Source organism: Enterobacter cloacae complex sp. R_G8, from assembly GCF_024599795.1.
GTDB classification, from domain to species: Bacteria; Pseudomonadota; Gammaproteobacteria; order Enterobacterales; family Enterobacteriaceae; genus Enterobacter; species Enterobacter dissolvens.
In genome coordinates this window covers 1605191-1661832 of sequence record NZ_CP102246.1, presented here as the reverse complement: position 1 = coordinate 1661832, position 56642 = coordinate 1605191, and the positions used below count along the sequence as shown (strand labels likewise).

General features: G+C 55.0%; 56 protein-coding genes and 1 tRNA gene. 16 read left to right on the top strand and 41 right to left on the bottom strand.

Annotated elements, in window-relative coordinates:
* Nucleotides 1-566 precede the first annotated feature (566 nt).
* A complete protein-coding gene (alaA, locus tag NQ842_RS07960) occupies nt 567-1781 on the top strand; it encodes an alanine transaminase AlaA (RefSeq protein ID WP_014832762.1) in 1215 nt (404 codons plus the stop codon).
* A gap of 117 nt (nt 1782-1898) precedes the next feature.
* Complete coding sequence (yfbR, locus tag NQ842_RS07955) at nt 1899-2498, top strand: 5'-deoxynucleotidase (protein ID WP_014832763.1); 600 nt, start codon at nt 1899-1901, stop codon at nt 2496-2498.
* Nucleotides 2499-2551: 53 nt separating this feature from the next.
* Here the strand turns inward: yfbR and NQ842_RS07950 are convergent, their stop codons facing one another.
* The 4 genes from NQ842_RS07950 to yfbV all read right to left on the bottom strand — a co-directional run bounded on the left by NQ842_RS07950 (nt 2552) and on the right by yfbV (nt 6172).
* Nucleotides 2552-4384, bottom strand: a complete 1833-nt coding sequence (locus tag NQ842_RS07950) for an SLC13 family permease (protein WP_046888279.1) — start codon at nt 4382-4384, stop codon at nt 2552-2554.
* A 75-nt stretch (nt 4385-4459) separates the two neighbouring features.
* Nucleotides 4460-5119 carry a sugar phosphatase gene (locus NQ842_RS07945; RefSeq protein ID WP_046888278.1) on the bottom strand — a complete coding sequence of 220 codons (660 nt, stop codon included), beginning with the start codon at nt 5117-5119 and terminating at the stop codon, nt 4460-4462.
* Nucleotides 5120-5130: 11 nt separating this feature from the next.
* On the bottom strand, nt 5131-5625 hold the full coding sequence (locus tag NQ842_RS07940) for a YfbU family protein (RefSeq protein WP_014832766.1): 495 nt from the start codon (nt 5623-5625) through the stop codon (nt 5131-5133).
* Nucleotides 5626-5716: 91 nt separating this feature from the next.
* Complete coding sequence (gene yfbV / locus NQ842_RS07935; RefSeq protein ID WP_014832767.1) at nt 5717-6172, bottom strand: terminus macrodomain insulation protein YfbV; 456 nt, start codon at nt 6170-6172, stop codon at nt 5717-5719.
* 336 nt (nt 6173-6508) lie between these two features.
* On the opposite strand from yfbV, the gene ackA reads away from it, so the two are divergent.
* Nucleotides 6509-7711 (top strand): acetate kinase, encoded by a 1203-nt coding sequence (ackA, locus tag NQ842_RS07930; RefSeq protein WP_013098115.1) that lies wholly within the window; start codon nt 6509-6511, stop codon nt 7709-7711.
* Between the two features lie 76 nt (nt 7712-7787).
* Complete coding sequence (pta, locus tag NQ842_RS07925) at nt 7788-9929, top strand: phosphate acetyltransferase (RefSeq protein ID WP_014832768.1); 2142 nt, start codon at nt 7788-7790, stop codon at nt 9927-9929.
* A 114-nt stretch (nt 9930-10043) separates the two neighbouring features.
* Here the strand turns inward: pta and NQ842_RS07920 are convergent, their stop codons facing one another.
* The 5 genes from NQ842_RS07920 to NQ842_RS07900 all read right to left on the bottom strand — a co-directional run bounded on the left by NQ842_RS07920 (nt 10044) and on the right by NQ842_RS07900 (nt 14026).
* Complete coding sequence (locus NQ842_RS07920) at nt 10044-10997, bottom strand: transketolase family protein (protein ID WP_014832769.1); 954 nt, start codon at nt 10995-10997, stop codon at nt 10044-10046.
* Entirely contained in the window at nt 10990-11820 is an 831-nt protein-coding gene (locus NQ842_RS07915; protein ID WP_046888277.1) for a transketolase, read from the bottom strand. Before NQ842_RS07915 ends, NQ842_RS07920 begins: the two co-directional genes overlap by 8 nt.
* The gene (locus NQ842_RS07910) at nt 11817-13208 is read right to left on the bottom strand and encodes a PTS ascorbate transporter subunit IIC (protein WP_014832771.1); all 1392 of its coding nucleotides are present in this window, start codon (nt 13206-13208) and stop codon (nt 11817-11819) included. The genes NQ842_RS07915 and NQ842_RS07910 overlap by 4 nt, the downstream gene beginning before the upstream one ends.
* A gap of 21 nt (nt 13209-13229) precedes the next feature.
* A complete protein-coding gene (locus NQ842_RS07905; protein ID WP_014832772.1) occupies nt 13230-13502 on the bottom strand; it encodes a PTS sugar transporter subunit IIB in 273 nt (90 codons plus the stop codon).
* A gap of 80 nt (nt 13503-13582) precedes the next feature.
* Nucleotides 13583-14026 (bottom strand): PTS sugar transporter subunit IIA, encoded by a 444-nt coding sequence (locus NQ842_RS07900; RefSeq protein ID WP_014832773.1) that lies wholly within the window; start codon nt 14024-14026, stop codon nt 13583-13585.
* Between the two features lie 235 nt (nt 14027-14261).
* On the opposite strand from NQ842_RS07900, the gene NQ842_RS07895 reads away from it, so the two are divergent.
* Nucleotides 14262-15281, top strand: coding sequence for a LacI family DNA-binding transcriptional regulator (locus tag NQ842_RS07895; RefSeq protein ID WP_013098122.1), 1020 nt, complete (start codon nt 14262-14264; stop codon nt 15279-15281).
* 3 nt (nt 15282-15284) lie between these two features.
* Here NQ842_RS07895 and yfcD read toward each other — a convergent pair whose 3' ends face one another.
* From yfcD to yfcF, 3 genes are read right to left on the bottom strand one after another with little or no spacing between them, the layout of a single operon-like run.
* Entirely contained in the window at nt 15285-15839 is a 555-nt protein-coding gene (gene yfcD / locus NQ842_RS07890) for an NUDIX hydrolase YfcD (protein ID WP_014832774.1), read from the bottom strand.
* A 55-nt stretch (nt 15840-15894) separates the two neighbouring features.
* Nucleotides 15895-16446, bottom strand: coding sequence for a phosphodiesterase (gene yfcE / locus NQ842_RS07885; protein WP_014832775.1), 552 nt, complete (start codon nt 16444-16446; stop codon nt 15895-15897).
* Between the two features lie 56 nt (nt 16447-16502).
* Entirely contained in the window at nt 16503-17147 is a 645-nt protein-coding gene (gene yfcF, locus NQ842_RS07880) for a glutathione transferase (protein WP_014832776.1), read from the bottom strand.
* A 140-nt stretch (nt 17148-17287) separates the two neighbouring features.
* Here yfcF and yfcG point away from each other — a divergent pair, with 140 nt between their 5' ends.
* The 4 genes from yfcG (at nt 17288) to NQ842_RS07860 (ending at nt 19822) form a co-directional block, all read left to right on the top strand.
* Entirely contained in the window at nt 17288-17917 is a 630-nt protein-coding gene (gene yfcG / locus NQ842_RS07875) for a GSH-dependent disulfide bond oxidoreductase (protein ID WP_046888275.1), read from the top strand.
* A 75-nt stretch (nt 17918-17992) separates the two neighbouring features.
* Nucleotides 17993-18361, top strand: coding sequence for a dihydroneopterin triphosphate 2'-epimerase (gene folX / locus NQ842_RS07870; protein ID WP_046888274.1), 369 nt, complete (start codon nt 17993-17995; stop codon nt 18359-18361).
* A 13-nt stretch (nt 18362-18374) separates the two neighbouring features.
* Nucleotides 18375-19268 carry a TIGR01777 family oxidoreductase gene (locus NQ842_RS07865; protein ID WP_020690629.1) on the top strand — a complete coding sequence of 298 codons (894 nt, stop codon included), beginning with the start codon at nt 18375-18377 and terminating at the stop codon, nt 19266-19268.
* A 44-nt stretch (nt 19269-19312) separates the two neighbouring features.
* A complete protein-coding gene (locus NQ842_RS07860; protein ID WP_014832780.1) occupies nt 19313-19822 on the top strand; it encodes a GNAT family N-acetyltransferase in 510 nt (169 codons plus the stop codon).
* Between the two features lie 49 nt (nt 19823-19871).
* On the opposite strand, the gene hisP is transcribed toward NQ842_RS07860, so the two are convergent.
* From hisP to pdxB, 15 genes are all read right to left on the bottom strand, one after another.
* Entirely contained in the window at nt 19872-20645 is a 774-nt protein-coding gene (hisP, locus tag NQ842_RS07855; protein WP_014832781.1) for a histidine ABC transporter ATP-binding protein HisP, read from the bottom strand.
* 8 nt (nt 20646-20653) lie between these two features.
* Nucleotides 20654-21370 (bottom strand): ABC transporter permease, encoded by a 717-nt coding sequence (locus tag NQ842_RS07850; RefSeq protein ID WP_008502590.1) that lies wholly within the window; start codon nt 21368-21370, stop codon nt 20654-20656.
* Nucleotides 21367-22053 (bottom strand): histidine ABC transporter permease HisQ, encoded by a 687-nt coding sequence (locus tag NQ842_RS07845; protein ID WP_014832782.1) that lies wholly within the window; start codon nt 22051-22053, stop codon nt 21367-21369. Before NQ842_RS07845 ends, NQ842_RS07850 begins: the two co-directional genes overlap by 4 nt.
* 87 nt (nt 22054-22140) lie before the next feature.
* On the bottom strand, nt 22141-22923 hold the full coding sequence (gene hisJ / locus NQ842_RS07840; protein ID WP_014832783.1) for a histidine ABC transporter substrate-binding protein HisJ: 783 nt from the start codon (nt 22921-22923) through the stop codon (nt 22141-22143).
* Between the two features lie 226 nt (nt 22924-23149).
* Nucleotides 23150-23932: a lysine/arginine/ornithine ABC transporter substrate-binding protein ArgT gene (argT, locus tag NQ842_RS07835; RefSeq protein ID WP_014832784.1), complete on the bottom strand. Its 783-nt coding sequence runs from the start codon at nt 23930-23932 to the stop codon at nt 23150-23152.
* Between the two features lie 290 nt (nt 23933-24222).
* Nucleotides 24223-24792 (bottom strand): UbiX family flavin prenyltransferase, encoded by a 570-nt coding sequence (locus NQ842_RS07830; protein WP_014832785.1) that lies wholly within the window; start codon nt 24790-24792, stop codon nt 24223-24225.
* Nucleotides 24793-24882: 90 nt separating this feature from the next.
* A complete protein-coding gene (purF, locus tag NQ842_RS07825; RefSeq protein ID WP_014832786.1) occupies nt 24883-26400 on the bottom strand; it encodes an amidophosphoribosyltransferase in 1518 nt (505 codons plus the stop codon).
* A 36-nt stretch (nt 26401-26436) separates the two neighbouring features.
* Nucleotides 26437-26925, bottom strand: a complete 489-nt coding sequence (cvpA, locus tag NQ842_RS07820) for a colicin V production protein (RefSeq protein ID WP_000262116.1) — start codon at nt 26923-26925, stop codon at nt 26437-26439.
* Between the two features lie 253 nt (nt 26926-27178).
* A complete protein-coding gene (dedD, locus tag NQ842_RS07815) occupies nt 27179-27874 on the bottom strand; it encodes a cell division protein DedD (protein WP_046888271.1) in 696 nt (231 codons plus the stop codon).
* Nucleotides 27864-29132: a bifunctional tetrahydrofolate synthase/dihydrofolate synthase gene (gene folC / locus NQ842_RS07810; RefSeq protein WP_014832788.1), complete on the bottom strand. Its 1269-nt coding sequence runs from the start codon at nt 29130-29132 to the stop codon at nt 27864-27866. Before folC ends, dedD begins: the two co-directional genes overlap by 11 nt.
* A gap of 70 nt (nt 29133-29202) precedes the next feature.
* Nucleotides 29203-30108 carry an acetyl-CoA carboxylase, carboxyltransferase subunit beta gene (gene accD, locus NQ842_RS07805; RefSeq protein WP_257256703.1) on the bottom strand — a complete coding sequence of 302 codons (906 nt, stop codon included), beginning with the start codon at nt 30106-30108 and terminating at the stop codon, nt 29203-29205.
* Nucleotides 30109-30262: 154 nt separating this feature from the next.
* Nucleotides 30263-30922 (bottom strand): DedA family protein, encoded by a 660-nt coding sequence (locus NQ842_RS07800; RefSeq protein ID WP_014832789.1) that lies wholly within the window; start codon nt 30920-30922, stop codon nt 30263-30265.
* 28 nt (nt 30923-30950) lie between these two features.
* Nucleotides 30951-31763, bottom strand: a complete 813-nt coding sequence (gene truA / locus NQ842_RS07795; RefSeq protein WP_182381235.1) for a tRNA pseudouridine(38-40) synthase TruA — start codon at nt 31761-31763, stop codon at nt 30951-30953.
* On the bottom strand, nt 31763-32776 hold the full coding sequence (locus NQ842_RS07790; protein WP_014832791.1) for an aspartate-semialdehyde dehydrogenase: 1014 nt from the start codon (nt 32774-32776) through the stop codon (nt 31763-31765). The genes truA and NQ842_RS07790 overlap by 1 nt, the downstream gene beginning before the upstream one ends.
* Nucleotides 32777-32843: 67 nt before the next feature.
* Nucleotides 32844-33980, bottom strand: a complete 1137-nt coding sequence (gene pdxB / locus NQ842_RS07785) for a 4-phosphoerythronate dehydrogenase PdxB (protein ID WP_046888267.1) — start codon at nt 33978-33980, stop codon at nt 32844-32846.
* Between the two features lie 113 nt (nt 33981-34093).
* On the opposite strand from pdxB, the gene flk reads away from it, so the two are divergent.
* Nucleotides 34094-35098, top strand: coding sequence for a flagella biosynthesis regulator Flk (gene flk / locus NQ842_RS07780; protein WP_050861142.1), 1005 nt, complete (start codon nt 34094-34096; stop codon nt 35096-35098).
* Between the two features lie 90 nt (nt 35099-35188).
* Here the strand turns inward: flk and NQ842_RS07775 are convergent, their stop codons facing one another.
* Nucleotides 35189-36367: an MFS transporter gene (locus NQ842_RS07775; protein WP_257256702.1), complete on the bottom strand. Its 1179-nt coding sequence runs from the start codon at nt 36365-36367 to the stop codon at nt 35189-35191.
* Nucleotides 36368-36576: 209 nt separating this feature from the next.
* Entirely contained in the window at nt 36577-37794 is a 1218-nt protein-coding gene (fabB, locus tag NQ842_RS07770) for a beta-ketoacyl-ACP synthase I (protein ID WP_014832795.1), read from the bottom strand.
* 158 nt (nt 37795-37952) lie between these two features.
* On the opposite strand from fabB, the gene mnmC reads away from it, so the two are divergent.
* Entirely contained in the window at nt 37953-39950 is a 1998-nt protein-coding gene (gene mnmC / locus NQ842_RS07765; protein ID WP_257256701.1) for a bifunctional tRNA (5-methylaminomethyl-2-thiouridine)(34)-methyltransferase MnmD/FAD-dependent 5-carboxymethylaminomethyl-2-thiouridine(34) oxidoreductase MnmC, read from the top strand.
* 41 nt (nt 39951-39991) lie between these two features.
* Here the strand turns inward: mnmC and NQ842_RS07760 are convergent, their stop codons facing one another.
* The 6 genes from NQ842_RS07760 to prmB are packed head-to-tail and all read right to left on the bottom strand — an operon-like array spanning nt 39992 to nt 44543.
* Entirely contained in the window at nt 39992-40270 is a 279-nt protein-coding gene (locus NQ842_RS07760) for a YfcL family protein (protein ID WP_014832797.1), read from the bottom strand.
* A 13-nt stretch (nt 40271-40283) separates the two neighbouring features.
* The gene (locus NQ842_RS07755; protein ID WP_014832798.1) at nt 40284-40829 is read right to left on the bottom strand and encodes an elongation factor P hydroxylase; all 546 of its coding nucleotides are present in this window, start codon (nt 40827-40829) and stop codon (nt 40284-40286) included.
* Complete coding sequence (locus NQ842_RS07750; protein WP_013098149.1) at nt 40826-41638, bottom strand: sulfite exporter TauE/SafE family protein; 813 nt, start codon at nt 41636-41638, stop codon at nt 40826-40828. The genes NQ842_RS07755 and NQ842_RS07750 overlap by 4 nt, the downstream gene beginning before the upstream one ends.
* Nucleotides 41638-42462 carry a penicillin-insensitive murein endopeptidase gene (gene mepA / locus NQ842_RS07745; protein WP_046888263.1) on the bottom strand — a complete coding sequence of 275 codons (825 nt, stop codon included), beginning with the start codon at nt 42460-42462 and terminating at the stop codon, nt 41638-41640. Before mepA ends, NQ842_RS07750 begins: the two co-directional genes overlap by 1 nt.
* A gap of 2 nt (nt 42463-42464) precedes the next feature.
* Nucleotides 42465-43550, bottom strand: coding sequence for a chorismate synthase (gene aroC, locus NQ842_RS07740; protein ID WP_014832800.1), 1086 nt, complete (start codon nt 43548-43550; stop codon nt 42465-42467).
* A 60-nt stretch (nt 43551-43610) separates the two neighbouring features.
* Nucleotides 43611-44543, bottom strand: coding sequence for a 50S ribosomal protein L3 N(5)-glutamine methyltransferase (prmB, locus tag NQ842_RS07735; RefSeq protein ID WP_013098152.1), 933 nt, complete (start codon nt 44541-44543; stop codon nt 43611-43613).
* Nucleotides 44544-44688: 145 nt separating this feature from the next.
* On the opposite strand from prmB, the gene smrB reads away from it, so the two are divergent.
* Nucleotides 44689-45240: an endonuclease SmrB gene (gene smrB, locus NQ842_RS07730; RefSeq protein WP_014832801.1), complete on the top strand. Its 552-nt coding sequence runs from the start codon at nt 44689-44691 to the stop codon at nt 45238-45240.
* A 46-nt stretch (nt 45241-45286) separates the two neighbouring features.
* Here smrB and sixA read toward each other — a convergent pair whose 3' ends face one another.
* The 4 genes from sixA to NQ842_RS07710 form a co-directional block, all read right to left on the bottom strand.
* Entirely contained in the window at nt 45287-45772 is a 486-nt protein-coding gene (gene sixA / locus NQ842_RS07725) for a phosphohistidine phosphatase SixA (RefSeq protein ID WP_014832802.1), read from the bottom strand.
* A gap of 208 nt (nt 45773-45980) precedes the next feature.
* A complete protein-coding gene (fadJ, locus tag NQ842_RS07720) occupies nt 45981-48128 on the bottom strand; it encodes a fatty acid oxidation complex subunit alpha FadJ (RefSeq protein ID WP_257256700.1) in 2148 nt (715 codons plus the stop codon).
* Nucleotides 48128-49438 carry an acetyl-CoA C-acyltransferase FadI gene (fadI, locus tag NQ842_RS07715; protein WP_257256699.1) on the bottom strand — a complete coding sequence of 437 codons (1311 nt, stop codon included), beginning with the start codon at nt 49436-49438 and terminating at the stop codon, nt 48128-48130. Before fadI ends, fadJ begins: the two co-directional genes overlap by 1 nt.
* A gap of 235 nt (nt 49439-49673) precedes the next feature.
* Entirely contained in the window at nt 49674-49958 is a 285-nt protein-coding gene (locus tag NQ842_RS07710) for a YfcZ/YiiS family protein (protein WP_046888260.1), read from the bottom strand.
* 372 nt (nt 49959-50330) lie between these two features.
* Between NQ842_RS07710 and fadL the strand changes: the two genes are divergently transcribed.
* Nucleotides 50331-51653, top strand: a complete 1323-nt coding sequence (gene fadL / locus NQ842_RS07705; protein ID WP_014832806.1) for a long-chain fatty acid transporter FadL — start codon at nt 50331-50333, stop codon at nt 51651-51653.
* Between the two features lie 45 nt (nt 51654-51698).
* Here fadL and mlaA read toward each other — a convergent pair whose 3' ends face one another.
* Entirely contained in the window at nt 51699-52451 is a 753-nt protein-coding gene (gene mlaA, locus NQ842_RS07700) for a phospholipid-binding lipoprotein MlaA (protein WP_013098159.1), read from the bottom strand.
* A 315-nt stretch (nt 52452-52766) separates the two neighbouring features.
* Between mlaA and NQ842_RS07695 the strand changes: the two genes are divergently transcribed.
* Both NQ842_RS07695 and NQ842_RS07690 read left to right on the top strand, forming a co-directional pair.
* Nucleotides 52767-53696, top strand: coding sequence for a formate/nitrite transporter family protein (locus NQ842_RS07695; RefSeq protein WP_047361131.1), 930 nt, complete (start codon nt 52767-52769; stop codon nt 53694-53696).
* A gap of 75 nt (nt 53697-53771) precedes the next feature.
* Nucleotides 53772-53843 (top strand) — tRNA-Arg (locus NQ842_RS07690).
* Between the two features lie 11 nt (nt 53844-53854).
* On the opposite strand, the gene NQ842_RS07685 is transcribed toward NQ842_RS07690, so the two are convergent.
* Complete coding sequence (locus NQ842_RS07685) at nt 53855-55234, bottom strand: diguanylate cyclase (protein ID WP_257256698.1); 1380 nt, start codon at nt 55232-55234, stop codon at nt 53855-53857.
* Between the two features lie 315 nt (nt 55235-55549).
* Between NQ842_RS07685 and lpxP the strand changes: the two genes are divergently transcribed.
* Nucleotides 55550-56467, top strand: a complete 918-nt coding sequence (lpxP, locus tag NQ842_RS07680) for a kdo(2)-lipid IV(A) palmitoleoyltransferase (RefSeq protein ID WP_369700807.1) — start codon at nt 55550-55552, stop codon at nt 56465-56467.
* Nucleotides 56468-56642 lie beyond the last annotated feature (175 nt).

The window sequence follows — 56642 nt, the reverse complement described above, 5'->3', positions numbered from 1 at the left end:
GTATCTTTCCTCTGCTTTCCTTAAAGACATCTTAACCCAAATCCACTTTATTTATAAGTCTTATTGCAATATTGAGGATTAAAGGGTGTTGTTAAGCTTCTAAACTAATTTTATTAAAATTAACTAAAGTTGCATTTTGTTGGTTAATAATAAATAAATTTTAATTTAGATTAAGGCCATTCATTAATAACACTTAACATTATTTTCACATGAGTAACTTTTAACCAAAGCAGACTATTCCCGTGTTTTGTCCCGAAGCATTCAGGTTTTACGAAAAGTCACTCAGGTAAACTTTTGACTGAGCGCTGGCCCTCATTTTATTTTTTACAGCACAATATGCAATAAATATCAAAATTCACAGCATGATAAGCCTAATTACTAAAATCATGCATTACTTTAGACCATAAAATTTCGATGCAGGCAGCGTAATAGATTCTTCAGAAATGCATCCATTGCACAAAATCTTCTTCTGTTTACCCTTCAAAACGAAGCGAGGGGGGAGTACATTGTTCCGTGCTGACTTCCACGGCAGGGAGTGGCAATAATAGCGAAAAGGTTAAAGGTTCATGTCCCCTATCGAAAAATCCAGCAAGCTAGATAACGTCTGTTACGACATCCGTGGCCCGGTTCTCAAAGAGGCAAAACGCCTGGAAGAAGAAGGCAATAAGGTTCTGAAACTCAACATTGGTAACCCTGCGCCATTTGGTTTTGAAGCGCCGGATGAAATCCTGGTTGATGTGATCCGCAACCTGCCTACTGCGCAAGGCTACTGCGATTCAAAAGGACTTTACTCCGCACGCAAAGCCATTATGCAGCACTACCAGGCACGCGGAATGCGTGATGTTACCGTTGAGGATATTTATATCGGCAACGGCGTCTCTGAATTGATCGTGCAGGCCATGCAGGCCTTGCTGAACAGCGGTGACGAAATGCTGGTACCCGCTCCGGACTATCCGCTGTGGACGGCGGCCGTGTCACTTTCCAGCGGTAAAGCGGTGCACTATCTCTGCGATGAGTCCTCTGACTGGTTCCCGGATCTCGACGATATTCGCGCCAAAATCACCCCCCGCACGCGCGGTATCGTGATCATCAACCCGAACAACCCAACGGGTGCGGTCTATTCAAAAGAGCTGCTGATGGAGATCGTGGAGATCGCCCGTCAGCACAACCTGATCATCTTTGCTGACGAAATTTACGACAAGATCCTGTATGACGCGGCGCAACACCACTCTATTGCAGCGCTGGCACCGGATCTGCTAACCGTCACCTTTAACGGCCTGTCTAAAACTTACCGTGTGGCCGGTTTCCGTCAGGGCTGGATGGTTCTGAACGGCCCGAAAAAACATGCCAGGGGTTATATTGAAGGGCTGGAGATGCTGGCCTCCATGCGTTTATGCGCCAACGTTCCGGCACAACATGCGATCCAGACGGCGCTGGGCGGCTACCAGAGCATCAGCGAGTTCATCGTGCCTGGCGGGCGCCTGTACGAACAGCGTAACCGCGCCTGGGAGCTGATCAACGATATCCCTGGCGTCTCCTGCGTGAAGCCAAATGGCGCGCTCTACATGTTCCCGAAAATCGACGCGAAGCGCTTCAATATCCACGATGACCAGAAAATGGTGCTTGATTTCCTGCTGCAGGAAAAAGTGCTGCTGGTTCAGGGCACCGCGTTCAACTGGCCATGGCCGGATCACGTCCGTATCGTGACGTTACCGCGCGAAGATGACCTCGAAATGGCCATCAGCCGCTTCGGACGATTCCTCTCCGGATACCACCAATAACATCATCTTTCTGCCGGGTAGCGCTGCGCTTACCCGGCCTCTAACTTCCGCAAATTTGCATCTTCCCTCCCCTCCCCGCACAATGAAGTTTGTCGCAGTGAAGACAAAAGGTAACCTATGAGTCAGAGTCATTTTTTTGCCCACCTTTCCCGCCTGAAACTCATCAACCGCTGGCCTTTGATGCGCAACGTGCGCACCGAAAATGTCTCAGAACATAGTCTGCAGGTTGCGATGGTCGCGCATGCGCTTGCCGCCATTAAGAACCGCAAATTCAACGGTCAGGTCAATGCGGAACGCATTGCCTTGCTCGCGATGTATCACGATGCCTCCGAGGTGCTGACCGGCGATCTTCCCACCCCGGTTAAATACTTCAACTCGCAGATTGCGCAGGAATATAAGGCCATCGAGAAGATCGCCCAGCAGAAGCTAATCGACATGGTGCCGGATGAACTGCGCGATGTCTTTGAGCCACTGATTGACGAACATCAGTACACCGAAGAGGAAAAGTCACTGGTGAAGCAGGCGGACGCGCTCTGCGCCTACCTGAAATGTCTGGAAGAGTTGTCTGCCGGGAATAACGAGTTTTTACTGGCCAAAACGCGTCTGGAGAAGACGCTGGAATCCCGCCGCAGCGAGGAGATGGATTATTTTATGCAGGTGTTTGTGCCGAGCTTCCATTTATCGCTGGATGAGATCAGCCAGGATTCTCCGTTGTAATTTTTCGCCGGGTAGCGGCTTCGCCTTACCCGGCCTACGTTTCTGCGCTCACGCTAAAACGGGAATAACACCGGGATCAGCACCACGCATACCAGCATCACCAGTATGGTGAACGGTACGCCAATCTTCACGAAATCGCTAAAGCGGTAATTCCCCGGCCCCAGTACCAGCGTGTTAACCGGCGAAGAGACCGGCGTCATAAACGCCGCAGAGGCCGCCATCGCCACCATCATCGCAAAGGGATACGGCGACACGCCCATGGATTTCGCCATCGCCAGCGCAATCGGGGCCATCAGTACTGCCGTGGCAGTATTGGAAATGAAGAGCCCGATCGTGGCGCACATGACGAACAGGCACACCATCATCATGTACGGACCGTATCCCCCACCAACGTCCATAAGCCCTTTAACCACTAAATCCACCCCGCCGGTTTTTTGCAGGGCAAGGGCGAACGGCATCATCCCGACAATCAAAATGATGCTTGGCCAGTGAATCGCTTTATAGGCACTCTCGGCATCAATACAGCGAAATTTGCCCATTAACAGACAGGCAATAATGGCCGCCACCGGATTTGGGATCTCGTCGGTAAGCATGAGCGCCACCATCAGCACCAGACAAAAAATGGCGTGAGGCGCCTGACTGTGGGCCGGAGAGGCATCACTCTCCTCAACGGGCATGTTGAGAACGACGAAATCGCGGCCATTCTGACCGAGCTGGCTGATCAGCTTCCAGTTACCGACGACGAGAAAAATATCGCCTAACAGGATGGGCTCATCCACCACCGCCCCTTCCATTGCCACGCCATCACGCTTCAGGCCGACGACGTTCAGGCCATAGCGGGTACGGAACCCCATTTCACGCACGGTTTTACCCAATAATTCCGATTCCGGGATCAGCGACACTTCCGCCATACCCACATCGAGCGCCTGGTCGGAGAAATATTCCCCGCGCAGCACCATCGGCTCCAGCAGTTGCTCACTGCAAAACTCACGCAGATCCACCTCCGCGGTGGACATATCGATCAGCAGAACGTCACGCGCCCGGAATTCGGAGACCCCGTTCACGTTGACGATGACACGCCGAAAGCGACGCCAGCGCTCCACGCCGATCACGTTCGCACCATAACGTTCCCGCAACTTCAGGTCATCCAGCCGCTGGCCGACCATCGGCGAGCCGGGACGAATGGCCAGACGGCGGGCGCGGCCGGCGAGACGGTACTCTTTGATCAAATCGCGAAACGTACGTCGTTTCCAGCCGTCTTTCGATTTATCCTGCTTCTCGCCTTTCAGAGCGAAGCGAGTCAGCAGCATATACACAACCCCCATCAACAAAATAACCAGCCCAAGCGGGGTGACGCTGAAGAAGCTAAAGCCCTCCAGCCCTTCACGTATCAGTTCGCTGTTGACCACCAGGTTCGGCGGCGTGGCCACCAGGGTCATCATGCCGCTGATAAGCCCGGCAAAGCTCAGGGGCATCATCAGGCGCGACGGTGACGTCTGCATTCGCATGGAGACACTCAACACCACAGGAATAAAGATGGCAACCACGCCCGTCGAACTCATAAACGCCCCCAGCCCGGCGACTGTCAGCATCAGATAGACCAGCATCTTGGTTTCGCTGTTGCCTGCTACCTTCACCAGCCATGCCCCCACCAGCGTCGCCACGCCGGTTCGCACCAGGCCGTCGCCGATAATAAACAGCGCGGCAATCAAAATGACGTTGGGATCGCTAAACCCCGAAAAGGCTTCCGGCAGCGTGAGCGTACCGCTCAGCACAAACGCAACGATAACAAACAGAGCGACGGCATCCATGCGCACTTTGCCTGTAGCAAACAGAATGATGGCAATTAAAAGCAGGCTGAGAACCCAAATCAGTTCACCGTTCACAACATGTCCTTGTCAGAAAGAGAGGAAAAATTGTGCCATAAAAAAGCCCCAGCAGCGTGGGGCTATGTCATGGGATTACATTTTTAGCGAGACGGTTACAATACCGTCTGGTGCCTTAGCGATATCAAGCGCGGTCAGCGTGTCGAGCACAAAGTCCGCCTCGTCCAGCCGGGGAGAATCGGCCGGAACGTTGACGGCGATAACGTGGCTGCCAGCGTTCAACCCGGCCAGCACGCCTGCTGCAGCATCTTCTACCACCACGCACTCCGCAGGGGGAAGGCCCAGCAGTTCTGCACCCAGTAAAAACGCATCAGGTTCCGGCTTTCCACGTTTGACGCGCTCAGCGGTAATGAACACCTCCGGCGTGGGTAAACCCGCCGCCTTATGACGGGCGTGGGCCACGGGAATGGAGCCGGAGGTAACAATGGCCCACGGTATTTGCGCTTCGTTCAGATGCTCAAGCAGTTCACGTGCACCGGGTAACGCGGTGATACCGTCCGTGTCCGTGGCTTCAATGTGTTCCAGATATTTGAATTCCGCCTGAATTTCGTCCTCAGAGCGTCCCGCCAGAAAATGCCGGAGCGAGGTTATGGCCTGTTTGCCGTGGATAAAATTCAGCACGTCCTGATGGTCGATGCCATGTCTGTCCGCCCAATGGCACCATGAACGCTCTACAACCGGTAGCGAATCCACCAGCGTACCGTCCAGATCAAACAGAAAACCTCTACACTGCACACGCACCTCCGTCAGGCATTAATGATTTGTTGAATTTCGTTGCTGCTTAAGTGGTACTGGCGCGGGCAGGCGTGCCATGCGCTCAGCATGCGCTGATACTTTTCCCACATGGGGGTCTGCGCGTTAAAGCCGTGGGTGCCCGCATCAAAGTGCGTATAGCGCCCTTCTGTATTCACCATAAAACGGACATAGCTGAGATAACGCGCTTCCGTCGCGGCATCAAAGCCTAAGAAAGTGACCCGGCGCTCGTCAATGGACTGCTGATCTTTGAGATTAGTCCATGACACATGCAGGGCGTGGTACATCTCCATAATGTCGATCACGATGCGGCAGGTTTCTTCTTTCAGCTCGCCAAAATCACGATCCAGTTCGCGCATCTGCAAACCAAAACCGCGTTCGACGATGGTCTGCAGGCGGCTGTAGCGCTCAGCGTTATCGGGATCAAGCATAGTCATCATCTTGTACTGGTTAGACAAAATCAGACGTTGAGCATGGGTCATTTCCATCTTTCGACTCCTGTAGCGCATGGCACTTAAAAAAAAGACACGGTAACGGTGTGTTACTGTGCCTTCTTTTATTCGTCGTTTCGATGATCAATCACAAATCATCGAGGAATGTTTTATCAAGTTGCTTAAAAGCTCGCTTAAGCGTGTCAGCCAGCGCCTGATAATCTGGCTTGCCTTCAACCGGAGCGAGCGCCTGACCGGCTTCTTCCAGTTTCCCGCGAACATCATAAAACCAGTGTAAAATAGAAGGCGGGAGTGGCGTAACAGAACGTTTACCTAACCACCACAGCCCCTGCATCGGCAGGCTTAACGCAAAAAGCGCCGTCGCGACGGCAGGGCCGAGCTGTCCGCCCAGCGCAATTTGCCAGCACAGGGTAAAGATGGCGACAGGTGGCATAAAACGAATCGCATAGCGCGTGGCGCGAATTGTGCGATTCTCAATGAACATGGGCGCAAGGCGTTTTTCCATCGGCCACGTCTTCGCGTAATGCTGTCCCCGACGAAACAGACTAAAAAAACTTACGGACGGGATCTCAGGTGTCGACATGGCATACCTCAACTTCACATATAAAAATTAAAATTTTCGTGCAAAACCACAACAAGCTATGACAACGTTCAAAATATTTTGTCATCACTACCCCGTATCGGGTATCCTGTGCCAGCCTGATAGGGCCATAGACGAGAATCGTTAACTCGTCAAATTATCGCATATTATGCCATTGTCTGAAAAATGTTCAAAATGGCATAAAATCATAGATATTTCTTCCATCATGCCAGAATGTTCGTTTGGCATGATGTTAATCATAAATGTCTGGGTCAGCATGCGTTACGCTTTTAGACTCTTTGACGTTTTTTTAGCCACGTATCAATAATAGGTACTTCCATGTCGAGTAAGTTAGTACTGGTTCTGAACTGCGGTAGCTCCTCACTGAAATTCGCCATCATCGATGCGCTCAATGGTGACGAGTACCTCTCTGGTTTGGCCGAATGTTTCCATCTGCCTGAAGCACGTATCAAGTGGAAGATGGACGGCAGCAAACAAGAAGCGGCTTTAGGTGCAGGCGCCGCTCACAGTGAAGCGCTGAACTTTATCGTTAACACTATTCTGGCACAAAAACCAGAACTGTCTGCTCAGCTGACTGCGATTGGTCACCGTATCGTCCATGGTGGCGAGAAATACACCAGCTCCGTCGTGATCGACGACTCTGTTATCCAGGGCATCAAAGACTCAGCCTCTTTTGCTCCGCTGCACAACCCGGCGCACCTGATCGGTATCGCTGAAGCACTGAAATCCTTCCCGAATCTGAAAGATAAAAACGTGGCCGTGTTCGACACCGCGTTCCATCAGACCATGCCGGAAGAGTCTTACCTCTATGCCCTGCCGTACAGCCTTTACAAAGAGCACGGTGTTCGTCGCTACGGCGCACACGGCACCAGCCACTTCTATGTGACTCAGGAAGCGGCAAAAGTGCTGAACAAACCGGTTGAAGAAGTGAACATCATCACCTGCCACCTGGGCAACGGTGGTTCTGTTTCTGCTATCCGCAACGGTAAATGTGTTGATACCTCCATGGGTCTGACCCCGCTGGAAGGTCTGGTGATGGGTACCCGTTCCGGTGACATCGACCCGGCGATCATCTTCCACCTGCACGACACCCTGGGCATGAGCGTTGACCAGATCAACAAAATGCTGACCAAAGAGTCTGGCCTGCTGGGTCTGACCGAAGTCACCAGCGACTGCCGTTACGTTGAAGACAACTACGCAGAGAAAGAAGACGCTAAACGTGCAATGGACGTTTACTGCCACCGTCTGGCGAAATACATCGGCTCTTACACTGCGCTGATGGATGGCCGTCTGGACGCGGTTGTCTTCACCGGTGGTATCGGTGAGAACGCGGCAATGGTTCGCGAACTGTCCCTGGGCAAACTGGGCGTTCTGGGCTTCGAGGTTGATCACGAGCGTAACCTGGCTGCCCGCTTCGGCAAGTCTGGCTTCATCAACAAAGAAGGCACCCGCCCTGCTCTCGTTATCCCAACAAACGAAGAGCTGGTCATCGCGCAAGACGCGCACCGTCTGACTGCCTGATTCCACACCGCCAGCTCTGCTGGCGGTGCTGTTTTGTCACCCGCCATAATCAGGCGGTAACGAAAGAGGATAAACCGTGTCCCGTACTATTATGCTGATCCCTACCGGAACCAGCGTCGGCCTGACCAGCGTCAGCCTTGGCGTGATCCGTGCTATGGAACGCAAAGGCGTTCGTCTGAGCGTCTTTAAGCCAATCGCCCAGCCACGTGCCGGTGGCGATGCGCCAGACCAGACCACCACCATCGTTCGTAAGAACTCCAATCTGCCAGCGGCTGAACCGCTGAAGATGAACCACGTTGAATCTCTGCTCTCCAGCAACCAGAAAGACGTGCTAATGGAAGAGATCATCGCCAACTACCACGCCAATACAAAAGACGCGGAAGTGGTGCTGGTTGAAGGCCTGGTTCCGACCCGCAAACACCAGTTTGCCCAGTCGCTGAACTTCGAAATTGCAAAAACCCTGAACGCCGAGATCGTCTTTGTGATGTCTCAGGGCACAGATACCCCAGAGCAGCTGAAAGAGCGTATCGAACTGACCCGCAGCAGCTTCGGTGGTACAAAAAACACCAACATTACGGGCGTAATTGTTAACAAACTGAATGCGCCTGTGGATGAGCAGGGCCGTACGCGTCCTGACCTGTCCGAGATCTTCGACGACTCTTCCAAAGCGAAAGTCATTAAAGTTGACCCGGCTAAACTGCAGGAATCCAGCCCGCTGCCGGTTCTGGGCGCGGTGCCGTGGAGCTTCGATCTGATTGCCACCCGTGCCATCGATATGGCGCGTCACCTGAACGCAACCGTGATCAACGAAGGCGACATCAATACCCGCCGCGTGAAATCCGTGACCTTCTGCGCACGTAGCATTCCACACATGCTGGAACACTTCCGTGCAGGTTCCCTGCTGGTGACCTCCGCAGACCGTCCAGACGTGCTGGTTGCTGCCTGCCTGGCCGCGATGAATGGCGTTGAAATCGGCGCTATCCTGCTGACCGGTGCTTACGAGATGGATCCACGCGTCAGCAAGCTGTGCGAACGCGCGTTCGCGACTGGCCTGCCGGTATTCATGGTCAACACCAACACCTGGCAGACCTCCCTGAGCCTGCAGAGCTTCAACCTGGAAGTGCCGGTTGATGACCATGAGCGTATCGAGAAAGTTCAGGAATACGTTGCAAGCTACATCAACGCTGACTGGATCGAATCCCTGACCGCAACCTCCGAGCGCAGCCGTCGTCTGTCTCCTCCGGCCTTCCGTTACCAGCTGACCGAGCTGGCGCGTAAAGCGGGCAAACGTGTTGTTCTGCCAGAAGGCGATGAACCACGTACCGTGAAAGCGGCTGCCATCTGTGCAGAGCGCGGCATCGCAACCTGTGTGCTGCTGGGTAACCCGGATGAGATCAACCGCGTTGCGGCGTCTCAGGGCGTTGAGCTGGGCGCTGGCATCGAAATCGTTGATCCAGACGTGGTTCGCGAAAGTTATGTTGCTCGTCTGGTTGAACTGCGTAAGAGCAAGGGCATGACCGAAGCCGTTGCGCGTGAGCAGCTGGAAGACAACGTGGTACTGGGTACGCTGATGCTGGAACAGGACGAAGTTGACGGCCTGGTGTCCGGTGCGGTTCACACTACCGCGAATACCATCCGTCCACCGCTGCAGCTGATCAAAACGGCTCCAGGCAGCTCTCTGGTTTCCTCCGTGTTCTTCATGCTGCTGCCTGAACAGGTTTACGTTTACGGCGACTGTGCGATCAACCCGGATCCAACTGCAGAGCAGCTGGCTGAGATCGCGATTCAGTCTGCGGACTCCGCGATTGCCTTCGGTATCGAACCGCGCGTCGCGATGCTCTCCTACTCCACCGGCACCTCTGGTGCAGGTAGCGATGTAGAGAAAGTGCGTGAAGCGACCCGTATTGCACAGGAAAAACGTCCTGATCTGATGATCGACGGCCCGCTGCAGTACGATGCCGCCGTAATGGCTGATGTTGCGAAATCCAAAGCGCCTAACTCTCCGGTTGCAGGTCGCGCTACCGTGTTCATCTTCCCGGATCTGAACACCGGTAACACCACCTACAAAGCGGTACAGCGTTCTGCCGACCTGATTTCCATCGGGCCAATGCTGCAGGGTATGCGCAAACCTGTGAACGACCTGTCCCGTGGCGCGCTGGTAGACGATATCGTCTACACCATCGCATTGACCGCGATCCAGTCTTCACAGCAGCAGTAAATAAGGTCTTGCCGGATGGCGCTTCGCTTATCCGGCCTACAGGACCGTAGGCCCGGCAAGCGCTAGCGCCACCGGGCAACAAAAAGGCGACCACTCACGGGTCGCCTTTTTTATTTACAGCAGCTCCCGCGCCGCCGATACAATGTCGTGTGCCGTCAGGCCATACTCCTTCTGCAGGAACTCCTGCGTCCCTACCTGGCCGTAACGCTCTTTCACGCCCACGCGACGCATCGGTACCGGGCAGGTCTCCACCAGCACTTCCGCCACCGCCGAGCCCAGCCCGTTGTGAATGCTGTGGTTTTCGCAGGTCACGATCCGCCCGGTTTTCTCGGCGTAGTTTTTCACCAGCATTCGGTCGATGGGTTTCAGGGTAAACATGTCTATCACTGCTGCGCTAACGCCCTCCTGCTCAAGCTGACGAGCCGCTTCCAGCGCTTCGGCCACCATAATGCCGTTGGCAATCAGGGTAATGTCGCTTCCTTCGCGCAGCACATTGCCTTTGCCGATGGTAAACGTTGAACCCGGGGCATACACGCTCGGCGCCTGTTTACGGATAGTACGCACCCAGTAGAACCCGTCGAGGTCGATAAGCTGACGCAGTATGTCTTCAAACATCACCGCATCGGTCACCTCCAGCACCACCGAATGCGCCAGGCCACGCACAATACCCATATCCTCAAACGACATGTGCGTGCCGCCGTTATGGCAGGCCGTCACGCCCGCATCCGAAGCAATGACCTTCACGTTATTGCGCTGGTAGTCGAGGGACATAAACAGCTGGTCGAAGCAGCGACGGCTGGCAAACGCGGTAAAGGTGTGGACAAACGGCTTACGGCCGGTGAGCGACAGCCCTGCCGCGGTACCGATCACGTTGGCCTCCATAATGCCGCAGTTGATCACGTGCTGCGGATAATCACGTGCCACGCCATCCATCGCCATGGAGCTCATCAGATCCGCCTCCAGGGCGATAATCTCGCTCCCGGCCTCAATCTGTTTCGCCACAAAACCGGCGTAGACCTTACGCATTTCAATGGCATCTCTCTGTCCTGCAGGTGCAACCTTAATCATGACTTATCTCCAGCTGACGGATCGCCTCGTTGAGGGCCGCTTTGCTCTCTGCTGTCAATCGCAGGTGGTGCGAGTTACCCAGCTGTTCCAGATACGCCACCCCCTGTCCTTTGATGCTGTCGAGGATCACCACACGCGGACGCGCATCCGCTGGCGGAACCGGTGCAGTGACCTTCAGCAGTGCCGGTATGTCATCTCCTTTCACCGTCACCACGTCAAAACCAAAGGCGCGGAATTTCCCTTCCAGGTCAAACGCGCAGATGATCTCATCCAGTTCGCCATCAAGTTGCTGCTTATTCCAGTCCACAAATACCGTCAGGTTGTTCAGACGATGGTGGGCAATAAACTGGAACGCTTCCCAGCACTGACCTTCGTTCAGCTCGCCGTCACCGACGATGCAAAAGACCCGATTTGACCGCCCGGCCAGCTTGTGCGACAGCGCCATGCCGCCCGCGATGGAGATCCCCTGGCCAAGCGAACCGGTCGTGGCATCCACACCGCGTGTTTTTAGCCGGTCCGGATGGCTTGGCAGGCGCGTTCCGTTCTGGTTAAGCGTGCTCAGCTCTTCCATCGGGAAATAGCCTTTAATCGCCAGCGTACTGTACAGGGCTGGTCCCGCATGACCCTTCGACAGGACAAAGTCGTCTCGTTCAGGCCAGTCCGGGTCTGCCGGGTCAATTTTCATTACCGCGCCGTACAGTACAGCCAGGGTTTCGACGACCGACATACTGCCGCCGTAGTGACCAAATCCCAGCTGCGTCAGCGATTTCAGGGTCTCGAGTCGAATTTGACGCGCCAGTTCGGTTATCTCATTCTCATTCATGATTTGGCTCCGGTGTTTTCCTGCGCATTACCACCCGCAGATTTGTTTTTCGCGAACACGTTGTACGCCACCAGTAGCGCGAACAACGCAACGACAAGCCCGGTGATGGCCAGCGGTGACAGGAAGCGCGCCAGGTTGCCAAGCACAATCCCGACGGCGCCGAAGTCAGCGTCCGAGAACGTGGTGTTGGCAAAGCCAATGGCTCCCAGCACAGGCAGCAGCAGCACCGGCAGGAAGGTGATTAAAAGCCCGTTGGCAAAAGCGCCAATCATTGCCCCGCGACGTCCACCGGTGGCGTTACCAAACACGCCCGCGGTTGCGCCGGTGAAGAAGTGCGGCACCACGCCTGGCAGGATCAGCACCCAGTTAAACTGGCCGCAGATAATTAACCCCACAATCCCCCCGAGGAAGCTGAACAGGAAGCCAATCAGCACCGCGTTGGGCGCATACGGATAGACCACCGGGCAATCCAGGGCCGGACGCGCATTGGGCACCAGTTTTTCGGAGAAACCGGTAAAGGCCGGGACGATTTCTGCCAGAATTAAACGTACGCCCTGCAGGATGATGAACACCCCTGCGGCGAAGGTGATTGCCATGATAATGGCGTAGACCAGGTAGTTCTGACCGCCGCTGAAGGTCGCCTCGACGTACTCACGCCCGGCGCTCACCGCCATGATCAGGTAGATAATCATCATGGTCAGAGAGATGGATATCGAACTGTCGCGCAGGAAGCTCAGGTTCTTCGGCAGGTTCATCTCTTCGGTTGAACGTGAACCTTTGCCGACCTTGCTGCCAATCCAGCCGGACAGCACATAGCCCAGGGTGCCGAAGTGGCCGAAAGCAATATCATCGTTGCCGGTAATGCGCTTCATATAGCGCTGCGCAATCGCCGGGAAGAAGGCCATGACCAGCCCGAGGATCAGCGACCCCGTAAAGACCAGCCCTACCCCTTCAAAGCCCGCAACCGTGAGGATCACCCCAATCATGCACGCCATATAGAACGTGTGATGCCCGGTCAGGAAGATGTACTTCAGTCGGGTAAAGCGGGCGACGATGATATTTGCCACCATGCCGAACGCCATAATCAGCGCGGTCGAAGCACCGTATTTTTCCAGGGCAATGGAAACAATCGCTTCATTATTGGGAATAATGCCCTGGATATTAAAGGCGTGTTCAAACATACCGCCTAACGGATTTAACGACCCCACCAGCACCGTGGCGCCGCCGCCCAGAACAATAAAACCAAGAATCGTTTTAATTGTGCCTTTTACGACATCAGAAAATGCTTTTTTCTGCGCAACCAGACCAATTAAGGCAATTAATCCCACCAGTACTGACGGGACTTTTAAAATATCAACAACGAAATTCAGCGTTTCAAGGATAAACATATCCACCTCGCCTTATCAGGGTTATTGTCTTTCGAACCAAGCGCGCAGCTGCGCTTCGAGTTCGTTGATATCGATGATGTTGTTGATCACCACCAGCTGGCTTTCCGGCACGCTGGCGCTGGCGGCAATATCTTTCGCCATCACGAACAGGTCGGCCGCACCGGGCGTGGCTGATGAGAGATCGGAGTGCTCAACCTCGGCGTCAATATCCAGCTTCTTGAGCACTTTTTTAATATTCATTTCGACCATAAAACTACTGCCCAGGCCAGAACCGCAAATAGCCATGATTTTCATTGTTGTCCCCTTTTTTTGCGTAGAGTATGTCCCATCACGCTTGCGCGTAATGTTGTGACAAGTCGGATTAAATAATTAAATCAGAAGCGGTCGATTACCGTTTTTATTTCCTCCAGGGTATTCGCCTGATGTAATTCAGCCATGTCCTCATCGCTTGAGAATAATTCGGCCAGCGCGGAGATCATTTCGATATGGCTATGTTTATCCGGTGCCGCCAGCATGACGATCACATCAACAGGATCGAATTCGCCCGCACCGAATGAAACGCCCTTCCTGAGTTTTAATAATGAGAGGCCCAGTCCTTTCGCCCCCTCTTCCGGCCGCGCATGCGGCATGGCCAGCCCTGGTGCCAGCACATAATAGGGTCCTAAAGTATGGTGCTGCTCAATGATGGCCGTCACGTACTCCGGCGCAATGACCTGCAGCTCCAGCAACGGTTTCGCGCACATCTCCAGCGCCTGCGGCCAACTCTCAACGCTATCCTGCAGCGTGATGGTTGTATCATATATCCACTTTTTCAGCATTTTCCCTCCCGACACTGCGCTAAAGATGAGCAAACTTTATTCAACGCATAACGAATTGACTGCGATCGGGATCACAAAGATAGCGCTACCAAGATCTAACATTCAGAAGTGTGATAGCGCTATCAAATTGACATCCTGGCGCGAAATCACAGCAAAAAAAGGGATTTAAGGCGTATACTGCCTGTCACGTGAAGCGAAGGATGAAATGAGTGGCGTCCTGTCAGCAGGAAGGTGTATGTCTCTAACCCGAAAACGACGCAGTACCGGTAAAGTGACACTTGCCGATGTCGCACAGCTTGCCGGTGTGGGCACAATGACCGTGTCCCGTGCTCTCCGCACGCCTGAACAGGTTTCCGATAAACTGCGAGAAAAAATAGAAGCCGCGGTACAAGAGTTAGGCTATATGCCCAACCTTGCTGCCAGCGCGCTGGCTTCGGCCTCGTCATGGACCATCGCGATGGTCGTTCCCAATCTTTCCGAAGCCGGTTGTTCAGAAATGTTCGCCGGACTCCAGCAGGTGCTGCAGCCTGCCGGATATCAGATCATGCTGGCCGAATCCCAGCATCGTCTTGAACAGGAAGAGAAATTACTGGAAACGCTGCTGGCGTCGAATATCGCCGCCGCGATTTTGCTTAGCGTTGAACATACTGACACCGTGCGCCACTGGCTGAAGAACGCCTCGATTCCGGTCATGGAAATGGGGGCCATGCGCGCCGATCCCATTGATATGAACATCGGGATTGATAACGTCGCGGCCATGTATGAACTCACGGAAATGGTTATTAAACGCGGCTACCAGAACATCGGCCTGCTGTGTGCCAACCAGGAGCAGTGGATATTCCAGCAGCATTTGCAGGGCTGGTACAAAGCGATGCTGCGCCACCATATGTCGCCTAACCGGGTGATAAATGCCGCCATGCCGCCGAGTTTTTCGACGGGGGCCGCACAACTTCCTGAATTTCTGCTGGCGTGGCCGGAGCTGGATGCACTGGTTTGCGTCTCAGATGAACTGGCCTGTGGCGCGCTGTACGAATGCCAGCGCAGGCGTATCAAGGTGCCGGACGATCTGGCCGTGGTCGGGTTTGGCGACAGCGACGTCAGCCGTGTCTGTCAGCCGCCGCTGACGACGATGGCAGTGCCCCATCGTAAGATTGGTATTGAAGCGGGACGTGCATTACTGGAACGTCTGAATGACGGAGACTGGCGCGATCAGAAACCCATCGCATCCAGTCTGTGTCTGAGGGAGAGCTGCTAAGGCTTATTCAGACTCTTCTTCTTTCTCGGATTTGGTCGATTCGTTTTTGGCGTTGCGGGTCATCCACAGCGCCAGCGCTTTTAACGAATCCGGCGTGAACTCGTCACAACGCGCGGTGATCTCTTCCGGCGTCATCCAGCTCACTTCGCTCACTTCTTCTTCCTGCAGGGCGAACGGGCCGTGGGAAACGCAGCTAAACAGCCCGCCCCAGACGCGGCAATGTTCGTCTTCGAAATAGAACTGCCCATGTTCGGCAAACGGTACGCCCGCAATGCCTAACTCTTCTTCCGCTTCACGGCGTGCGGAATCCAGAAGGACCTCATCCGCCTGAACGACACCGCCCGCAGTGGCATCCAGCATACCAGGGAGAAAATCTTTGGTGTCCGTGCGGCGTTGAACCAAAATTTTGCCCATGCCGTCATGAACAACAATGTACGTCGCACGATGACGCAGGCGTTCAGCGCGCATTTGTTCGCGGCTGGCCTGCGCGATCACTTCATTCTCTTCGTTGACAATGTCAACCCACTCTGTACTTGCCAAATGACTCTGCTCCACCATCGGGAAACCTTCTCGTCTAAGCGCTCTTACGGCGCGTTTACAGTTGAGGTGTAACTTACGGATTAATCGCTACCTGTGCAATAACTTGCTGATCATTAAGTGCGATAACGCTTAACGTATTCTCATCAAGCATGCCATAGCTCGCCGGGTATCCGCCTTTCGGGATGCTGACCGAACCGGGATTGAAGTGATAAATCTCCCCGCGTTTTTCTGCTACCGGAATATGAGTATGACCGTAAACCAGGACATCGCCAGCGGCCAGCGCCGGGAGATTATCCGGGCTAAAAAGATGCCCATGGGTGAGGAACAGGCGGCATTTTTCCAGCAGCACCTGTTGCCACGGAGCGGTCATGGGGAAGTGCAGCAGCATCTGGTCCACTTCGCTGTCGCAGTTACCGCGCACGGCGATAATGCGCGAGGCATACGGGTTGAGTTTTTCCGCCACCTGCGCAGGGGCATAGCCTTCCGGCAATGCGTTACGTGGGCCATGGTTCAACACGTCACCCAGAATAACCAGCCACTGCGCCCCACTTTGTGCAAACAGGGAAAGAACGCGCTCGGTCGCGGGCAGCGATCCATGGATATCCGACGCAAACATCAGTTTCATCAGTCACTCCTCAGAAAAACAGACTGCCCTTATCATACCTTAAGCGCCAGGGCTTATCAGCCGACGCGCTTAGCGGAGAGTGCCACATAGCGCTGCACCGACGCACGTTGCCACTGGAAAGTGGCATAATCCACCAGCAGCTGGGGCACCGCATCGCCGTTGAGGATCAAGCGGTTCAGCATCAGCGCAAGGTCCGTATCGGCAATACACCACTCGCCAAACAGGTTTGGGTTACCGTGGGCCAGCAGCGAGGTGGCGGTGTCAATCAGCTTTTGCGCGCTCAGCGCCCCCTCAGTACTCAGGGTGGGCTTTTTCACACCCGCAAATACCACATCCGTGGAGCGTTCAACGCGAATCGGCACCAAATCGCTGCGTAGCCACGCCTGGATTTGCCGTGCCCGGGCCCGCTTTTGCAGATCGTGAGGATAAATACGCTCCCACTCTGGTGGCGCGAACCGATCTTCCAGGTATTCATCGATTGCCGACGATTCGCTCAGGGCGAAACCATCAATGTCCAGTACCGGCACGCGCCGCGTCAGATCGTAACCCTGCCACTGGGGTTTCAGGTGTTCACCGCCGTCCAGATCAACGGTCTTCAGGCTAAATGACAGCCCTTTTTCCGCCAGCGCCACGTACACGCTCATGACATAGGGTGAAAAGAATTGGGCATCGGACCACAACGTGATTACAGGCTGGTTCATAACATCCTCATCGGCTGATCGGTATTCACTCAACATATATTCTCTTTGCGTCGCTGTCACTTGATGAAAACTCACGATTTACAACAACCACCTATACTCATTGGTCATGGCATTACACTTCACACTGACAGGAGTTGAGAATGATCGACCTTTACTATGCCCCTACTCCAAACGGCCATAAGATCACCCTCTTTCTTGAAGAAGCCGAGCTGGATTACAGGATCATTCGCGTGGATATCAGCAAAGGCGATCAGTTCCGGCCTCTCTTTCTGGCCATCTCACCAAACAATAAAATCCCGGCCATCATCGATAACCTGCCAGCCGATGGCGGCAAACCGTTGAGCCTGTTTGAATCCGGGGAGATTTTGCTCTATCTGGCGGAGAAAACCGGCAAACTGCTGAGCGGTGAACTGCGCGAACGTCACCACACGCTGCAGTGGCTGTTCTGGCAGGCAAGCGGCCTGGGGCCGATGCTGGGGCAGAACCACCACTTTACCGCTTACGCTCCTCAGCCTATCCCTTATGCCATAGAGCGCTATCAGGTAGAGACGCAGCGCCTGTACGGTGTGTTGAACCACCGGCTGGAGAAAACGCCGTGGCTCGGCGGCGATCACTACAGTATCGCCGATATCGCCTGCTGGCCGTGGGTGAATACCCATGAACGCCACCGCATTGATTTAGCGTCTTATCCGGCAGTCAACAACTGGTTTGAGCGCATCCGTACCCGCCCGGCGACCGAGCGTGCAATGAAAAAAATGCACGAGATTTAGGCCTGCGCCCGATTGGGCGCCTGTCAGGCTCTCATGTATTATGAGGAGGAAATACTGACACGGAGAAGACCTGCAATGTCGCAGCATGACGCTATTATTCGTATAAAAAATTTACGCTTACGCACGTTTATCGGTATCAAAGACGAGGAGATCGCCAACCGTCAGGATATCGTCATTAATGTGATTATCCACTATCCGGCAGACAAGGCGCGTGGCAGTGAAGACATCAATGACGCGCTGAACTATCGCACGATTACCAAAAGCATCATCCAGTACGTGGAAAATAACCGCTTCTCTCTGCTGGAAAAATTAACTCAGGATGTGCTCGACATCGCACGCGAACATCACTGGGTCACTTATGCTGAAGTAGAGATCGATAAACTTCACGCCCTGCGTTACGCCGATTCCGTCTCCATGACGTTAAGCTGGCAGCGCCAGGCGTAAACCTGGAGGTTGTATGAAGATTCTGCTGACCGGCGGTACAGGCCTGATTGGCCGTCATCTCATTGCGCGCCTGCAGGCGTTACATCACGACATTACCGTGGTGACGCGCAGCCCTGAGAAAGCGCGTCAGGTGCTGGGTGCCGGTATCGACATCTGGAAAAATCTGGCTGACCGGCAGAATCTGGACGGCTTTGACGCCGTCATCAACCTGGCCGGTGAACCCATCGCCGACAAACGCTGGACGGAAGAGCAAAAACAGCTGTTGTGCAGCAGCCGCTGGAACATCACCGAAAAGCTGGTCGAGCTCATCCGTAACAGTCATACCCCGCCATCGGTACTGATTTCTGGCTCTGCGGTAGGCTATTACGGGGACCTCGGTGAGGTGGTCGTGACCGAAGAAGAGCCGCCGCACAACGAGTTTACCCATAAGCTCTGCGCCCAGTGGGAACGCATTGCCTGTGCGGCGCAGAGCGATACTACCCGCGTGTGCCTGCTGCGCACCGGCGTGGTGCTCGCACCGAAAGGCGGCATTCTGGCGAAGATGCTTCCTCCGTTCCGGCTCGGACTGGGTGGCCCCATCGGCAATGGCCGTCAGTATCTGGCGTGGATCCACATCGACGATATGGTCAACGGTATTCTCTGGCTGCTGGATAACGATCTACGTGGGCCGTTCAATATGGTTGCGCCGTACCCGGTGCGAAATGAGCAGTTTGCTCACGCTCTGGGCCATGCTCTGCATCGCCCGGCGATTTTACGCGTGCCTGCGACGGTGATTCGCCTGATGATGGGTGAAGCGTCGGTGCTGGTGCTGGGCGGACAGCGCGCGCTGCCTAAACGCCTGGAAGCGGCCGGGTTTGCGTTTCGCTGGTATGACTTAGAAGAGGCTCTGGGGGATGTGGTGGGATGAATATGTTACATTTGTACGCCATGTCCCGATGAAATGGCGTAACAATGGCAACCATCACCACACCCCGTCTGCACCTCACCCCGTTCGAACCCACTGACTGGGCCTTCTTCCGCTCGCTGCGGGAAGATCGCAATATCATGCGTTACATGGCCGCCATCGCGCCGGAAAAAGAGACCCGGCGCGTATTTGCTGCGCGCTTAACGGCGGCGCACGTTTTTGTGATTCGTTTTCGTGATGATGACACGCCGCTGGGCGATATCGGTCTGCAGATCAGCCCAGAGAATCGTGAAGAGGCTGATATTGGCTATACGGTTGTGCCTGCTGCACAGGGGAAAGGTATCGCCAGTGAGGCGCTGCGCGCGGTATGTGAATATGCATTTAACCAGACCGGCGTGAAAGCGATTAACGCCTACGTGCTGGCGGACAACGGCGGGTCGGTGCGGGTACTGGAGAAAGCGGGCTTTATGCGAACGCAGGTGCTGGAGAAGGCGTACGAGATTGACGGCGTACGGTATGACGACTGGGTGTATCGGCTGGAGTGCGGTGCGGTCTGATGCCCTCACCCCAGCCCTCTCCCACAGGGAGAGGGAAGAAAGGCAAAACCTACTTCAACGACCCCTTCAGGAACTGCTGCAAACGCGGACTTTGCGGATTCGCCAGTACCTCATCAGGGTGCCCCTGCTCCTCGATTTTCCCCTGATGCAGGAAGATCACGTGGTTCGAGACGTTACGGGCAAAGCCCATCTCGTGCGTCACCACCACCATCGTTTTGCCCTCTTCGGCCAGCTTCTGCATGATGCGCAGCACTTCGCCAACGAGTTCCGGGTCCAGCGCGGAGGTCGGTTCGTCGAACAGCAGCACCTCAGGCTCCATTGCCAGTGCACGGGCGATAGAGACACGTTGCTGCTGACCACCGGAGAGATGCACCGGGTACTTCATCTGCTGGCGTTCATCAATCCCCACTTTCGCCAGATATTTCACCGCGCGTTCGCGGGCTTCATGCTTGCTTAACCCCAGCACCTGAACCGGCGCTTCCATTACGTTCTCCAGCACCGTCATATGGCTCCAGAGGTTGAAGTGCTGGAACACCATCGTCAGGCGCGTACGGAGCAGACGCAGCTGATTCTTATCTGCCACCTTCAACTGGCCGTCTTTATCCCGCACCAGATTGATGTTCTGCCCACTGACCACAATCGAGCCTTCACTCGGCTTTTCAAGGAAGTTGATGCAGCGCAGGAACGTGCTTTTACCTGAGCCGGATGAGCCGATAATACTGATCACGTCGCCTGCATTTGCCTGCAGCGACACCCCTTTCAGCACTTCATGTTCGCCGTAGCGTTTGTGCAAATCAATTACGTTTAATTTGTTCTCAGCCATCATCATTCTCAGTGCGTCGAAGAGGGTTTTATATGCTGTAACCAGCGTTTTTCCGCCTTACGGAACAGGCTAATCAGGACGTATGAAATAATCAAATAGAGCACTGCCGCAATGCCAAACGCGGTAAACGGCTGATAGGTCGCGGAGTTAATGTCGCGGGCGATTTTAAGCAGGTCCGGCACCGTGGCGGTAAAGGCCAGCGCGGTGGAGTGGAGCATTAAAATCACTTCGTTACTGTAGGCTGGCAGCGCGATACGCAGCGCCGACGGCAGAATAATACAGCGGTACAGTTTCACCGACGAGAAGCCATACGCGCGCGCCGCTTCAATTTCCCCGTAAGGCACAGAGCGAATGGCCCCGGCGAAAATCTCGGTGGTATAGGCGCAGGTGTTAAGCGTCAACGCCAGTACTGTACAGTTCAGGCCGCTGCGGAAGAAGGCATTCAGCATCTCGGTGCCTTTCACAATCTCCAGCGTGTACATGCCCGAATAGAACACCAGCAGCTGTACGTACAGCGGTGTACCGCGAAACACATAGGTAAACAGCCAGATCGGGAACTGGATGAATTTATTGTTCGACACGCGGCCAATGGCAAGGAACACCGCCAGAATGCCACCCATTACCACCGAGGAGATCAGCAGCCACAGCGTAATGGCCACGCCGGTGAAGCGATAGCCGTCCGTCCACAGCAGCGATTTCCAGTATTCCTGAATAATCTCAATCACAGGTCAGCCCTCTTCACACCCACGGAGTAGCGACGTTCGAGCAGAAGCAGCACACCATTGGAGACGGTCGTAAAGACCAGATAGATCACGCCACACACCACCGCAAAGTAGAACGGCTCCCAGGTACTTTTACCGGCAAGCTGCGTGGCCTTCACCACATCTTCCAGACCCAGCAGAGAGACCAGCGCCGTGGCCTTCAGGATAACCTGCCAGTTGTTGCCAATGCCCGGAAGCGCGTAGCGCATCATGGCCGGGAACATGATCCGACGAAACGTCTGAGAGGAGGTAAAACCAAATGCGGTGGCCGCTTCTATGTGCCCTTTCGGGACCGCCATATAAGCGCCGCGGAAGGTTTCGGTGAAGTACGCGCCGTAGATAAAACCGAGGGTAATAATACCGGCCACCATCGGGTCGATATCGATTTGTCCCATCCCCATGGCGTCCGTCACGCTGTTCAGCGCGATCTGCAGCCCGTAAAAGATGAGCAGCATCAGTACCAGGTCAGGAACACCGCGAATCAGCGTGGTATAGCCTTCAAAAATCAGCGCCAGCGGTTTATTAGCCGAAAGCTTCGCCCCTGCGCCTGCCAGACCTATCAGCACCGCCAGCACCACGGAGCTGATAGCCAGCTCAAGGGTAACAAGCGCGCCCTGTAAAATAACGCCAGAAAATCCGTACAGCATACCGCGAGCCCTGTCGTATCGTGAGTGGTGGACCGTGTCTTTTCCCCTCCCTGAGTGGGAGGGGCCGCACGTTATTTGACGGGGCGATTAGCCGCCGTAAACATTAAAATCGAAGTACTTTTTCGCCAGTTTGTCGTACGTGCCGTCAGCGCGCATTTCTGCAAATGCTTTGTTCAGTGCTTCGCGCAGCTCGTTGTCTTCTTTACGCAGACCCATACCGGTGCCGACACCAAACAACTTCACATCCTTAATGGATGGACCGCCAAACTTGTAATCTTTACCTACCGGCGTCTTCAGGAAGCCTTCGCTCGCGGCGACTTCATCCTGGAAAGCGGCGTCGATACGGCCTGCCGTCAGGTCAGCGTAGATATTTTCCTGCCCCTGATAGGAGACGATTTCAATCCCCTTCGGTGCCCAGTGTTCATTACCGTAGGTTTCCTGAGTAGTGCCCTGCAGTACGCCCACGCGTTTACCCTTCAGTGATTCGAGGGTTGGCTGAATGTCAGACGATTTAGCCACCACCAGACGAGAATCTGCCGCGTAGAGTTTGTCGGTGAAGGCAATCTCCTGCTGACGTTTTTCAGTGATGGAAAGAGAGGACATGATAATGTCGATTTTTTTGGCTTTCAGCGAAGGGATCAGCGCATCCAGCGGGTTCTCAACGTAGGTACACTGTGCTTTGATGCGTTTGCACAGTTCATTAGCCAGATCGATGTCAAAACCGACCAGTTCACCCTTCGAATTCTTTGATTCGAACGGAGCATAGGTAGGGTCGGTACCAATACGAATTTTCTGCGGAATGGCTGCGAACGCCGCGGTAGCGCTGGAAAAGGCCAGCACCAGAGATAACGACAACACGAGTTTTTTCATATCTGTCCTCAACAAACTGTCTTCTTACGTGATTTTTACGACGACGGGGTGGTGCTAATGTGCCATCAATCCACGCCATCAGGCAAAGATTAATGCCTTTCAGACGGGAATTTTTGCATTATAAATGCGTAAGTATGCACAGAGCGATCCAATACAGTGCACAAAACGCACCATATTGGATCAATCACACCCGCAATGCACCAGTCAGGTGCATCGCCATCGAACATCAATCACCATAGACGTTGAAGTCGAAGTATTTCTTCGCCAGTTTGTCGTAGGTACCGTCTTTGCGCAGCTCTGCAAACGCTTTGTCGAAAGCGGCTTTCAGCTCGGTATCATCTTTACGCAAGCCAATACCGGTGCCGTCACCAAAGTATTTTTTGTCTTTCACGGACGGGCCAGCAAAGGCGTAGTCTTTGCCTGCCGGCTGCTTCAGGAAGCCTTCACTCGCGGCAACCTCATCCTGGAATGCCGCATCCAGACGACCGGCTGCCAGGTCAGAGTAAATCAGATCCTGGTTCTGGTAAGCCACCACGTCCACGCCCTTCTCACGCCAGTTTGCATTGGCATACCCTTCCTGAGTCGACCCCTGCAGCACGCCGACATGCTTACCTTTCAGGGACTCAATGGTTGGCTGAATGGGGGAGCCTTTTGCCGCAATCAGACGGGAATCCGCGGCGTAGAGCTTGTCAGAGAAGGCAATCTCCTGCTGACGTTTTTCGGTGATGGAGAGAGAAGAGATAATGGCGTCGATTTTCTTGGCTTTCAGCGACGGGATTAACGCATCAAAGTCGCTGCCCACCCATGTGCATTTCACCGCAATGCGTTTGCACATCTCATTACCCAGGTCGATATCAAACCCAACAAAGTCGCCTTTCGCATCTTTAGAGGAGAATGGCGCGTAAGTTGCGTCTGTACCGATACGCACTGTCTGTGGAAGCGCTGCGTAGCTACCTGCTGCTGCACTTAACCCCACCAGCAAAGACAGAGCCAGAACCGTCTTCTTCATACATTTACCCTCAAGTACCGTGATTTTATTATGTATTGTGTTGTGTGTTGTGTTACAGGCTTCTCTTGCAGGTCTTATGCCACATTGCCGTCTGGTCAAAAATTCGACGTTAAATATGTTAATAAAACGTTGCGATATTGCCTTAATGGTGAAAGATAGCAGGTCTGCCGAACGAACCGGAGAGAGAAAAAGGGAAAAAACGAATTAAATGTCGAGGATATGATCGCCGTTGCAGTTTTGCCCTGAAACAGGGCAACGTCTCTTTTCATGCACACTGTTTGTGCACAGAATCATGCACCCTGCCAGCGGGTGAAGAGGTCTTCGGGCAGGTCGATATCAAACTGATCCAGCACGCGGTTAACCGTCTGATTAATCACATCATCCAGCGAGGTCGGGCGATGATAAAACGCCGGCACGGGCGGCATGATCACCGCGCCCAGTTCAGCGGCCTGCGTCATTAAACGCAGATGCCCCAGATGCAGCGGCGTTTCCCGCACGCAAAGCACCAGAGGGCGACGCTCCTTCAGCACCACGTCCGCCGCACGCGTCACCAGCGTGTCGGTATAGCTGTTAACGATGCCGGAGAGGGTTTTAATTGAACAGGGCAATATAACCATGCCAGCCGTTTTAAACGAGCCGGAGGAGATGCTGGCGGCGATATCGCGGGCATCGTGTACAACGTTTGCCAGCGCCTGCACATCGCGCAGAGAGAGATCGGTTTCAAGGGAGAGAGTCTGACGCGCCGCCTGGCTCATCACCAGATGGGTTTCTACTTCTGGTACGTCACGCAGTACCTGTAACAAACGCACGCCGTAGATTGCGCCACTGGCACCGCTGAGCCCAACAATGAGTCGTTTCATGATTTTTGCCCTTACTGATTTCAGGGCAGACTGTGCAGGATTTTGCGGGGAGTTGCAAGTGAGGGCGAAGGCCCTCACTTGCCTGCACAATCAACCTTCGTTGTGCATCTCTAAGCTTTCGAGATCGTTTTGCAGCTGGACGGCTTTGGCATCGTCGTTGCGCAGCGAATCAAGATAGTCGAGGTACTGCTGGTCCACGTCTTTAGTGACGTATACCCCGTTGAACACGGAACATTCAAACTGCTGAATATCCGGATTCTCGGCACGCACCGCGTCGATAAGATCGTTCAGATCCTGGAAAATCAGGCCATCGGCACCGATGATTTGGCGAATCTCGTCCACTTCACGGCCGTGTGCAATCAGCTCGTTCGCGGTAGGCATATCAATGCCATACACGTTCGGGAAGCGAATTTCTGGCGCCGCAGAGGCCAGATACACTTTCTTCGCACCGGCTTCACGCGCCATCTCGATAATCTGCTCCGAGGTGGTGCCACGCACAATAGAGTCATCCACCAGCAGCACGTTCTTGTCGCGGAACTCAGCGCGGTTAGCGTTCAGTTTACGACGCACGGATTTACGGCGCAGCTGCTGACCCGGCATGATAAAGGTACGGCCAACGTAGCGGTTCTTCACGAACCCCTGACGGTATGGCTTATCCAGTATGCGGGCGATTTCCAGGGCGATATCGCAGGAGGTTTCCGGGATAGGAATGACCACGTCGATGTCCAGATCGTCCCACTCGCGGGCAATCTTCTCACCCAGCTTGGTTCCCATGTTCACGCGGGCGCTGTAGACGGAGATCTTATCGATAAACGAGTCCGGACGGGCGAAATAGACGTATTCAAACAGGCACGGGTTGCTGACCGGGTTATCTGCACACTGACGGGTAAACAGCTGGCCCTTCTCAGTGATGTAGACCGCTTCGCCAGGGGCTACGTCACGCAGGAATTCGAAGCCCAGGGTGTCCAGCGCCACGCTTTCAGAGGCAACCATATATTCGGTACGGCCATCACCCAGGTCACGCTTACCGAGCACCAGCGGACGGATACCGTTTGGATCGCGGAAGGCGACCATGCCGTGACCGATAATCATCGCCACGCAGGCGTAGGCACCGCGGATCTGGCGGTTTGTCGCAGCAACGGCGGCAAAGATATTGTCCGCTTCCAGCGGATAATGGCGGAAGTTATCCAGCTCGCTGGCAAACACATTGAGCAGGATTTCTGAATCAGAAGTGGTGTTAATGTGGCGACGTTTCTCTTCAAACAGCTTTTTACGCAGCTCATGGGCGTTGGTCAGGTTGCCGTTGTGAGCAAGCGTGATGCCATACGGTGAGTTAACGTAAAAAGGCTGTGCCTCAGAGGCGCTGGAACTGCCAGCAGTAGGATAACGAACGTGACCGATCCCCATATTACCTTGCAGACGCTGCATATGGCGGGCTTCAAACACATCGTTTACCAGGCCATTCGCCTTGCGTAAACGGAAGCAGTTGTTTGCATCAATGGTGATGATACCCGCAGCATCCTGCCCACGGTGCTGAAGCACCGTTAACGCGTCATAAATCGACTGGTTTACCGGCATGAAACCGGCGATACCGACAATACCGCACATTCGTCTTTTCCTCGTTAAGCCACATCTCAGAGCGGGTTACGCTCTGGGCAAGAAACTCGACGAGCTTTGCAGATAGTCAAAGAACCACCTGATGATGAAGCTGAACTCCGGAATGAGCTGCGATTTCTGCCAGTCTTCACTTTTGGAGAACCCGGTGAAGGTATCCAGGAAGAACAGTATCGCGGCCACAATCAGCACGCCTCGTAATGCCCCGAAACAGATCCCGAGCACCCTGTCCGTTCCTGACAGACCGGTTTTCTCGACCAGCTGACCTATCACGTAATTCACGATAGCGCCGACAATCAGCGTCGCGATAAACAGCACCGCGATGGCGATTCCATTTCGGACCAGTTCATCTTCAAAGCCCGTGAACCAGACAGACAGGTAAGTGTAGTAATGACTGGCAACAAAGAAAGCACAACCCCAAGTCACCAGCGATAACGCTTCACGAACAAAGCCACGGATCAGGCTAACCAGACAGGAAAAACCAATCACCGCAATGATGGCGTAATCAATCCAGACCATATGTGTCCCACGATTTAACGCCCTGTCATCCAGTTCGGGGCGAATTCTAACAGAAAAAGAAAACGTTTGCGTAGGGATTTCCTTCCCGCGCGTAAATAAAAAAGGCGCTGAAAAAATGTTCAACGCCCCCTCCGTTTGACGTCTCTGTGGACGCCTGCCATTCCCCCTCACCCCAGTCCTCTCCCTCAAGGGAGAGAGAGCAAACCGTCCCTTCGCCCCTCTGGGGAGAGGGTGAGTGTGAGGTGAAGCCTTATCAGTTGGCGCTGTAGTTCATCACCACACCGCTCAGGCCAGAGATCTGCTTCAGCTCACCGAGCGAGCCTTTGAGCTTATCCTTAGACGCTTCTGGCCCCACAAGGATACGGGTGATTTTACCCTGCACTGGCGTGGAAGGTGAAGTGTACACGCGATAACCCGCACTGCGCAGTTTACCCACGACCTCATTGACCTTATCGGCATTTTTCAGCGCACCCAGTTGCACGACGTAGGCTTTCCCCGTCGGCGCGGCCTCTTGCTGAGCCGGTTTTGCCGCAGGCGGCGTCTCTGAAGCTGCGGCCAGCTGTTCTGCTGTTTTATCCCGCTGTGGTTTCGGCTGTGTTTTTTCCACCGGCTTCGGTTTTTCAACCGGTTTCGGCTGCTCTACCGGCACCGGATCGATTTCGATGTTGTTATTCGCCGCCAGACGAGACGGATCGAGGGACGGTGCGGCCGCATCCCCGGCACGCACCTCTTCAGCCGCCCCTTCCGGCGGCTGAGCAGGCAGCGCCTGGGTTGCCGCAGGCAGCATATCCGGTTCGTCGCGATCGCCCGGCTTCGGCACCAGCGGAATGGCTGCAAATTCATCCTGGTAATGCTTTTTCTGCCCGTCGAGCAGACCCGGGAGGATAATCACCCCGAGCGCGACCAGCACAATGGTTCCTGTTAAACGGTTCTGAAACTTACTCGCCACCGGTTCTCCCCGCGTCCATCACTTCCATGACATGTGCCACCGTGTGGAACGAACCACACACCAGCACGGTATCTTCTGGTTTAGCATCCGCCATCGCGGCTTGCCAGGCCTCAGCCACGCTATTGTAGATTGCGCCTTTGCCGAGATGTTCCAGCAACTGCTCAGCCGTCGCGCCGCGCGGCCCCTCCAGAGGAGCACAATACCAGCTATCGACAACACTCTCCATGCAGGCCAGCGTACCGCCGATATCTTTATCATGAAGCATACCGATAACCGCCAGCACGCGCCCGGTTTTTGGTAACGATTTGAGACGCGCGGCGAGATACGCCGCAGCATGCGGGTTATGTGCGACATCCAGAATCAGCCGCGGAGCGTCGCTGACAATCTGAAAACGCCCGGGCAGGATCGCATTCTGGATACCGTCGCGGATTGCCTGTTCGCTCACCGCCAGTCCGCTTGCGCGCAGTGCCGCCAGGGCGGTTGCCGCGTTAGGCTGTGGTACCTGCGGCAGCGGCAGGTTGTCCAGCGCACCCTGTGCATCGCTGAAACGCCAGCCGTTGTCCCGGACCTCATACTGCCAGTCAACATCACGTCGCAGCAGGTGAGCGCCCTTCTCTTTTGCCACATCGGCAATGGTGTGCGGCATATCCGGCTCGCCGACCACAGCAGGCTTATTCGTGCGGAAAATACCGGCCTTCTCACGGCCGATACTTTCGCGATCGGGGCCAAGCCAGTCGGTATGATCCAGCGCGATGCTGGTGACCACCGCAACATCGGCATCCACCATATTGGTGGCATCAAGACGCCCGCCGAGACCCACTTCCAGAATCACCACATCCAGCTGCGCCTGCTTAAACAGCCACAGCGCCGACAGAGTTCCGTATTCGAAATAGGTTAATGAAATTTCACCGCGCGCTGCTTCAATTTCCGCGAACGACGCCGTATGCGCAGACTCTGGCAGTTCGCGGTTTTGCACGCGAACCCGCTCGGTATAGCGCACCAGGTGCGGAGAGCTGTAAACGCCAACCTTGTAACCGGCTGCCATCAGGATAGCTTCCAGCGTTCGGCAGGTGGTGCCTTTACCGTTGGTTCCGGCGACGGTAAAAACAAACGGCGCCGGTTTCAGCACATCGAGACGCGCAGCGACCTGGCTTACGCGTTCAAGCCCCATATCGATGGTTTTACTGTGCAGGTTTTCCAGATAAGAAAGCCACGTGGCCAGGGGCGACGTGGCTTGGGGAATGCTTTTATTTTCCATGATGCCCGGTTGTCATTAACAGTTTACAAAGCAAAAGGGCAGCGCCAACCGGCCCTGCCCTTTTCAGTTATCAGGCCTCGGGTTCCTGATCCGGTACCACCACGCCTTCGCGCGGCTCATCCGGGTTCGGCGCTGGCAGATTCATCAGCTTCGCCAGGATGCTCGCCAGTTTCAGGCGCATTTCCGGGCGGCGGACAATCATGTCAATCGCGCCTTTCTCGATGAGGAACTCACTGCGCTGGAAGCCCGGCGGCAGTTTTTCACGTACGGTTTGCTCTATAACGCGAGGGCCGGCAAAGCCGATCAGCGCTTTTGGCTCAGCAATGTTCAGATCGCCCAGCATCGCAAAGCTTGCGGAGACGCCACCCATGGTTGGGTCGGTCAGTACAGAGATGTACGGCAGACCGCGTTCCTGCATTTTCGCCAGCGCAGCAGAGGTTTTCGCCATCTGCATCAATGACATCAGCGCTTCCTGCATACGCGCACCGCCAGAGGCAGAGAAGCAGATCAGCGGACAGTTGTCTTCCAGCGCTTGCTCAACAGCACGCACAAAGCGCGCACCCACCACGGAGCCCATTGAGCCACCCATGAAGGAGAACTCAAACGCGGCGGCCACCACTGGCATCTCGTGCAGGGTGCCTTTCATCACGACCAGTGCGTCTTTCTCGCCGGTCTCTTTCTGTGCAGAGGCCATACGGTCTTTGTATTTTTTGGAATCACGGAACTTGAGCACATCTTTTGGCTCAAGTTCGCTACCCAGTTCTACCAGAGAACCTTCGTCCAGCAGGCTGTGCAGGCGATTACGCGCCGTCATGCGCATGTGGTGGTCACACTTCGGACACACCTCAAGATTGCGCTCCAGTTCTGCGCGATACAGAACCTGACCACAGCTATCACACTTCGTCCATACCCCTTCAGGAATGCTCGCTTTACGCGTTGGGGTAATGTTGCTTTTAATTCGTTCAATCCAGCTCATTGATAACCTTTCTGCCTGAACCTGGTCGTATGCCAGTTTTGCTGTAAGAGGCGAATAATGCCATTTTTGCCTCCAACAGACCATGAATGTTGCACATTAAAACATAACAGCCCGAAACTTTGGATAAAAAAGTGGTCGAACCGCCTGCGTGCATTTACTTCGCTTGCTTTGCCGCCGCGCGCTTGTGGCGAATAATTTCGATAACACCCGGTAAAACGGAAAGCACAATAATCGCTACAATCAGTAACTTAAGGTTTTCCTGAACCACAGGGAGATCGCCAAACAGGTAGCCTGCATAGGTAAAGAGCAGCACCCACAGCAGCGCGCCAACTACGTTGTATGCCGCAAAATGACGATAGGACATGTGCCCCATTCCCGCCACAAACGGTGCAAATGTACGCACAATAGGCACAAAACGCGCAAGGATAATGGTTTTCCCACCGTGGCGCTCATAAAACGCATGGGTTTTATCTAAATAGCTACGACGGAAAATTTTTGAGTCCGGATTACTGAATAAGCGCTCACCGAAGACCCGTCCAATGGTGTAGTTGACCGCGTCACCGACAATTGCGGCGATCACCATCAGCACCACCATTATGTGCACATTCAAATCGTTGGTGGGCAGCGCGGATAACGCCCCCGCGACGAACAGCAGCGAATCCCCCGGCAGGAACGGCGTGACTACCAGACCGGTTTCACAGAACAGAATGAGGAACAGAATGGCATACACCCAGACGCCATACTGCGCGACCAGCTCCGCCAGGTGAACATCAATATGCAGAATGAAATCAATCAGAAAACGTATTACGTCCATATTGTCTAAGCCTTAATTGCACCTTTGTTTAGTCCGCCAGGAACAGCGGGCCCATTGGCGGTTTTGGCAGGTCAAACCGGTCCGGATAGTCCACCGAGACCAGATACAGCCCTTCCGCTTTCGCCGTTGCTGCCGCAAGCGTTCTGTCCTTCGCTGCCAGCAGTTCTGCAATCCAGCTCTCCGGCTGGTGTCCGGCGCCCACTTCCATCAGGCTGCCCACAATATTCCGCACCATATGATGTACAAAGGCATTGGCTTTGATATCCACCACCACATACGCGCCAAAACGGCTGACGTTTATGTGCATGACATTACGCCACGGCGTGCGGGACTGACACTGCACCGCACGAAACGAGGTAAAGTCATTTTCACCAATCAGACACTGCGCCGCACGGTGCATACGTTCTGCATCCAGCGGCTCGTAAAAATGCGTCACGCCCTGGCTTAATACCGCCGGACGAAGACGCTGATTGTAGATGACATAGCGGTAACGGCGCGCAGTGGCGCTGAATCGCGCATGAAAATCATCCGGCACAGCTTTCACCCAGCGCACCGCAATGTCACCAGGTAAATTCGCATTTACACCCAACGTCCAGGCAGCGTCCTTGCGCACGGCAGTGGTTTCAAAGTGAACCACCTGCCCCGTTCCGTGGACACCGGCGTCAGTGCGCCCTGCACACAGGACGTTAATCGGTTCGTTCGCCACCTGAGAGAGCGCTTTCTCCAGTCTTTCCTGGACACTGCGCACCTCATTTTGACGCTGCCAGCCATAATATTTACTGCCGTCGTACTCGATACCGAGGGCGACTTTATGAACCGGCTTTTGTTCCACATCTGACATCAGTACAGATACTCCTGCACCAGTTTTTCAGCGATCTTGACCGCCATCAGCGCGCCGCCGAAGCGAACGTTATCGGCAACGGACCAGAACTGAACCTGCTCCGGCATACCGTAGTCATTCCGCACGCAGCCCACCGAGAGGTGTGCGCTGCCGGTGGCATCGCCAACCTGCGTCGGGAATTCACTCTCTTCGGAGAGCACAATGTCTTCACCGCGGCCGAACGCATCACGCGCTTCTTCTGCGGCCAGCGGACGCAGGGCTTCGAAACCTACCATCTGCGCATGACCGTAAAAGACCGGCGACTGCACGACGTTTGCGGAGATCATCAGCCCCTCGTCCTGCAGAATTTTGCGCGCTTCGTCGACGATACGGCGCTCTTCGCGCACGGAGCCTTCACGATCCGGCAGCAGCGGCAGCATATTGAATGCCAGCTGACGGCCGAAGAAATCGTCTTCATCAATCGGGATGCCGTTCAGGAGCTTCGCACTCTGTCCTGCCAGCGCGTCGACGGCCTTTTTGCCGTGCGCAGAAGCGGAAAGCAGGCTGGTCACGGTGATACGCGACAGACCACCATCGTCGATTAAAGGTTTAAGAGCGGTCAGCAGCTGGCTGGTCAGGCTATTGGGAACCGCAATGATATTGCGGTTACGGTAGTCGGCTAGCACAAATGGGTTCACGTCCGGCACCACCAGCGGGACATCCGGCTCCATCGAGAACAGGCCGCTCAGGTCGATCACCAGACACCCAGAATTCGTCGCCTCTTCAATGTACGACGCGGTGGCTTCAGCACCTGCCGCAAAAAACGCCAGCTGCGCCTGCGTCCAGTCGAATTCGGTGGCATCCTGAACCATGACGGATTTGCCGCCAAAACGCAGATGCTCCCCGGCGCTGTCGGTGCGGGCCAGCGCATAGATATCACCCACCGGGAACTGACGCTCAGCAAGGGTTTCGAGCAGGGCTTCACCCACGGCACCCGTGGCACCTAAAATGGCAATGTTCCAGCCTTCAGACATGGTGGTTTACTCCAGAAATAAAAAAGCGTCCCTGTCGGAGTATCCAACAGGGAGCGTTAAGAAGACATTAATGCGCCGGGTGATGAACGGCGTTAAAACCCAGTTTGTGTAGCAGTGTTGCCGCCGCCGCGTCATCGCACATCACATACAGAGAAGACCATTCACGACGCTCAACGTAATTCTTGCGCAGCTTGTCAAACTCACCCGGGATCCCCGCCACTTTACGCAGCAGCGCATCATCGCGGCGCACATCATACACCAAATGTACCAGCCTTTTCAGCGTTGCCTGATCGAGCGGGCCATGGAGGGTAATACGGCCAAATTCAGGTGCGGGGAGTAAGGTGTCCAGCGCCACCTGCTGCGGATGACCAATAAAGGCGCTATAGGCCTCAAAAACCTGGGTGGTGCCGCGGGCCTTTCCTTCAAGCGTATAACCCGCGATATGCGCGGTCGCAACATCGACCTTGTTCAGCAGCGCAACGTTGAGATCGGGCTCCGGCTCCCAGACGTCCAGCACCACGCTGAGATCCTGCCCCTCTTCCAGACATTTCAGCAGCGCGGCGTTATCGACGACCGGGCCACGGCAGGCATTTATCAGAATAGTGCCAGCCTTCAGACGGCGGATCAGCGCCTCATCAGCAAGATGAAGCGTCTTATAAGCCCCCTCTTTGAAGAGGGGCGTATGGAAGGTGATCACGTCGCACGCTTCAACCAGCTCATCCAGGGTGCGGAAGTCACCTTCATCACCGTTGTCTTTACGCGGCGGGTCACACAGCAGGGTGCGAATGCCTAACGCCTCAAGGCGTTTTTGCAGGCGTCCCCCCACGTTGCCCACCCCGACAATGCCTACAGTGCGGTCTTTCAGCGCAAACCCGTCGCGCTCTGCCAGCATCAGCAGGGAAGAGAAAACGTATTCCACTACCGCAATGGCGTTACAGCCAGGCGCGGCGGAAAAACCGATCCCCGCCTGCTTAAGCCACTTGTCATCCACATGATCCGTCCCGGCCGTTGCGGTTCCAACGAATTTAATCGCTTTGCCGGAGAGCAACGCCTCATTTACTTTGGTCACCGAGCGCACCATCAGGGCATCTGCATCATCCAGCTCGTTTACCGGAATGGGGCGACCAGGGACAGCCTTAACATTACCAAGGCGGCTAAACAGCTCGCGGGCGTAAGGCATATTTTCATCAACGAGGATTTTCACGTCTGAGTACCTGTTTGAGAGGAAGAAAACCTGCCAAGTGTGCCATAATCTGGCCGCCAGGCATATACGCATGCCGGGTTTACGCTGAGTTTAGACTTTAAGGATTTTTGACGATGCAGCCTATTTCAGGTACGCCACCACGCCCTCCGGGTGAAGGCCCTGTCACGCCAAACGTTGCAGGTGAACAACCGCTATCCACGCAACAGCGCACCGTGCTGGAGCGCCTGATCACGCGCCTGATCGCGCTGACTTCCCAGCAAAATGCGGAAGTCTGGGCCGGGGTAAAGCATGATTTAGGTGTCAAAAACGATGCACCGTTGCAGTCGCGCCACTTCCCTGCGGCCGAGCAAAATCTGAATCAGCGTATTACCGCCGCGCAGCAAAATCACACCACCCGGCAGATTGTTTCACAGCTCACCGAGCTGTTAGGCCAGGGCAATAACCGTCAGGCGGTCAGTGATTTCATTCGCCAGCAGTTTGGCCAGACCGCCCTGAGCCAGCTGACGCCAGAACAGTTGAAAACCGTGCTGACGCTATTGCAAACCAATCAGCTGGCCATCCCGCAACCGCAACAGCGTCCGTCAACCGAGCGTCCACTTCTGCCTGCTGAACACAATACGCTGAACCAGATGGTGACCAAACTGGCCGCCGCCACGGGCGAGTCAACGAAGCTTATCTGGCAATCGATGCTGGAGCTTTCCGGCGTGAAAGCGGGTGAGCTGATCCCGGCCAAACAGTTTACGCATCTGGTCACCTGGCTACAGGCCCGCCAGACGCTGAGTACCCAGAGTACCCCGACCCTGCATACGCTACAGGCGGCACTAAAACAGCCGCTGGAGCCGCATGAATTTGAGGTGATTCGGGATTACGCCCAGCAGACCTGGCAGGCCACGCCGCAAACGGTACTGACCACCGCGCAGGTGCAGGATTTGCTGAATCAGATCTTTATCCGCCGCGCCGAGCGCGAAGGCGGCGTGCCGGAAGTCAGGGATATTCAGCCGATCTACAGCCCGCTGTTTGCGCCGGTGGTGGAGACCTTCAGAACGCTATCTGCCCGTCCGGGGCTGTTGTTTATTGCCCTGATGATTGCGCTGGCGATTTTCTGGCTGGTTGCCTGATGTTTTGCCCGGTGGCGCTGCGCTTACCGGGCCTACAACGACTCGAACCGTAAGCCGGGGAAGGCGCAGCGGCCACCCGGCAACTACGGCTCAAGACCGGCGAAACGCCACCAGCGTCACCACAATCCCCACCACCGCTGAAACGGCTCCCGCCAGGAAGACGGAGGGATAGCCCAACGACGTGGCCAGGAGCCCCGCCAGCGGTCCGGTGACACCGTATGAGATGTCCTGAAACGCCGCATAACCGCCCAGCGCCGTACCGCGCACCTGTGGCGCGACGCGTTTTACCACCTCAACCCCCAGCGCCGGGAAGATCAGTGAACAGCCGCAGCCGGTCAGCGCCGCGCCAAGAAGCGCAACAGAGGCCACGGGCGCATTCCACAATAGCAGCAGGCCGATGGTTTCAATGACCAGTGATACCACCGCCACCTTCACGCCACCAAAGCGATCCGGCATCCAGCCGAACAGTACGCGCATCAGAACAAACGCGCCACCAAAGGCGGTTAGCGTAAAGCCCGCCATTGCCCAGCCGCGGCTCATAAAGTACAGCGAAACGAATGTCCCAATCACCGCGAACCCCACGCCCTGTAGCGCAAGTCCCAGACCCGGCTGCCAGATTTGACCTATCACGCTCCACAGGGAAGGACGTTCACCTTTATGGGCCGGGACTTTGCGCACCGAGCCGTTAAATGCCCATGCCAGCAGCGGTAACAGCATGGTGGTGGCCGCCAGCGCGGCAAAACCGAACTGGCTGTGGATCAACAGCCCCAGCGGCGCACCTGCCGCGAGTGCGCCGTAGATGGCCATGCCGTTCCAGGACATCACTTTGCCCGAGCGCGCGGGGCCTACCAGCCCCATTCCCCAGGTCAGGGTGCCGGTCAGCAGTTGGCTTTCACCAAAGCCGAGAATCAAACGTCCCAGCACCAGCAGGGCAAATTTATACGCCGCATCTACCGGCAGAAGCGCAGCCAGCAGCCATGCACCGCCCGCCAGCCCGCAGGCAAACATGCCCTGCAGCGCCGAACGTTTGGCACCGTGCTGGTCCGCCAGACGTCCGGCGTAGCCGCGGGTTAAAACCGTCGCTAAAAACTGGATACCCACGGCGATGCCGACCATGGTGTTGCCATAGCCCAGCTCCTGGTGTACGAACAGCGGGATCACCGGCAGCGGCAGGCCAACGGTCATATAGGTCAGGAACACCGCAAAGGCGATACGAAACAGCGAGACGTTCGCTGACGGGATGGTTTCTGTTTGAGTGACTGCAGTCATGCTTTACTCCGAAATGAAGAGTAAGGCGGGGAAAATGCCACGCCCCCTCCACCTGAATATCAGGATTAAGGTGCGTTGGTTGACGTTAAACGCTTACGCATTATCGTGAGGATAATGTTGAGGTGTGAAGTTTGCCTGTGCGATCAGCCGCTTGTCAATGCATAAAAAAAGGGAGCCTGATGGCTCCCCTTTCTAATCAGACATAAAACTTATGCTTTCAGCTTGCGCATCACCAGCGTGGCGTTAGTCCCACCGAAACCGAAGCTGTTGGACATGACGGTCGTCAGTGTCGCTTCTGTTGGTTTGGTCACGATGTTCAGACCCGCCGCCTGCTCGTCCATCTCTTCGATGTTGATGCTTGGCGCGATAAAGCCGTTTTCCAGCATCAGCAGAGAGTAGATCGCTTCCTGCACGCCAGCCGCACCCAGAGAGTGACCAGTCATGGCTTTGGTTGCAGAGATTGCCGGGCTGTTATCACCGAAGACTTCACGGATCGCACCCAATTCTTTCACATCGCCTACCGGCGTAGAAGTACCGTGGGAGTTCAGGTAGTCGATTGGGGTATCAACGCCGTGCATCGCCATCTTCATGCAGCGCACCGCGCCTTCACCGGATGGAGCAACCATGTCAGCGCCGTCAGACGTTGCACCGTAGCCTACGATCTCAGCGTAGATGTGCGCGCCACGTGCCAGAGCGTGTTCCAGCTCTTCAACCACAACCATACCGCCGCCGCCTGCGATAACGAAACCGTCACGGTGCGCATCATAGGTACGGGATGCTTTATCCGGGGTTTCATTGTATTTGGTAGACAGGGCACCCATCGCGTCGAATTCACAGGCCATTTCCCAGCCCAGTTCTTCGCCGCCGCCAGCAAATACGATGTCCTGTTTACCCAGTTGGATCTGCTCAACAGCATTACCGATGCAGTGTGCGGAAGTGGCACATGCAGAGCTGATGGAGTAGTTCACACCGTGAATTTTAAATGGGGTAGCCAGGCACGCGGAAACCGCAGAACCCATGGCTTTGGTCACCACGTACGGACCTACTGCTTTCAGACCACGCGGGCTGCGCATGGCGTCAGCACCGAATACCTGCGCTTTGGACGAACCACCGGAACCGGCAATCAGACCCACACGCGGGTTGTTCTGGTAAACCTCTTCGCTCAGGCCGGAATCTTTGATCGCTTCCTGCATGGAGAGATAAGCATAAATAGAGGCATCGTTCATGAAACGAACCACTTTGCGGTCAATCAAACCGGTGGTGTCCAGTTTGACGTTACCCCATACGTGGCTACGCATACCTGAATCTTTAAACTCTTCAGAGAAAGTGATCCCGGAGCGTCCTTCACGCAGAGATGCCAGGACTTCCTGCTGGTTATTACCGATGCTGGAAACAATGCCCAGGCCAGTAATCACTGCACGTTTCATTCAATACCTCTGTAAGTCGCACTATAGTAAGTTTCGAGTCGCACAATAGCGTACACTTGTACGCCGAACAAGTCCGATCAGACATTTTCTGCGGAAATTTGCACCGATGGACTCACATCGTTAAGATCGTGCCACTGCCTGTCAGACGAGTAACTTACGTGAAACAAAACGCTATACAACCCGCCAACCTCGAATTCAACGCTGAGGGTACACCTGTTTCCCGAGATTTTGATGACGTCTATTTTTCTAATGATAACGGACTGGAAGAAACCCGCTATGTTTTCCTCGACGGAAATCAGCTCAGCGCACGCTTCCCCGTTCATCCGCGCAGTCTGTTTGTGGTCGCAGAGAGCGGGTTCGGTACCGGGCTGAATTTTCTGACCCTCTGGCAGGCTTTCGACCAGTTTCACGCTGCCCATCCTGAGGCTACGCTACAAAGATTACATTTCATCAGTTTCGAAAAATTTCCGCTCACCGCGCACGACCTGCGGCAGGCACATCAGCACTGGCCGGAGCTTGCCTCGTGGGCAGAACAGCTACAGGCACAGTGGCCGCCCGCCATCGGCGGTTGCCATCGTCTGCTGCTGGACGGTGGACGCGTCACGCTGGACTTATGGCTCGGCGATATCAATGAGCTGACCGATAAGCTTGATGATTCAATGAACCAGAAGGTGGACGCGTGGTTCCTTGACGGCTTTGCGCCTGCCAAAAACCCGGAGATGTGGAGTCAGCATCTGTTTAGCGCGATGGCGCGTCTGGCGCGGCCGGGCGCAACGCTCGCGACTTTTACCTCCGCCGGTTTTGTTCGCCGTGGGTTGCAGGAAGCGGGCTTTACGATGCGAAAGACCAAAGGGTTTGGCCGCAAGCGCGACATGCTGGTCGGGACGATGGAACAGACGCTGGCGATCCCCGCCCGTGCGCCCTGGTTTGCACGCCGCGCCAGCGCATCCCGCGAGGTGGCGATCGTTGGCGGAGGGATCGCCAGCGCCCTGCTCTCTTTCGCGCTGCTGCACCGGGGCTGGCAGGTGACCCTCTACTGTGCTGACGCTGCGCCAGCCAGCGGGGCTTCCGGCAACCGTCAGGGAGCGCTCTATCCGCTTTTAAGCGCACACGACCCGGCACTGTTCCAGTTTTTCCCGGCCGCCTTTACCTTCGCCCGTCGCGTATACGACGCCCTTCCGGTGGCGTTCGACCATGACTGGTGCGGCGTGACGCAGCTCGGCTGGGATGAGAAGAGTCAGCAAAAAATCACGCAGATGCTGTCGCTGGGCCTGCCGGAAGAGATTGCCCGCGCGGTAAGTGCGCAAGCGGTGACAGACACCACCGGCGTTGAGACGGGCTGCGGCGGTATTCAGTATCCCCTCGGCGGCTGGCTGTGCCCCGCCGAACTGACCACTGCGGCAATGAGCCTGGCGCAGTCACGCGGTCTGACGGTGCATTATGCTCATAAGGTTGCATCGCTTAGCCGGACAGCCCACTGGACCCTGCGCTTTGCCGATGACAAAGAGGCCACGCATGCCAGCGTTGTGCTGGCAAACGGACATCACATCAACCAGTTTATCCAGACAGAAACATTGCCCGTTTATCCGGTCGGCGGCCAGGTAAGCCATATCCCGACCGCGCCCGCACTGAGCAAACTGCGCCAGGTGCTGTGCTATGACGGCTACCTGACGCCGCAAAATCCGTCTAATGCTCATCACTGCATCGGAGCCAGCTACCATCGCGGTGAAACGGACATGCATTACCGCGAGGAGGATCAGCAGCAAAACCGCCAGCGCCTGATTGACTGCTTCCCGGATGCGGCGTGGGCGAGAGAGGTTGACGTCAGCGAGGGAGAAGCGCGCTGCGGCGTGCGCTGTGCGACTCGCGATCATCTGCCGATGGCGGGAAATGTACCGGACTATGAGGCAACGCTTGAGGCGTATCAGGATCTGGCTGAGCACAAGGAAACGGCGGTGGCCGCACCGGTGCATCCGGAGCTGTTTATGCTGGGCGGGCTGGGCTCGCGCGGGTTGTGTTCTGCGCCGCTGCTGGCGGAAGTGTTAGCCGCGCACATGAGCGATGAGCCCATTCCGCTGGACAGAACTACGCTCGCAGGGCTGAACCCGAATCGATTGTGGGTGCGGAAATTGCTGAAGGGGAAGCAGGTTAAGTAGGGTGCCCTACCCTCTCCCACCGGGAGAGGGAGGTGAAACGCTTACTTCGCTTTCGCCTGCTGGAACAGGTTGTCCCACATGCCCAGCACCAGAGACTGGTCGCGGGGAGAAAGTTCGCCGGCCTGAATGGCTTTTTCCAGGCTACGGGTCACTTCATCATGAATGGCCTCGGCAGAGTGATCGTCCCCGGCTTCCAGCTCGGCAACGGCCAGCGTCAGGTGACCACGCAGATAACCGCTGGCGAACAGCTCATCATCACTGGCGTGTTCCACCATGTCATCAATTAACGCCAGAATGCGTGATTCAAATTCTGCGATCATCTTCTTTCCTCTGTTAAAGATCTTCCGGCCACGGGAAGCATTCCGCCGTGATCTCCGGCGTATGGTAATAATTCTGTAAAGCCTTGATCAGGCGTGCCGGGCGTTCCGGGATGCCTTTCTCAAGATACTCCATCACCTGCGCATGCACGCGGCGCTGGAAGACAATGCGGTCTGGCTCAAAATCCCCTTCGAGGTTGTCACAGCTGACGTTGAACGGGAATCCTGCCGCCACGCAGAACAGCCACTCCAGCGCCTGCGGTTTGACTTCCACATCTTCAAACTGACCCTGCGTCGCCGCGTCACGTCCGTCCGGACAGTACCAGTAACCAAAGTCCACCAGCTCGCGACGCGCTTTTCCCGCAATACACCAGTGTGAAATCTCATGCAGACCACTGGCGTAGAAACCGTGCGCAAACACGATGCGGTTATACGGAACCTCTGCATCAGCAGGAAGATAGATCGGTTCGTCGTCGCCTTTAATCAGACGGGTATTAAAATCGTCAGCAAAACAGCCGTCAAAGATCTCAATCAGCTGTTCATAGTGATGCGTCCTGTTCATGCGTTCATCCCCAACCAGGTGAGGATCTCCTGTCCATGGCTGTCATAAAGAAGCTTGGCGCTCATCACCGCCGAAACGATGACGATCATCGGGCGAATCAGCTTCTGTCCTTTGCTTAATACCAGACGCGAACCCGCGCGTGCGCCTAAAAACTGCCCCGCCATCATCACAAACCCGGTTGCCCAGATAACCTTGCCGCCAATGATAAACAGCAGCAGGCCGCCGACGTTCGAGGTGGCATTCAGCACTTTAGCGTGGGCGGTCGATTTGGCGAGGTTAAATCCGGCCAGCGTGACAAACGCCAGGGCATAGAACGACCCGGCACCAGGGCCAAAGAAGCCATCGTAAAACCCGACGCAGCCGCCTGCGATAAGCGCGAACGGCAGACCATGCAGCCGACGCTGCCTGTCCTCTTCACCGAGCTTTGGCATCAGCAGAAAGTAGAGACCAATACAGATGACCAGCACCGGCAGGATCTGACGCAGGATGTCAGACTGCACGTGCTGAACCAACAGCGCACCGGAGGTCGAACCGATGAAGGTCATCAGAATATTGAGCTTCTGATCGGCAAGATTGACCACCTTACGGCGGATAAAATAGAGCGATGCGGAAAGGGATCCGCCACAGGCCTGAAGTTTATTAGTGGCAAGCGCCTGGGCCGGGCTCATGCCCGCCGCCAGCAGCGCCGGGACGGTTAACAACCCGCCACCGCCCGCGAGGGCATCGATAAAACCGGCCAGCATCGCAACAAAGAACAGCACCACCAGCAGCAGCGGTGACACCATAAACAGATCGACGAAATTATCCATTAAAGTACATGCTCATCCAGTAGCGCCTGGCAGGAAGGCGGCAACGGAGGCGGTGTCTTCTTCTCAGGCTTAGAGGTTCCAGGTTTTGCCGGTTCAAACCAGCTTTGCAGTTCCGCACCACAGCCATCGCCTGGCGGCGGTAACGGCTGATCTTCGCATTCCAGACTGTTCGCCGGGCAACGCAGACGCACGTGCATATGGGCACGATGCTGGAACCACGGGCGCACTTTGCGCAGCCAGTCACGATCGGTCCCTTCATCCAGGCAGAGCTGCTGTTTGATGGCCGGGTTAACGAAGATCCGCGTGACGTCGTTATCTTTGGCTGCCAGCTTAATCAGGCTGAAGACATCCGGCGTCCACAGCGACGGCACAACGCTTTTGCCGTCGCGCGCCACCAGATCCAGCGCCTGCGGCTTCAGCAATTGTGCAGAACTCCAGCGCGCTTTGGGCAACTGCAGGAAGATATCCACATCCAGCCCGGTCTGGTGGCTGGCATGCCCACCGTTGAAACGCCCGCCAGCAGGCATTCCCATATCGCCAATCAGCATCGTACCCAGCCCCAGGTTATGCACCTGGTTGCCCAAACGCTGGATAAACAGCACCAGATCCGGGTGGCCGAAGTAGCGACGCTGGTCGGTACGCATCACCTGATAGGTATCCGACTGCAGAGGCAGTTCCTGCGCGCCAACGATACAGCCGTTGGAAAACGCACCAATCGACTGCGCGCTTCCCGCCACCGGGTGGGTGATTTTTTGCCACGGCGTGGCGGCCAGACTGGCTCCACTGGCAAGCAGCGCCAGCAGAGCAATTGCGGTTTTTTTCATAGTTACCAGCGTGGAATGGTGGTCGTCACATCCGCATTCTGCGCACGCTGACGCAGGAAGTGATCCATCAGCACGATTGCCAGCATCGCTTCTGCGATCGGCACCGCGCGGATCCCCACGCACGGATCGTGACGTCCTTTGGTGATCATCTCAACTTCTTCACCAGAGCGGTTAATCGTGTGGCCCGGCACGGTAATGCTGGAGGTTGGCTTCAGCGCGATATTGGCGATAATCTGCTGCCCGCTGCTGATGCCGCCGAGAATGCCACCCGCATGGTTGCTCTGGAAGCCCTCTTTTGTAATTTCGTCGCGGTTCTGGCTGCCGCGCAGGGATACCACGTCAAAACCGTCGCCAATTTCGACCCCCTTCACCGCGTTGATGCTCATCAGCGCGTGGGCAATGTCGGCGTCCAGGCGGTCAAACACGGGCTCACCCCAGCCTGGCGGTACGCCGTCAGCCACCACGGTCACTTTAGCCCCGATAGAGTCGCCCTCTTTTTTCAGGCCACGCATCAGTTCGTCCAGCGCCTCCAGCTTATCGACATCGGCACAGAAGAACGGGTTCTGTTCAACCTGATCCCAGTCTTTAATGGCCAGCGGAATGTCGCCCATCTGGGTCAGGCAACCGCGGATCACGATGCCAAATTTCTGCTGCAGGTACTTTTTGGCAATGGCGCCGGCCGCCACGCGCATTGCGGTTTCACGCGCCGAAGAACGTCCGCCGCCGCGATAGTCGCGGAAACCGTACTTTTGCTCGTAGGTGTAGTCGGCGTGGCCCGGGCGGAACACATCTTTGATGGCGCCGTAGTCCTGAGAACGCTGATCGGTGTTTTCAATCAGCAGACCGATGCTGGTGCCAGTGGTGCGGCCTTCGAAAACGCCAGAGAGAATTTTGACCTGGTCCGGCTCGCGACGCTGCGTGGTGTAGCGAGAGGTGCCCGGACGACGACGGTCGAGATCGTGCTGTAAATCGGCTTCGGTAAGCTCGATGCCGGGCGGTACGCCGTCAACGATACAGCCCAGTGCCAGCCCGTGCGACTCACCAAAGGTGGTCACGCGGAATACTTGTCCAATACTGTTTCCTGCCATCACGGCTCCGATGTTGTTTTTTGTGTTTGAGCGTTGTGAAACGGGCCGAAGCCCGCTGGATTAATCTTTGTAGATGCTGAAATGTTCACGCGCGTCGAGCAGTTGCGCTTTGGTCAGCATAAAGACGCCGTCACCGCCGTTGTCGAACTCAAGCCAGGTGAACGGCACATCCGGGTACTGCTCTATCAGATGTACCATGCTGTTGCCCACTTCACAAATCAGAACACCGTCGTCAGTCAGATAATCCGGCGCGCAGGCCAGAATGCGGCGGGTCAGCTTCAGGCCGTCAGAGCCCGATGCCAGGCCCAATTCTGGCTCGTGACGGTATTCGTTTGGCAGATCGGACATATCTTCCGCATCTACGTACGGCGGGTTGGTCACGATCAGATCGTACTGCAACGTTGGCAGGTCACGGAACAGATCGGAGCGGATCGGCGTAACATGGTGGATCAGCCCGTGTTCTTCAATGTTGTGCTCGGTTACCGCCAGCGCGTCGGTGGAGATGTCCACCGCGTCCACTTCCGCTTCCGGGAAGGCATAAGCGCAGGCAATGGCAATGCAGCCGCTGCCGGTACACATATCCAGAATGTGCTGCGGTTGACGGTTAATCAGGCCTTCGAAGTGGTTGTTGATAAGCTCCCCAATTGGCGAGCGCGGCACCAGCACGCGTTCATCAACATAGAATTCGTGACCGCAGAACCAGGCTTTGTTGGTCAGATAGGCAACCGGAATACGCTCGTTCACGCGGCGGATCACGCGCTCAACGATGCGGTGCTTTTCGCTGGAGGTCAGGCGCGCGGTGCGCATGTCTTCCGGAATATCGAGCGGCAAGTAGAGAGAAGGCAGCACCAGTTGAACAGCTTCATCCCACGGGTTATCGGTGCCGTGTCCGTACCAGATATTGGCGGCGCTGAAGCGGCTAACCGACCAGCGCAACATGTCCTGTATGGTATGCAGCTCGTTTACTGCTTCATCGACAAAAATTTTATCCACTCTTTCCTCCAGGGCATGCTCGCATAATTTTCGGCGGCTAGTTTGCCATGAAGACGGCGATAAATCAGCAATGACGCATACCGCTTGAGGTTAAAAAATGCGTTTAGTCGGGTACACTATCGGAAATACGAGATGAGAACGACGAATGAAAAAGAAAACATCGCTCAGCGAGGAGGATCAGGCGCTCTTCCGTCAGCTCATGACCGGGACGCGTCAAATCAAGCAGGACACGATTGTCCACCGGCCGATGCGCAAAAAAGTCAGCGAAGTGCCGGTCAAAAGGCTGTTGCAGGAGCAGGCGGATAATAGCCACTATTTTTCAGATGAATTTCAGCCGCTGCTTAACACGCAGGGTGCGGTGAAATATGTACGCGACGATGTCAGCCATTTTGAGCTGAAAAAATTACGCCGGGGAGATTATTCACCCGAGCTGTTTCTCGATCTGCACGGTTTAACGCAGATGCAGGCAAAGCAGGAGCTGGGGGCGTTGATTGCCGCCTGCCGCCGCGAACATGTGTTTTGTGCCTGCGTGATGCACGGCCACGGTAAACATGTTCTTAAGCAACAAACGCCGCTGTGGCTGGCTCAGCATCCACACGTGATGGCGTTTCATCAGGCACCTAAAGAGTACGGCGGAGATGCCGCCTTGCTGGTGTTGATTGAAGTTGAAGAGTGGCAACCGCCAGAACTGCCCTGAGAACATGGCGGGAGGCATAATGGCTCCCGCCTTATCGCACGTCACCTCAGATTGCTTTCGCCATCCGGAGATTGCATGGACTCATTTGCCAGTTGAAGACCCCTTTACCGGTTTCGTCGAGGGTAACGTTGGCAATGGCGGAGGTCGTAAACATCGGTGGCGTCTCGCCCGGGCACAGCTCAGATACCAGATAGCCAACCAGTGGCAGGTGGGAAATGACCAGTGCAGAAGCGACACCTTCATTGCACAGCGCCTGCAGGTAGGCACTGACAAGGCCGACATCACCACACGGCGTGAGTTCAGGGAGAACATCCACACTGGTCGGCAGGTTCATACACTCCCCTACCACATCCAGCGTCTGTTCAGCACGCAGGAACGGACTCACCAGAACGCGTTCAATGTCCACTTTTTGACCTTTAAGCCAGTTAGCCATCTGACGAGATTCGTCACAGCCACAGACGGTTAAAGGACGTACTGAGTCACTGGCGGCATCGAGTGCCGCGTCGCCGTGACGCATGATAAAAACTTGCATATTGCACCGCTTTTGTTAACCAGAATCACCGGCGTTAACTACCCGCGATTAATGCTTGAGGTAGAAAACCCGATGGCCGGGCATTGTGCCTGATCCATTCGGTGAATGAAACGCTGTTTTTTACCTCAATGGCGTAAGTATAGTCAATCTCTGTTTACAAAATCGCCAAATCAGATTCATTCACCGACGGATTTACCCTTTTTTGACCTCAACTTACGAGGACAGTTTCCCTTGCTGGCCAAAATGTCTGGCCCCGTTCCGCCATCTGCAATAATTCGTCACAGGGTGTAAACCGGGGACCATACTGCGCGGCAAGACGTTGCAGAATCGCAACCACTTCACCCGCTCCGAGGGTGTCCATGTAACGGAACGGGCCGCCAAGGAACGGCGGGAAACCAATACCAAATACGGCGCCAATATCGCCATCGCGTGCGCTTTTAATCACCTGCTCGCCAAAACAGCGTGCGGCTTCATTAAGCATCATCATCACACAGCGTTCAGCACACTGAACGGCAGACAGTTTCGCCTGTCCGGTTGTCGGGATAAGCCCATAGACCGAAGGGTCGACCTGTTTCTTGCTTTTACGCCCTTTTGCACCGTAAAGATAGAAACCGCGTTCATTTTTTCTGCCTTTGCGATCGTCCTTCAAAATTGCAGAAACAATGTTTGCAGGCGGGCTAAAACGCTCGCCATATGCGGCCTCCAGCACAGGTATAATTTTAGTGCCGGTGTCTATTCCTACCTCATCCAAAAGTTGGATTGGGCCAACGGGGAAACCAAACTTGACCAGCGCCTCGTCGACGTGTTCGATCTTCTCCCCTTCCACCAGCAGGCGCATCGCTTCGTTGATATACGGCGCCAGAATTCGGTTGACGTAGAATCCCGCTTTATCCGCCACGACGATCGGGGTTTTGCCCTGCTTTTTCGCCAGTTTCACTACCGTAGAGACAGTCTCCGGGCTGGTTGACGCGTGTGGAATAACCTCCACCAGCGGCATTTTTTCGACCGGGCTAAAAAAGTGCAGGCCAATCACCTGCTCAGGACGCGCGGCTTTCGCTGCGATATCACCGATCGGTAATGAAGAGGTGTTCGAGGCAAAAATGGTGTGTGGCGCACAATGTTGCTCAACGTCGGCGACCATCTGCTGTTTAAGCGCCAGATCTTCGAACACCGCTTCAATCACCAGATCGCGATGGGCAAAACCACGGTAGTCGGTAGTGCCGCTGATCATGGCCACGGTTTTATCCCGCTCGCTTGCCTTGATATGGCGGCGTTTAACCTTTTGATCAAGGTTCTGCCAGCTGTACTGCAGCGCGTGATTAATCCCTTTCGGGTTGATGTCTTTGATACGTACAGGCAATTTGGCTTTGCTGGCAGTGACAAACGCAATGCCGCCGCCCATCAGTCCGCCCCCCAGGACGCCCACGGCGTTGAGCGGTGCTGGTTCAGCATCGCTACCCGGATCTTTTTTAACGTCAGTGCTGGCAAAGAAGATGCTGCGCAGCGCCTGCGATTGCGGTGTCATCGCCAGCTCACCGAAGGCTTTTGCCTCTGCGGCATAGCCGCTGCTGCTGCCCTGCGACAGCCCGGTTTCAATCACCTCAAGAATGCGCTTCGCCGCCGGATAGTTACCTTTGGTCTTTTGTTCGGTTTTCTTGCCCACCATGCTGAACAGCAGCGTTCGTCCCAGTGGCCCGGCAAGGATGCGCTCACGCACCGGCAGAACACGTTTTGCCTGACGTCCCTTCAGCGCCAGCTCCACGGCGGCTTCCAGCAAAATGGAGTGCGGGACGACGTCATCAACCAGTCCCGCTTTCAACGCCTGACGGGCGCGCAGCTGTTTACCGGTTAAGATCATCTCCAGCGCCGTGCTGACGCCCACCAGCCGCGGCAGACGCTGCGTCCCACCGGACCCGGGAAGTAACCCTAACTGTACTTCCGGCAACCCGAGAACGGTTTTCGCGTCGTCAGTACAAATACGGCTATGGCAGGCTAACGCCAGCTCCAGCCCGCCGCCCAGGCATGCACCGTGGATCGCGGCGATCACCGGGATCGGCAGAGCGTGGATCTCCGCCATCACCTGCTGCCCCTGGCGCGCCAGATCTTCAGCTTCCTGCGCACTTTGCGCCCGGGCGATCATATTAATATCGGCCCCGGCTATAAAGTTGTCTGGCTTCGCCGAGATAAATACCAGTCCGCGAATCGCTTTGTTTTCGCGGATCTGCTTTAACATCTCGCGCACCTGAACGCCAAATTCCGCCTTCAGGGTATTCATCTTTTCATCGGGCACGTCAATGGTAATCACAGCCACGTTATCGAGGCGAACCGTCAAATTAAATGCAGATGCCATTGCCATTATTCAGCCTCCAGAACCATTGCTGCCCCCAGACCGCCTGCGGCACAGGCGGTGACGAGGCCAAAGCCGCCGCCACGGCGACGTAACTCATATAATGTTTGGGTGATCATCCTCGCGCCCGTCGCCGCAAACGGATGACCGTAGGCGATAGAGCCGCCCAGTACGTTAAATTTACTCTGATCCACTTCTCCGGTGGCATGGGCGCGGCCAAGCACATCACGCGCGAAACGTTCACTGGCCAGCAGTTGAACGTTAGCCAGAGTCTGCGCGGCAAAGGCCTCGTGCATATCAATCAGCGTTAAATCAGCGAGAGTCAACCCCGCACGCTCCAGCGCCAGCGGCGTGGACCAGGCCGGGCCTAACAGCATGTCCTGCCAGACATCAATCGCCGTGAACGCGTAGCTGCGCAGATAACCGAGCGGGGTAAGACCCAGCTCTCTGGCACGCGATTCCGTCATCAGGATCACCGCGGCAGCACCATCCGTCAGCGGAGTACTGTTGGCGGCCGTAACGGTACCGTGTTTACGGTCAAATGCCGGACGCAGTCTGGCGTAATCCGCCAGCGTCGAGGTTCCGCGGATGTTGTTATCTTCCGCCAGCGGTTCGCGAAAAGGCGGGATATACGCGGTCATCACCTCATCGGCCAGTTTGCCTTCCGACCAGGCTTTCGCCGCCAGCTGATGGGAACGGTGTGCCAGCGCATCCTGCTGCTCCCGGGTAATGCCGTAGGTTTTGGCCATCTGCTCGGCGGTGTCGCCCATGCGCAGGCCGGTGGAGTATTCAGCCACGGCGGGTGGAACAGGCATCAGGTCACGAAGGCGTAAACGCGAGAAGAGTTTGAGTTTTTGCCCGGCGGTGCGTGCTTTATTTGCATCCACCAGAATGCGGGCCAGCTTTTTACTGACCCCTATCGGCAGTACGGAGGAGGAGTCTGCCCCGCCGGCGATCCCGGCGCGGATAGTGCCCGCCATCAGGCTTTCGGCCACGTTTGCCACCGCCTGAAAGCTGGTTGCACACGCACGGCTAACGCTGTAGGCATCCGTATGCACGTTCATCCCGGTGCCAAGGACAATTTCTCGTGCAATGTTGGGGGCTTCAGGCATCTGAACAACCTGGCCAAAAACCAGCTGCTCAATGACGTCAGGCGGTATTTCGCTGCGAGCCAGCATCTCCCCCACCACCATTTTCCCCAGATCGACAGCCGGTATGCCGTGAAACGCTGTCGCCTGACGCGCAAACGGCGTACGCAATCCACTGACAATGGCAATGCGGTCACCTTGTCGGGTGATAAGCGGTAATGCCTGACTCATAACATTCCCCTGTAAAAATTTTTGCAAACATAAAGTGGTCTGACCTGATAAATAGTCTTAACCATTTTTTTACATTCAGCCAATTGGGGAAACGAAAAAATGCGAACTAAAACACAGAGAAGAAAAAGAAAATGCCCCGAGGCAAAAACAAAACGGTAACCCAGAGGTTACCGTTTTGAGTGTTTATACCCTCACCCGTGGATAAGGCTGGGGTGAGGGCTCCAGACCGCAGGAATTAACGCAGGCCTAACTGGAAAATCAGCGTTTCTGCTTCGCAGGCGAAGACAAAGTCGATATCCAGCTGCACGCCGCCGTCCACTTCCGTGAAGGTGGACTTGATTTCACACGGATCGGATTCTACGTCGCGCGCGCGCTTGCTCAGCGCCGCCAGGGTCTCTTCCGCTTCGGCACGGTTGGTGAACACGCGGCTGTAAGAGGCGGTGCAATCGGAGTTGTCCATGATGGTACCAACATCCATACAGCAGCAAACCGGGGTTTCATCAGCACTGCATTTACTCATATCTCAATTTCCTCTGTATTCGCGCAGGACGCGAGACAAACACGATGCTGATATTTTACGCCCCGATGCAGACGCTCTCCAGCCGTTAATGGCGCAAAACGGGATAAGTGACCAATATCACACTAAAAAATGATCTAAAACAAAATTCACCCTTTTGGGTGAGTCGGGATGGTCACATTTTTGCCAACCAGATCTCGTTTCAAGAAACATGTTTGAAAATATTAATAAACAAACTTGCAACATTCTAGCTGGTCAGACCTATACTCTGGCCACTGGTCTGATTTGTATGTCATACCTCAGACCCTACACTTCGCGCTCCTGTTACGGTATGTAACAATTATTGAATAAAAATAACTCAATGAGGTTATGGTCATGAGCCAGAAAACCCTGTTCAACAAGACTGCGCTGGCAGTCGCAGTGGCAATCGTCTCTACGTCCGCCTGGTCAGCGGGCTTCCAGTTAAACGAATTTTCTTCCTCTGGCCTTGGCCGTGCGTATTCCGGGGAAGGTGCAATTGCTGATGATGCAGGTAATGCCAGTCGTAACCCTGCGCTGATCATGATGTTTGATCGCCCAACGTTCTCAGCGGGCGCTATCTTTGTTGATCCGGGTGTGGATATTACGGGCCGTTCCCCGAGCGGAGCCAGCCTGAATTCCGATAACATCGCGCCAACGGCCTGGGTGCCAAACCTGCACTTCGTCGCGCCAATCAACGACCAGTTTGGCTGGGGTGCATCCGTAACCTCTAACTATGGTTTAGCGACCGAGTTTAATAACGACTACGCAGCAGGAGCCTACGGCGGTAAGACCGACCTTGAGACCCTGAACCTGAACCTGAGCGGTGCTTACCGTCTGAACAGTAACTGGAGCTTCGGCGTTGGCTTTGATGCGGTTTACGCTAAAGCGAAAATCGAACGTTACGCGGGCGATCTCGGCAAAATCGTTGCGGGCTCCGGCGCACTGCCGCCGCCTCTGGCACAACAGGTTGCAGGGATCCCGGCAGATACCCAGATCGCGTATCTGAAGGGTGACGAGTGGGGCTTTGGCTGGAACGCCGGTATCCTTTATGAACTCGATAAAAACAACCGTTACGGTTTCACCTACCGTTCCGAAGTGAAAATCGACTTTGACGGCGACTACAAGAGCAGCCTGCCTTCTGCTTATAACCAGATCCTCGGCACCTTCGGCCTGCCAATGGGCACCGATGGCCGTACCACTGGCGGTTCTCTGAGCCTGCACTTACCGGAAATGTGGGAATTGTCCGGTTATAACCGCGTGGCACCACAGTGGGCGATTCACTATAGCCTGACCTACACCAGCTGGAGCCAGTTCCAGGAGCTGAAAGCGACCAACAGCAAAGGCGACACGCTGTTCTATAAAGATGAAAGCTTCCGTGATGCCTACCGCATCGCACTGGGTACCACTTACTACATGGATGACAACTGGACGTTCCGTACCGGTATTGCCTTCGATGATAGCCCGGTTCCGGCAGACAAACGTTCTATCTCTATTCCGGATCAGGACCGCTTCTGGCTGAGCGCCGGTGCGACCTATGCATTCAACAAAGATGCCTCCGTCGATGCGGGTGTTTCGTACATGCACGGTCAAAAAGTCAGCTTCAAGGAAGGTCCGTATGAGTTCTCTTCCGAAGGTAAAGCCTGGCTGTATGGCCTGAACTTCAACTACGCGTTCTAATCCGCGCAGGGATCAAAAAAGGTGAGCATCGCTCACCTTTTTTATTTATTCCGAATCGATATCTTTTAATTCGTTCTCGATTGCCTTCGCGTTTGGATTCTCTTCCGGCTTCAGCTTGCCACCATTGGCAATAAAGTCATGATTCTGGAAGTAGGCTTCACGCACCATGATGTATGGATCGGAAGACTGACGCAGCAGACCGTCTGAATCGAGCAGTTGCGCACGTGTTTCAATCCCTTCTACCGTCCATTTACCAATCGACAGCGGCCAGGTCAGCCACGAAAGAACCGGATACAGCGTATCCACCATATCACCGCCATCATCACGCACGGTAAAGCTGCCATAGAACGGCAGATGAACGTAAGGGCCGTAACCGACGCCATAATGACCCAGCGTACTCCCGAAGCGGTGCGGCTGTTCACGCTGCAGTTTCGGGTTCGCCATGCCGGCGACATCGATAAAGCCCCCCATCCCCAGCAGGGAGTTCAGGAAGAAGCGAGTAAAGTGCACCATCCCCTGATACGGATCGCCTTGCAGGAAGTAGTTGACCATCACCGCTGGCTCTTCAAGGTTACTGGTGAAATTGCTCAACCCGTTACGCGCAGGCTGGGGAACATAATCACGCCATGCAACCGCCACCGGGCGAACCACATAGGGGTCCAGCACGTTATAGTTGAAGCTATACATTGAGCGGTTAAATCCTTCGAGAGGATCGGAGCGTCCCGTTTGCTCCCCGGAGCTGGCGCAGCCCACAAGCATCGTCGCGCCCAGCGCAAGCGCCGACAGCCGAAGTTTCATAAAATTCTCCCTGTTCAGTATGGCTATCGTTGATTGCCATCCGTAACGGAGCATTTGATGCTCCGTCTGTAAACGTGCAAGTGATTGTATCAGCAGGTTTACCGATGTCTATGAGCACAATTACGGGCAGTAACCACCGTCACTCTGATCTCAGCATAGCCTGGCTTTTAGAATTCGTTTCGCTGGCAATTTTATAATGGCTTTGAATGAGATGTCTCACCTTTGTTGCCATTACCCTCACTTTAAGAGCATCCCCACGGGCATTTTGTTAAAAGCCGCTACGCTTAAAAGAAAGAACACCCAACTGGAGCGGTTATGAAAGACGTGGGCGAAGACAAAATTGGCGAGAGCAATGAAGAACTTGAAATTGAGAGCGAGGAAAAAGAGCGCGGTGAAAAGATAGAGATTGATGAAGATCGCCTTCCCTCCCGCGCGATGGCGATCCATGAACATATCCGTCAGGATGGGGAAAAGGAGATGGAGCGCGATGCCATGGCCCTGCTGTGGTCCGCTATCGCGGCAGGCCTCTCGATGGGGGCATCGCTACTTGCAAAGGGCATTTTCCATGTGCAGCTTGAAGGTGTACCCGGTGGCTTTTTGCTGGAGAATCTGGGCTACACCTTCGGCTTTATCATCGTCATTATGGCCCGCCAGCAGCTTTTTACCGAAAACACGGTCACCGCCGTTCTGCCGGTCATGCAAAACCCGACCCTGGGTAACTTTGGCTTACTGATGCGCCTGTGGAGCGTTGTCCTGCTGGGCAACCTTATCGGCACGGGTATCGCCGCCTGGGCCTTTGAATATATGCCGATTTTTGATGAACCCACCCGGGATGCGTTTGTGAAAATCGGTATGGATGTGATGAAAAACACGCCAGTAGAAATGTTCTCTAATGCGATTATCTCTGGCTGGATTATCGCGACAATGGTCTGGATGTTCCCTTCCGCAGGCAGCGCCAAAATTGTGGTGATCATATTAATGACGTGGCTGATTGCGCTGGCCGACACCACCCATATCGTGGTGGGTACAGTAGAAATCCTCTATCTGGTATTTAACGGCACCCTTCACTGGAGCGATTTCTTCTGGCCATTCGCACTGCCCACGCTTGCGGGCAACATCTGCGGCGGAACCTTTATTTTTGCGCTGTTGAGTCATGCCCAGATCCGTAACGACATGTCTAACAAGCGTAAAGCCGAACTGAAAGCGCGGGAAAATGATGATAAAGCGGCAAAAAAATCGGCCTGAATGGTGACTCTTTGAGCAGTCGGGCGGCAATGCGCTTAACGCAAAGTGTAAATAACGCTATACTCGTGCCGCCTCGTCCCCTTAGTTAAATGGATATAACGAGCCCCTCCTAAGGGCTAGTTGCAGGTTCGATTCCTGCAGGGGACACTTAAGAAACATTACTGCGCTTTCCACAATTCCACGCAGTTTCGCCCCCGTCGTTTTGCCCCATACAACGCCTCATCCGCAGCCTGAATCAGACGTTCGTAGTCAGGATGACCATTAAACATGGCCGCACCAATCGAAAGCGACAACGGTATTGGCTCGCCTGTCGGGGAATGAACCTTAATTTTTTCCACACGTCGGCGGATCCGCTCGGCAATGCGCAGGGTATCGGCTTCGGTGATTTCCGTTAGCACAATCAAGAACTCATCTCCGCCGTAGCGGAAGACATAGTCACAGGTGCGAACATTGTCATAAAACGCCCCGGCAACCTTTCTTAATATTTCATCTCCCGTGTTGTGTCCCCAGCTATCGTTGATTTGCTTGAACTTATCGACATCAATCAGCAACACCGACAGCGGCGAACCAGAACGACTTGCCTGGGTAATTTCACGTTTAAAAATGGTTGGCAGGAAGCGACGGTTGAGCAAACGCGTGAGCACATCCACACCTACCTCATGGCGGGCAACCTCATCAAATAGCTCATGCAGCAGGGTCACGATTTGCGAGAAGGTCGTTCGCGTCAGCCGCAAAAATTGCACCTGGCGCAGTCTGTCGTGAAGGGCATCGTCTGTCTGACGAACGTCATGAAAAGCCGCGTCGAACTCCTGTATAAGACGAGAGATATGCCCTGCTTCGGCAATACCACTGAAATAGTGACGTCCCTTATGACTGAACCACAGCCCAAAGTCGGACTGCCCGAGAGGCCGGCTGTTGTCGATGCTGGAATCCAGCATCACTTTATAGAGCAGCGACAGTTCCCACGTCAGTAATGCGGCGGTCTGCCGCTCCTTCTCGACTTCCGCATTTTCCATAAGGGAGAAGATTCGATAGTTCTCATCTTCTTTTGCCGCATTGTTCTCGCTAAAGACATAGGCGCGCGACATCACCTCCATGGCCAGATCAATGCTGTTAATGGCGTAGTGATAGATGCTTAACTTGGTCTCAGAAGGGTGTGGTGTGGCATTAATAAGGGGTAATAATAGCTTTTTCAGGATCCGGAAACCCATCTCAACCAGGTCGACCGAGATACCTATTCGGGCGTGAACGTCGGCGGCGCGCTGCTGAGCCCGTATCTGTTCATCAACCTGTTCAACCCGACAGGAGAGAACATCAACAAGCCAACGGCGCAACGCCTCCTGCAGTTGCCTTTCAACCTGTTCAGTGGTCAGAAACTCCGCTACGTGGGGATCGGCCAGTACAACACGATAAAACTCCGTAATCAGACCAGAAGCATGATCGCTGGCCAGTTGCGCAGTAAGTTGATGAACGAGGGGATCCGTTTCATTAATCAACTGAATCCACTCATCCCTTACGGTTTGTAAATAGGTTTCCATTTACACCCTCCAGGAGAAGATCGTTATCTTGCCCGGCATAAATTGAGCGCTCAGATTCACCGTCTGGCATGCGTGACAATCAACAACAGCAACAAAATCAACACCCTTTCCATCTGTCGCTTTTTTAATCAAAAACGAGTAATAGCACATATCGTATAACGGTGCTACATTACGCCGCCCACCCAACGTCAGCAGTGGTCAGGCAACGCCGTAAAGATCGGTAAAGCCTGCAACCATGACCTTGTCCAACGGTCTAATTGGCACGTGGTATCGCTTTATGCGTTACTTTCACCGGCTTTACATAGGTTCACTATTTTGTCTCAATCCCAATTCAAACGTGAGTTTTTACACCCGCGTTACTGGTTTACATGGTTTGGTCTTGGCGTTCTCTGGCTGCTGGTTCAACTCCCATACCCTGTCATTCGTGTACTGGGTTCTAAGCTCGGCAGCGCATCCCGCCACTTCCTCAAACGTCGTGAATCTATTGCCCGTAAAAATCTCGAACTGTGCTTTCCCCAGTATAATGCGCAGCAGCGCGAAACATTGATTGCCGAGAACTTTAAATCTATCGGCATGGCATTGCTTGAAACCGGCATGGCCTGGTTCTGGCCTGATGAGCGCGTCCGCAAATGGTTTGACGTTGAAGGTCTCGAAAACCTGAAACGCGCGCAAATGCAAAACCGCGGCGTGATGGTTGTCGGTGTCCATTTTATGTCGCTGGAACTGGGCGGCCGCGTGATGGGGCTTTGTCAGCCGATGATGGCTACCTACCGCCCGCACAACAGCGCGCTGATGGAATGGGTTCAAACGCGTGGCCGCATGCGTTCCAACAAGGCGATGATCAGCCGTAACAATCTGCGCGGTATGGTCGGCGCCCTGAAGAAAGGCGAAGCCGTCTGGTTTGCCCCCGATCAGGACTACGGACGTAAAGGTAGCAGTTTTGCGCCCTTCTTTGCGGTTAAAAATGTCGCCACCACCAACGGCACCTTTGTGATTTCACGTCTGTCAGGTGCCGCGATGTTGACCGTGACAATGGTGAGAAAGGTTGATAAGTCTGGCTATCGTCTGCACATCTCACCGGAGATGGCAAACTATCCGGAAAACGAATGCGAAGCCGCAGCGTTCATCAATAAAGTGATCGAGACCGAAATTATGCGCGCGCCGGAGCAGTATCTGTGGATGCATCGCCGTTTCAAAACACGGCCGCATGGCGAAGCGTCTCTCTATATCTAATGTGTAGAAAGGTTAGTTTCGCTAAGAAACTAACCTTTTCAATCACCTGTAATCACCCTGAGTAATTGTCTTTTCTTGCCGTCGCTCAACGTGGATTTATTGCGCTCTGAAATCAAACTGTCGCCGTTCCACGACACTCGTAAGTTACGGAAAGTATTTAAAAAAATGCCTCTTG

What these genes read in the sequence shown, in the direction of transcription:
- NQ842_RS07830 (WP_014832785.1), bottom strand. Translation starts at nt 24,792, where the DNA reads ATGAAACGACTCATTGTTGGGCTCAGCGGTGCCAGTGGCGCAATCTAC.
- NQ842_RS07910 (WP_014832771.1), bottom strand. Translation starts at nt 13,208, where the DNA reads ATGTTTATCCTTGAAACGCTGAATTTCGTTGTTGATATTTTAAAAGTC.
- NQ842_RS07900 (WP_014832773.1), bottom strand. Translation starts at nt 14,026, where the DNA reads ATGCTGAAAAAGTGGATATATGATACAACCATCACGCTGCAGGATAGC.
- fabB (WP_014832795.1), bottom strand. Translation starts at nt 37,794, where the DNA reads ATGAAACGTGCAGTGATTACTGGCCTGGGCATTGTTTCCAGCATCGGT.
- NQ842_RS07775 (WP_257256702.1), bottom strand. Translation starts at nt 36,367, where the DNA reads ATGACTGCAGTCACTCAAACAGAAACCATCCCGTCAGCGAACGTCTCG.
- hisJ (WP_014832783.1), bottom strand. Translation starts at nt 22,923, where the DNA reads ATGAAAAAACTCGTGTTGTCGTTATCTCTGGTGCTGGCCTTTTCCAGC.
- aroC (WP_014832800.1), bottom strand. Translation starts at nt 43,550, where the DNA reads ATGGCAGGAAACAGTATTGGACAAGTATTCCGCGTGACCACCTTTGGT.
- NQ842_RS07750 (WP_013098149.1), bottom strand. Translation starts at nt 41,638, where the DNA reads ATGGATAATTTCGTCGATCTGTTTATGGTGTCACCGCTGCTGCTGGTG.
- ackA (WP_013098115.1), top strand. Translation starts at nt 6,509, where the DNA reads ATGTCGAGTAAGTTAGTACTGGTTCTGAACTGCGGTAGCTCCTCACTG.
- yfcF (WP_014832776.1), bottom strand. Translation starts at nt 17,147, where the DNA reads ATGAACCAGCCTGTAATCACGTTGTGGTCCGATGCCCAATTCTTTTCA.
- fadL (WP_014832806.1), top strand. Translation starts at nt 50,331, where the DNA reads ATGAGCCAGAAAACCCTGTTCAACAAGACTGCGCTGGCAGTCGCAGTG.
- accD (WP_257256703.1), bottom strand. Translation starts at nt 30,108, where the DNA reads ATGAGCTGGATTGAACGAATTAAAAGCAACATTACCCCAACGCGTAAA.
- yfbV (WP_014832767.1), bottom strand. Translation starts at nt 6,172, where the DNA reads ATGTCGACACCTGAGATCCCGTCCGTAAGTTTTTTTAGTCTGTTTCGT.
- NQ842_RS07695 (WP_047361131.1), top strand. Translation starts at nt 52,767, where the DNA reads ATGAAAGACGTGGGCGAAGACAAAATTGGCGAGAGCAATGAAGAACTT.
- NQ842_RS07710 (WP_046888260.1), bottom strand. Translation starts at nt 49,958, where the DNA reads ATGAGTAAATGCAGTGCTGATGAAACCCCGGTTTGCTGCTGTATGGAT.
- flk (WP_050861142.1), top strand. Translation starts at nt 34,094, where the DNA reads ATGCAGCCTATTTCAGGTACGCCACCACGCCCTCCGGGTGAAGGCCCT.
- NQ842_RS07790 (WP_014832791.1), bottom strand. Translation starts at nt 32,776, where the DNA reads ATGTCTGAAGGCTGGAACATTGCCATTTTAGGTGCCACGGGTGCCGTG.
- folC (WP_014832788.1), bottom strand. Translation starts at nt 29,132, where the DNA reads ATGGAAAATAAAAGCATTCCCCAAGCCACGTCGCCCCTGGCCACGTGG.
- NQ842_RS07685 (WP_257256698.1), bottom strand. Translation starts at nt 55,234, where the DNA reads ATGGAAACCTATTTACAAACCGTAAGGGATGAGTGGATTCAGTTGATT.
- fadI (WP_257256699.1), bottom strand. Translation starts at nt 49,438, where the DNA reads ATGAGTCAGGCATTACCGCTTATCACCCGACAAGGTGACCGCATTGCC.
- NQ842_RS07865 (WP_020690629.1), top strand. Translation starts at nt 18,375, where the DNA reads ATGAAGATTCTGCTGACCGGCGGTACAGGCCTGATTGGCCGTCATCTC.
- yfcD (WP_014832774.1), bottom strand. Translation starts at nt 15,839, where the DNA reads ATGGTGGAGCAGAGTCATTTGGCAAGTACAGAGTGGGTTGACATTGTC.
- NQ842_RS07845 (WP_014832782.1), bottom strand. Translation starts at nt 22,053, where the DNA reads ATGCTGTACGGATTTTCTGGCGTTATTTTACAGGGCGCGCTTGTTACC.
- folX (WP_046888274.1), top strand. Translation starts at nt 17,993, where the DNA reads ATGTCGCAGCATGACGCTATTATTCGTATAAAAAATTTACGCTTACGC.
- NQ842_RS07920 (WP_014832769.1), bottom strand. Translation starts at nt 10,997, where the DNA reads ATGATTAAGGTTGCACCTGCAGGACAGAGAGATGCCATTGAAATGCGT.
- NQ842_RS07800 (WP_014832789.1), bottom strand. Translation starts at nt 30,922, where the DNA reads ATGGACGTAATACGTTTTCTGATTGATTTCATTCTGCATATTGATGTT.
- NQ842_RS07760 (WP_014832797.1), bottom strand. Translation starts at nt 40,270, where the DNA reads ATGATCGCAGAATTTGAATCACGCATTCTGGCGTTAATTGATGACATG.
- mlaA (WP_013098159.1), bottom strand. Translation starts at nt 52,451, where the DNA reads ATGAAACTTCGGCTGTCGGCGCTTGCGCTGGGCGCGACGATGCTTGTG.
- yfbR (WP_014832763.1), top strand. Translation starts at nt 1,899, where the DNA reads ATGAGTCAGAGTCATTTTTTTGCCCACCTTTCCCGCCTGAAACTCATC.
- yfcG (WP_046888275.1), top strand. Translation starts at nt 17,288, where the DNA reads ATGATCGACCTTTACTATGCCCCTACTCCAAACGGCCATAAGATCACC.
- argT (WP_014832784.1), bottom strand. Translation starts at nt 23,932, where the DNA reads ATGAAGAAGACGGTTCTGGCTCTGTCTTTGCTGGTGGGGTTAAGTGCA.
- sixA (WP_014832802.1), bottom strand. Translation starts at nt 45,772, where the DNA reads ATGCAAGTTTTTATCATGCGTCACGGCGACGCGGCACTCGATGCCGCC.
- fadJ (WP_257256700.1), bottom strand. Translation starts at nt 48,128, where the DNA reads ATGGCAATGGCATCTGCATTTAATTTGACGGTTCGCCTCGATAACGTG.
- alaA (WP_014832762.1), top strand. Translation starts at nt 567, where the DNA reads ATGTCCCCTATCGAAAAATCCAGCAAGCTAGATAACGTCTGTTACGAC.
- hisP (WP_014832781.1), bottom strand. Translation starts at nt 20,645, where the DNA reads ATGGCTGAGAACAAATTAAACGTAATTGATTTGCACAAACGCTACGGC.
- NQ842_RS07860 (WP_014832780.1), top strand. Translation starts at nt 19,313, where the DNA reads ATGGCAACCATCACCACACCCCGTCTGCACCTCACCCCGTTCGAACCC.
- NQ842_RS07940 (WP_014832766.1), bottom strand. Translation starts at nt 5,625, where the DNA reads ATGGAAATGACCCATGCTCAACGTCTGATTTTGTCTAACCAGTACAAG.
- yfcE (WP_014832775.1), bottom strand. Translation starts at nt 16,446, where the DNA reads ATGAAACTGATGTTTGCGTCGGATATCCATGGATCGCTGCCCGCGACC.
- NQ842_RS07915 (WP_046888277.1), bottom strand. Translation starts at nt 11,820, where the DNA reads ATGAATGAGAATGAGATAACCGAACTGGCGCGTCAAATTCGACTCGAG.
- purF (WP_014832786.1), bottom strand. Translation starts at nt 26,400, where the DNA reads ATGTGCGGTATTGTCGGTATCGCCGGTTTCATGCCGGTAAACCAGTCG.
- NQ842_RS07895 (WP_013098122.1), top strand. Translation starts at nt 14,262, where the DNA reads ATGTCTCTAACCCGAAAACGACGCAGTACCGGTAAAGTGACACTTGCC.
- truA (WP_182381235.1), bottom strand. Translation starts at nt 31,763, where the DNA reads ATGTCAGATGTGGAACAAAAGCCGGTTCATAAAGTCGCCCTCGGTATC.
- mepA (WP_046888263.1), bottom strand. Translation starts at nt 42,462, where the DNA reads ATGAAAAAAACCGCAATTGCTCTGCTGGCGCTGCTTGCCAGTGGAGCC.
- cvpA (WP_000262116.1), bottom strand. Translation starts at nt 26,925, where the DNA reads ATGGTCTGGATTGATTACGCCATCATTGCGGTGATTGGTTTTTCCTGT.
- NQ842_RS07755 (WP_014832798.1), bottom strand. Translation starts at nt 40,829, where the DNA reads ATGAACAGGACGCATCACTATGAACAGCTGATTGAGATCTTTGACGGC.
- smrB (WP_014832801.1), top strand. Translation starts at nt 44,689, where the DNA reads ATGAAAAAGAAAACATCGCTCAGCGAGGAGGATCAGGCGCTCTTCCGT.
- NQ842_RS07905 (WP_014832772.1), bottom strand. Translation starts at nt 13,502, where the DNA reads ATGAAAATCATGGCTATTTGCGGTTCTGGCCTGGGCAGTAGTTTTATG.